Source organism: Sphingomonas sp. PP-CE-1G-424, from assembly GCF_004341085.1.
Lineage (GTDB): Bacteria > Pseudomonadota > Alphaproteobacteria > Sphingomonadales > Sphingomonadaceae > Sphingomonas.
This window is the reverse complement of sequence record NZ_SLXW01000002.1, coordinates 57672-115342: the sequence shown is the minus strand read 5'-3', so window position 1 is coordinate 115342 and position 57671 is coordinate 57672. Positions and strand designations below refer to the sequence as shown.

Here is a 57671-nt window from a genome sequence, read left to right as displayed (position 1 = left end):
CCCGGTCCATTTGCTTGCCAGACCGCGCGAAGGGGGATTCCACTATACCGCGCGCGAGCTGGCGATGATCGCCGGCGACATCACCGCGGCAGCCGAAGCGGGCCTCGCCGGCGTCGTCATCGGTGCCACCTACACCGATCACAGGCTCGACACCGAAACGCTGGCGTCATTGGTCGCGCATGCCCGATCGGCAGGCACAGCGCGGCGCGCGCCACTATCACTGACGCTCCATCGCGCGATCGATCTGTGCGCTGACATGCCCGCCGCGCTCGACGCCGCGATCGCGCTCGGGTTCGACCGCGTGCTGACGTCCGGCGGCGCACCGAAGGCGATCGACGGCCTCGATATGCTCTCGAGATTGCAGCGTCGCGCAGACGGGCGGATCATCATTCTCGCGGGAAGCGGCATCGACGCGGACAATGTCGCGGCGTTTGTCGATGTCGGAATCGTCGAGATCCATGCCTCGTGCGGTACGATTGCATCCGATCTCGACGAGGTTGCCGATGCAGAGGCTCTGGCGCGCGAACGCCGTTTCGGCTTCACGACCGCAGGGCGACGCCGCACCGATATCGACCGCGTTCGCGCCCTCAAGGCGGTTCTTACAGACGTGTTACATCAAGCCGCTTGAACAATACCAATACATAACGTATCCCAGATCGGTTGCCGGGCTGCATCTATCGGAGGCCCGCTCCGGCATCAGCGAAAGTCGCCTACATGTCCTTTTCCACAAGCATCGGCCGATTCCGGGACGGCAACCCCGCCCCGCTCTACGTCCAGCTCCAGCAGCTGATCCGCGACGCGATCAACCGCAACGTGCTGGCCAAGGACGACGCCATTCCAGCCGAGCGCGATCTCGCGGTGGAATATGACGTGTCGCGCATCACCGTGCGGAAAGCGATTGGCGGGCTGGTCGAGGAAGGTTTGCTGACGCGGCGTCGCGGCGCCGGCACGTTCGTCGCGACGCGCGTCGAAAAGAGCTTCTCGAAACTCTCGTCGTTCTCGGAAGACATGATCTCGCGCGGCCGGACGCCGAGCAGCGCCTGGGTCAGCCGGACGATGGGGATGGTCACGCCCGAGGAGTCGCTTTCGCTCGGCCTGTCGCCGGGCTCGGCGGTCTATCGCTTCCAGCGTATCCGCTATGCCGACGACGTGCCGATGGCGCTCGAATACACCACCATCGCGGGATACTGCCTGCCATCGATCGATGCGGTGCAGGACTCGCTGTACAAGGCGCTCGAAGTGGCCGGCAATCGCCAGGTGCGCGCGTTGCAGCGCCTGCGCGCGGTCCATTTCAGCGCCGAGCACGCCAAGATGCTCGGCGTCGATGCGGGGCATGCGGGTCTGTTCATCGAACGCCGCGGGTTCCTGCGCGACGGTCGGGCGGCCGAATTCACCCAATCCTATTACCGTGGCGACGCGTACGACCTCGTCGCCGAACTCAACGACATCTGACGTCGGCGCGCGCGCGTCGGCCGGGGGGCATCAAGTGAACGAGACTATCCAGGACCGCGCGTCCACTCTGCAAGACGGCACGCTTCAAAACGAAACGCTGCACGACGAAACCCGGACGCTGATGTTCAGCGAGGCCGCCGAATCCGCCGATGCGGTCGCGCGGCTGTTGTCCGCCAACCGCGATGCGTTCGCCGCGCTCGGCGAACGGCTTCGTGCCGCCCCGCCCGCCGTGGTCGTGACGTGCGCGCGCGGCTCGTCGGATCATGCCGCGACCTACGGCAAGTACCTGATCGAGACGCTGCTCGGCGTACCCGTCGCCTCCGCCGCGCCTTCGGTATCGTCGGTCTACGCCGCGCCGATGGCGCCCGGCACCGCGCTCGTCATCGCAGTATCGCAGAGCGGCCGCAGCCCCGATCTGCTGGCGACCGTCACCGCGTATCAGAATGCCGGCGCCTATGTCGTCGCGTTCGTCAACGACGAGACGTCGCCGCTCGCGGAAATGGCCGACACGCTGATCGCGCTGAAGGCCGGGCCGGAGAAGTCGGTCGCCGCGACCAAATCCTATATCTGCGCGCTCGCGGCGTTCGCAGGCCTGACTGCGGCCTGGTCGGAGAACGCGGCGTTGGCCAACGCCGTCGACACGCTGCCGGACATGCTGACGCTCGCGTTCGGTGCGGACTGGTCGCCGATCGTCGACGCGCTGGCGAACGCCAACAACCTGTTCGTGATCGGCCGCGGCTATGGCTACGGGATTGCCCAGGAAGCCGCGCTGAAGCTGAAGGAAACCTGCGCGCTGCATGCCGAGGCGTTCAGCGCCGCCGAAGTCCGCCACGGACCGATGGCGATCGTCAACGACGGCTTCCCGGTGATCGCGTTCGCGACCTCCGACACGGCGGGCGACGGCGTCCGCGAGGCGGCGGCAGAATTTCGCGCACGCGGTGCGGTCGTCTGTCTCGCGGATGCGAAGGCGGATGCCGACGGCACCCCGGTCGCGCTGACCGCCCACCCGGCGATCGAGCCGATCCTGATGATCCAGAGCTTCTACCGGATGGCGAATGCGCTGTCGCTTCGCCGCGGACTGAACCCCGACGCACCGCTTCATCTCAGCAAGGTCACGCGGACGGTATGAGCGGCGAGACCATGAGCAACGACGGTAGGAACGGTCTTCGGATGCACTTCGTCAACGGTACGATCGTCACGCGCGATGCGCTGCTGAACGGCGCGACGTTCACCGTGGACGGCGACCGGATCGCCGCGATCGACGCACTCGATGGTACGCCGTCCGATGCGATCGATCGCGTCGTCGATCTGGGCGGCGGCTGGCTCGTCCCCGGCTTCGTCGACACGCAGGTCAACGGTGGCGGTGGCGTACTGCTCAACGACCAGCCGACCGTCGCCGGCATCGCCGCGATCGGTGCGGCGCATGTCCCGTACGGCACGACCGCGTTCATGCCGACCTTGATCAGCGACACACCCGAGGTGATCGCAGCGACGCTCGACGCGATGGACGCAGCGATCGAGGCTGGCGTTCCCGGCGTGGTCGGCGCGCATATCGAAGGCCCGTGGATCAACCCGTCGCGGAAAGGCATCCACGATCCCGCCAAGTTCCGGCTGCTCGACGATGCGATGATCGAACTGCTGATCCGTCCGCGCAAGGGGCGCGTGATGGTGACGCTCGCGCCCGAACTGACCGATGCGGCGTCGATCGCGCGGCTGGTCGCGGGCGGCGTGATCGTCAGCGCGGGCCATACCGATGCGGATTACGAGACGATCATCGATGCGGTCGGTGCGGGGCTCTCCGGCATCACGCATCTGTTCAACGCGATGTCGCCGCTGCTCCACCGGGCGCCGGGCGTGGTCGGTGCAGCACTCGACGATCGCCACGTCTATTGCGGGCTGATCGCCGACGGTCTTCACGTCCATGACGCCGCGCTGCGGCTCGCGCTCAATGCCCGCCCCCACGACCGGCTGATGCTGGTCAGCGACGCGATGCCGTCGGTCGGCGCGGTCGACAAGGATTTCCGCCTTCAGGGGCGCCTGATCCATGTCGAGGACGGCAAGTGCTTCGGCGAGGACGGCACGCTTGCCGGCTCCGATCTGGACATGGCCGGCGCGGTCCGCAACTTCGTCGCGCGTACGCAGGCCGACGTGCCTGCCGCGGCGGCAATGGCGGCGACCAACCCCGCCGCCTTCCTCGGCCTGTCGCACGAACGCGGTGCGCTCGCGCCCGGCCTGCGCGCAGACTGGGTCGCGCTCACCGCCGATCTGAAGCCCGCGGGCACCTGGATCGGCGGCCAACTCGTCGCGGGCAGGACGTGAACCGATGAAGCCGATCATCCTGACGTCGCCCCTCCAGGGCTGGGCATCGCCACTCGAGGCGGTCCCCGACCCGGTCTTCGCCGAACGGATGATGGGCGACGGGATCGCCGTCGACCCGACCGGCGACTGCCTGCACGCACCGTGCGACGCGGTCGTGCTGAGCGTCCACGCCAGCGGCCACGCGATCACGCTGCGGACGCCCGAGGGCGCCGAGATCCTGATGCATATCGGTCTCGACACGGTGGCGCTCGGCGGGCGCGGGTTCAGCCCTTGCGTGACCGAGGGTGCGAGCGTCCAGCGGCTCGATCCGCTGATCCGCTTCGATCTCGACCTGCTGGTCTGCGAAGCGCGCGCGGTCATCACGCCGGTGATCGTGACCAACCCAGAGCGCTTCACGATCGTCCGCCGCGAAACCGGTAAGCTGGTCGGCGTCGGCGAGGCGATCATGACGCTCGAACCGCGCGATGCCGCCGACGTGGCGGTGGTCGAGGGCGACACGGTCCGCCGCACGATCGTCGTGCCGCTGGTCCACGGCATCCACGCGCGGCCAGCGGCGAGGATCGGCGAGATCGCACGGAAGTTCGTGTCTGAAGTCAAAATCACGAAGGATGAGCGCGAGGGCAACGTCCGCAGCCCGGTCGCGCTGATGGCGCTCGGCGTAAAGCTCGGCGACGAGATCACGCTCGCCGCCACCGGGCCGGACGCCGCCGACGCGCTCGCCGCGATCGGCGACCTGATTCTCGGCGGCATGGGCGAGAAAGCCCCCGCTCCCACAGCTACATCGGAGTTCCCCCGCGAAGGCGGGGGCCCAGGAGCCAAGAACGATGGTGCTGCTGGGTCCTGGGCCCCCGCCTCCGCGGGGGAACAAGGAGCGCGAAAACCTGCCACAACCCTCCCCGCAGACGGCCGCCTGCCCGGCGTGACCGCCTCCCCCGGCATCGCGATCGGCCAGGCCGGGCTCTTCCGCCTCGCCGAGATCGCCGTGACGCGCGAAGGTGCAGGTGCAACCGCCGAACGCGCCGCACTCGACGCCGCGCTCGGTTTGGTCGCAGACCGTCTCGCGAACAAATCCGCCACCGCAACCGGCGCCGAGCGCGCGATCCTGTCCGCGCATACCGCGCTGCTCGACGACCCGACGCTGACCGAAGACGCCCACGCCGCGATCACGCAAGGCGACAGCGCCGCCTACGCCTGGCGCACAGCGATCCGCGCGCAGGCCGATGCGCTCCGCGCCACCGGCGACGCGCGCCTCGCCGAGCGCGCCGACGACATGCTCGATCTCGAACGCCAGGTGCTCCGCGCGCTCGCCGGCGAAGACCTCGACGAGCGCCTGAGTTTCCCGCCCGGCACGATCCTGCTCGCCGACGACCTGCTCCCCTCACATCTGCTCGGCCTCGACACCGCGTCGATCGTCGGCTTCTGCGTAGAGCGCGGCGGTCCGACCTCGCACGTCGCGATCCTCGCCGCGACGATGGGACTCCCAGCCCTCGTCGCAGTCGGCCCAGCGCTTGCCGAGATCACTGCAGGAACGCCGCTGATCCTCGACGCCGGCGCCGGCCTGCTCCACGTCGCCCCCGATGCCGAAACACAGGCAGCGGCACAAACCGCGTTCGACGCGCAGACCGAACGCCGCCGCGCCGCGCTCGCCAACGCCGCGCAGGAATGCCGCACGCAGGACGGCGTCTGGATCGAAGCCTTCGCCAACCTTGGCTCGGCCGACGACGCCGACGCTGCCGTCCGCAACGGCGCCGAAGGCTGCGGCCTGCTCCGCACCGAATTCCTGTTCCTCGAACGCGACAGCGCGCCCAGCGTCGAGGAACAGACCGCCGATTACCAGCGCATCGCCGACACGCTCGACGGTCGCCCGCTGATCGTCCGCCTGCTCGACATCGGCGGCGACAAGCCCGCGCCCTACCTCCCGATGGCCGCGGAAGAGAACCCGGCGCTAGGCTTGCGCGGCATCCGCGTCGGGCTCGCGCATCCCGAGATGCTCGACGCCCAGCTGCGCGCGATCCTCGCGGTCCGCCCCGCCGGCCAGTGCCGGATCATGGTCCCGATGATCGCGAGCCTCGCCGAGCTCCGCGCGGTCCGCACCGCGCTCGACGCAGCGGCCGCCGCGATCGGGCATACGGAGCATGTCGCGCTCGGCATCATGATCGAGACGCCCGCCGCCGCGGTCACCGCCGACCTGCTCGCCAGCGAAGCCGACTTCCTGTCGATCGGCACCAACGACCTGACGCAATACGCGCTCGCGATGGACCGCGGCAATCCGGCGGTCGCCAGCGACCTCGACGGGCTCCATCCCGCCGTCCTCCGCCTGATTGCGCGGACCTGCGAAGGCGGTGCGGTCCACGGCAAATGGACCGGCGTGTGCGGGGGCCTCGCCTCCGATCCGCTCGCGGTACCGATCCTGATCGGGCTGGGCGTCAGCGAACTCTCGTCCGCGCCCGCACTCGTCCCCGAGATCAAGGCGCTGGTCGCGACGCTCACGATCGATGCCTGCCGCGCGCATGCCGCAGCCGCCATGAACTGCATTTCAGCCGCGGACGTGCGAACGCTCGCCCGGGAGTTCCGCCCATGAAGTCCGTGCTCGAAGCCCTCCAGCCGCTCGGCCGCGCACTCATGCTGCCGATCGCGGTGCTGCCCGTCGCCGGGCTGCTGCTGCGGCTTGGCCAACCCGACATGCTCGACATCGCGGTGCTCAGTGCAGCCGGCGACGCGATCTTTTCGCACCTCGGCCTGTTGTTCGCGATCGGCGTCGCCACCGGTTTCGCGCGCGATGGCAACGGCGCCGCATGTCTCGCGGGCGTGGTCTGCTACCTCGTGACGACGCAAGGCGCACAAGCGCTGATGACCGTCCCCGCCGACGCACTCAAGGGCTTCACCGGTGACACGATCGCACTCGCCACCGCCGCCTGGAAAGCCAAGGCGATCGCCCGGCTCGACGTCCCGATCGGCATCCTTTCGGGGCTGATCGGCGGCAGTTTCTACAACCGCTTCTCCGCCATCGCGCTGCCCGAATACCTGGCCTTCTTTGGCGGACGCCGGTTCGTACCCATCGTCAGCGGCGTCGCGGGCCTCGTACTCGGCATCATCGTCGGCCTCGGCTTCGGCGCGCTCAGCACCGGGATCGACGGCTTGAGCTACGGGATTAGCGGCGCTGGCGGGTTCGGCCTGTTCGCGTTCGGGCTGCTCAACCGCCTGTTGCTCGTCACCGGGTTGCACCATCTGCTAAACAATATCGTCTGGTTCGTCGCCGGCGACTACCACGGCACGACGGGCGACCTGCGGCGGTTCTTCGCGGGCGATCCCAACGCCGGCGCGTTCATGGCCGGGTTCTTCCCCGTGATGATGTTCGGCCTGCCCGCCGCCTGTCTCGCGATGTACCATTCGGCATTGCCGGAGCGCCGTAAAGCGGTCGGCGGCATGCTGCTCAGCCTCGCGCTCACCTCCGCTCTGACCGGCGTGACCGAGCCGATCGAGTTCAGCTTCATGTTCCTGGCACCGGTGCTCTACGCGATCCACGCGGTGCTGACCGGTCTGTCGATGGCGCTGATGAACGCGCTAGGCGTGAAATTGGGCTTCGGCTTCTCCGCCGGGCTGTTCGACTACGTGCTGAACTACGGCAAGGCGACCAAGCCACTGCTGCTGTTGCCGGTCGGTCTGGCCTATGCCGCGATCTACTACGTCCTGTTCCGCACCGTCATCAAGCGCCTCGACCTCCCCACGCCCGGCCGCGAGCGCGACGCGCCCGTCGCCGCTGCAACCGTCGCCAAGAGCGAGCGTGGCGCCGCGTTTGCCGAAGCGCTCGGCGGCGCCGCCAACCTGACCAGCGTCGGCGCGTGCACCACCCGCCTGCGCCTGATCGTCGTCGACCAGGGCGCGGTGGACGAGGCACGGCTCAAGGCGCTCGGCGCGCGCGGCCTTATCCGTCCGTCCGACAAGGCGCTCCAGATCGTGCTCGGCCCGATCGCCGATTCGGTCGCGGTCGAGATCCGCGACGCGATCGCCGCCGGCGGACCAGCGCCGGTCGTCGCCGAACCGGCAACCGAAGTCCCGGCGGATATCCGCCTGACAGCCGCGACGATCGCAGCACTGGGCGGCACCGACAATATCGAGGCAGCCACCCGCCACGGCACGCGCCTGCGCATCCGCCTGCACGACGCCGACCGCACCTCGCTATCGTCGCTCGAAGCGCTCGGCGTCCACGCCGTCGCCCGCCCCGCCCCCGGTCTCGTCCACCTGCTGTTCGACGCCAATCGCGCCGCGTCGATCCTGCTCGCCTGAGTGACGCCACTTTGCGGTGGGAGGTTGCCGGATGACTTTCCGGCAACTTCGTAGAACGCTAATATCGGCAGATGATGCGAAACTCGGCCCTGCTCCCCTTCTCGATCATCGCCGCGGCGGTGGCCGGTTGCTCACCCTCCTCGCAGCCCGCCGCGCCGGAAACGCACAACGCGACGACGGCGACACCGCCCGACGCACGCGCGACGCCGGCCACGCCGGCGGCCGTCACCGATACCCATATCAAGCCGACGCCGGGCGCGCTGAAGACTTTCGGCGACTGGGCGGTCGGCTGCGACAATGGCTTGCGGTGCACCCTCGCCGCGCTGCTGCCCGAAGACGGCTTTCCGAGCGAGACTGGATCACCGATCACGCTCAACATCACGCGTGAACCCGGCCCCGCCGGCGCAGTCTCGGTCAAGATCGCAACGGACAACGCCCCCGCACAGGCGGCGCACCCCACCGGCTTTGCGATCGACGGCAGACCCACCGCGTTACGCGACGCAGCTAGCCTCACCGCGGCGATGGCGAACGGCACGACGTTGAGCGTACGCGGGGCAAACGGCCACGCGCTCGTCACGCTGTCGCTGAAGGGTGCCGCCGCCGCGCTCCGCTACATCGACGCGCAACAAGGCCGCGTCGGCAGCACCGATGCGATCGTCGCCAAGGGCCCCGCCCCGTCGCGCGCGCCCACGCCGCCGCTTCCGGCCATCGCCACGATCGCGCCCTCGGGCGCCGCCGCCAAGCTCACTGCCGCCCAGATCGCAACGCTGCGCAAACGCGCCACCTGCACCGTCGAAGGCTTCACCCCCGAAACGCACGCGCTCGGCGGCGGCAAGTCGCTGGTCATATTCCCCTGCTCGACCGGCGCCTACAATCTGATCAGCGCGCTCTTCATCGTCGACGGCGCCGGGATCACCCCAGCCCAATTCGACGCTCCCGCGGGCTTCGAGGCGACCGGCGCCGACTCCGGCACCCCCGTCAAAAGCGTCATCAACGGCGCGTTCGAAAACGGCGTCCTGACCAGCGACGCCAAGGGCCGCGGCCTGGGCGACTGCGGAGTCCACCAGCGCTTCGTCTGGGACGGCACCCGCTTCCGCCTCTCCGAACAATCGGAAATGCGCGAATGCCGCGGCAACGCCGACTTCATCACCACCTGGCGCGCCCGCGTGATCCGGCCCTGACCCGCCCCATCCCCTTCGGGGGAGGGTTACGAGCAGGGCGCGGATGACGGGTCGGAATTCCGCTCGCGGTTATTCCTGGATCGAACTTGCGTCTTCGCCTTTCAGGAGAACGCGCGTCGCGGTCTCGACATCGTCTTTTCGCATGAGGCTCTCGCCGACCAGGAACGAGGTGATGCCGGCAGCCTGGAGCCGCTGACAATCGGCATGCGTGAAAATGCCGCTTTCGCCGATGATCAGCCGATCGTCGGGCACCATCGGCGCCAGCTTTTCGCTGTTCGTCAGGCTGACTTCGAAGGTCCGCAGATCTCGATTGTTAATACCGATCAGCGGCGAGGACAGTTTCAGCGCTCTCTCCATTTCCAGTTCGTCATGGACCTCGACCAAAACGTCCATGCCCAGCGCGAACGCGCTGTCCTGGAGGCGAACCGCGTCGTCATCGGACAGCGATGCCATGATCAGAAGGATGCAGTCCGCACCCCAGGCGCGGGCTTCCTCCACCTGATAGGTTTCGAACATGAAGTCCTTGCGCAGCGCCGGCAGGCTGCAGGCCGCACGAGCGGCGGTGAGGAACGCCGGTGCACCCTGGAAGCTCGGCGCATCCGTCAGCACCGACAGACACGCCGCGCCGCCTGCTTCGTACGCGCGCGCGAGGGCGGGTGGATCGAAATCCGAACGGATCAGGCCCTTCGATGGACTGGCCTTCTTGATTTCCGCGATGAGCCCGAACAGGCCGGCGCTTTGCCGGGCGACCAGGGCCTTGTGAAAGCCGCGTGGAGCCTCCTGATCGGCTTGCATCGCCCGGAGGTCGGCAAGCGATACCGCGGCTTTCGCGGCCTCTATTTCCTGGCGCTTATAGGCTTCGATTTTCTTGAGGATGCTGGTCATGTCAGATGCAATTCCTTTGGTCGCTGCGGCCAGAGACGGTGTCGGCCGTCCGGAGCGTGCAGGTGGACGGCTTCTACAGCGCAACGACTGGGAGCGCATCCGGCCGAACCGGCCATTAATCGCAGCGTTCGATCATCTCGGCGATTGGCTCGAGGCTGAGCTGGCCGCTCGGAGCACTTTGGTCGCGTACTGACGCGCGGTTCGGTGAGGGCATATCCGCCAAATCACGGCGAGGTAGCCCATGTCTGCAAATAGAGGTAAGCGGAATGTCCGAGATGAGAGGAAAGCGGACCGACCGCTTTCTGGCAGCCGCGCAGCCTAGCTGCCGGTAGGCTGTTTGGCCGGGCGACGTATAACGCCGGCTGCCGCCATCGTCAGAGCCGTCAAAGCGACTAAGCAATAGGTCGCGCCAAGCTCAGGATTACCAGCCACCCACAACAGCGGGCTGGCGAGCGTTAGAGCCGGAAAACTGTAGGCTGTTACTAACCACCAGCCCGCATCGCCATCATACTGCTAACCGGCGAAATAGCTGATGCCGAGCGCAGCAGAGGCCGTCCAGAGGTAGGCAAGGCACCATAGAATGATGCGGGTCATCAGTGGCCGTGCGATCTTCACCGCGTCATGCTGCCTTGCTGAACAACCGTCTGCAATCGGAAAGCGTGATCGCGACCGGGAACGGCAAGAGATGGGCGTTAGCGGACGTGCTTAGAACGGGATAGGAGTATCCCACCTCCCGCCAGCATGATGCAAAGAGGCAGCGATAAAACGAAGTAGTCCCAAACGGATCGTTCACCCATACTGATGGCGACGCAATGGCGAGCGCTAATAGCTCGACCGCACATCCAGTTTGGCGACGGAAATTTAGGCACGTGGGTCGACACGACAGGACGAAACTCTAGGACGTAAGTTTGCCAACCCGCACCGAGGAGCAAAATTGCGAAGCCAAAACAGCCTCCGATTCCGAATATCTTTTGAATGACTGTCTGCATTTGACCGCTCCGTTGGGCGGCAACGTGCTTAGCCGTAAATCTAAAAATCTTACCTAAGGCCCGTTATTGGTCGGGAGCAGACATTAACGCGCAGGGTGGATGTGGCCCGGCTATTCGGGCCGCAGCGGGGGGCCCGGTCGCACAACAGGCGCATCCTTCGTGGAAAACTCGACGGCAAAAGCCTGGACAGATTCAGTCGGTCTGTTCGCAACATCTAAAACTGGTTTGAAGGTGACGGAAGTCGCGGCGAACTTGCAGAGGGCACGGTCGAGCGCATCGGGCGACGCGCGGCCATACAGTATGTTGCTGCACGTGAGCACTTTGCCGGTTGGATCCACGATCAGTGAAGAAAACCGCCTAGCGAAGACAGCGCCTGGGTCAGGCAAGCGCTCAACTACCAGCTGGAGATCAACAGATGGTGGGATCAGGCCTCCATCTTTGAAAAATGTTACTCCTGCACTTATTGTTCCGTATGCTGGCTTCCCATCACCACCAAGCGCCGGCTGCCCCTTGATACCAAGGTATAGCTTGCAACCGGCTGTGTCTAACTTGGGATGGCCGCTTGGAACGACTACATCGCAATGTATAATTCTTCCGGTTGGATCAACCGTTAGGAGGAGTCTTGCTGTGGCGCCTGCGTCCTTCGAATCGTAACCATAACGAAAAGGACCGGTCATTTGCGACGGCCGTAGCGGACTAATCATAGGCGGACGCGGGTAATCCACGTTCGTCACCCCGGCCAGAAGCAATACGATCATTCCAGCCCCCCTCCTCACCGTCGGCCAGCGGACACCCTTCTCTCTTCGCCGCGCGAGTGTTTTTCTGCAATATCATGAAATGCAAGGCAAGCGTTCTAGCTAAGCTACAGACGTTCGCCCCGGTTTGATCAACGATCGTCTACAATTGGGCGATACTAACGTCGCCCCGATCGGCAACGCTGGGCAGCCGCCCTCAAGGCGCCGGCCGCTCCACCTGCGCCTCGGCCAGATACACCCCGAACAACCCCTCCGGATCGGTCCACAAAGCCACCGGCGTCCACCCGCCCGACCGCAGCAGGATCCGAGCATCGCGCGCGCCGTATTTATGCGAGTTCTCCGTGTGGATCGTCTCGCCGGCAATCATCTCGAACGACCGCCCGTCAACGGTAAACGCCACGTCGCGCACCGCCTCCAGGTGCATCTCGATCCGCGCGCGATCGTCGTTCCACACCGCCTTGTGCCGGAACGCGTCGACCGGGATATCGCCGTCCAGTTCGCGGTTGATCCGCTCGAGCAGGTTCAGGTTGAACGCCGCCGTCACGCCCTGCGCATCGTCATACGCGGGCACCAGCACGTCCTCGCCCTTGATCCGGTCCATCCCGATCAACAGCATCGCGCCGACGCCGAGCGACGACCGCATCGCGCGCAACAGATCCACTGCCATCAACGGGATCATGTTGCCGATCGTCGACCCCGGGAAAAACCCGAGCTTGGGCGTATCCGCGATCGTCTTCGGCAAGCTTAATGGCCGCATGAAGTCCGCCTCGAACGGCAGCACCAGCAGATCCGGAAACTGCTCGCCCAGCACCTTCGACGACTCCCGCAGGAAATCCCCCGAGATATCGATCGGCACGTATACCGACGGTGCAACGGCATCGAGCAGGATCGGCGTCTTGGTCGACGACCCCGAGCCGAACTCGACGACCGCACGACCTTCGCCCGCAAGCGTCGCCACTTCGGGACACGCAGTTTCTAGGATCGAACGCTCGGTCCGCGTCGGATAATATTCGGGCAGATCGGTGATCTTCTCGAACAGCTCCGACCCGCGCCGGTCGTAGAACCAGCGCGCCGGGATCGCCCGCGGGCGCCGCGCAAGGCCGTCCAGCACGTCCGCGCGGAATTGCGGGTCGGCGAGCGTCTGCTCGCCGTCCTCGATCTCAGGCTTCAACATCAGATATCTTTCGCGAGACGCACGCCGGTGAACTGCCACCGTTGGTGCGGATAAAAGAAATTGCGGTAGCTCGGCCGGGCATGTCCACGCGGCGTGGCACAGCTGCCCCCGCGCAGGATGAACTGCGAACTCATGAACTTGCCGTTGTATTCGCCGACCGCGCCGGCCGCGGTCACGAACCCGGGATACGGGCGATACGCGCTGCCGGTCCACTCCCAGACATCGCCGAAAAACGCCGGGCCATGCGCCGCTGGCCGAGGCTCGACAGGCCCGGCCACGTCCATCTGGTTGCCGCCATTCGCGTCGTGCAAGGCCGCGGCCGCCTCCCATTCGAACTCCGTCGGCAACCGTGCGCCGGCCCAGCTCGCATACGCATCCGCCTCGAAAAAGCTCACATGCGTCACCGGCGCAGCCGGATCGATCGCGCGCCGCCCGTCGAGCCCGAACCGCGTCCAGCCCGCCTCGCCCTTCTCCCAATAGAGCGGCGCGACGATGCCCTCGGCCTTCACCCACGCCCAGCCGTCCGCCAACCAATGCCGCGCTTCGGTATAGCCGCCATCGGCAATGAACGCCGCCCATTCGCCGTTCGTCACGGTCCGGTCCGCGATCGCATGCGGCACCAGCAAGGCGGCGTGACGCGGTCCCTCGCAATCGAATGCGAACCCTTGGCCGTCATGCCCGACCTCGACGATCCCGCTCTCGCGCGCGATCCAGCCGATCGGCCCCGGCATCTCGACCGGCACTTTCCGCGGCGCCGGCCACATCGCGGGCTCCAGCGGGTTTTCGGAAAACATGTGAAGGATGTCGGTCACCAGCAACTCCTGGTGCTGCTCCTCGTGATGACACCCAAGCGCCACCAAAGCCTGCGCATCCGCCGACAAGCCGGGCAGCGCGTCGAGCAACGCCGCATCGACATGCGCGCGGTACGCCCGCACTTCGTCGAGCGACGGCCGCGTCACCATCCCGCGCCGATCGCGCGCATGGCGCCGCCCCTCGGCCTCGTAATAGCTGTTGAACAGGAACGGAAAACGCTCGTCGTGCAACGCATAACCGGCGACGTGATCGCGCAACACGAAGGTCTCGAAGAACCACGTCGTGTGCGCCAGATGCCACTTGGTCGGCGACGCGTCGTCCATCGACTGCACCGTCGCATCGGCATCCGACAGCGGCGCGGCCAGCGCCAGCGACAGCGCGCGTACAGCCGAGAAGCGCTCGCTCAAATCCGACGAAGGAGCGGGGGTGAGTTCGGGACGAATAGGCTGAGGCATCGGTTATCCTTCAATGCGTCGCCCAGTACCGCAACGCGCGAACGCCGATCACGCTTTTGCGCGCGTAGCCCCCGGTCGCCATAGAACGTCGCCGGCCCCGTTTTGGTTCACTGCGCGCGACGCCACGAACAGGAAATCCGATAGCCGGTTAACATACGCTAATGCCGCCGGATTCAGCGGCATGTCGTGCGTCGCCGCGACCGCGGATCGCTCCGCGCGCCGCGAAATGGCGCGGGCCAGATGCAGTGCGGCGGCCTGCGGCGATCCGCCCGGCAGGATGAAGCTCCGTAACGGCGCGAGGTGCGCGTTCAGCGCATCGATCTCGCGCTCTAGCCGCTCGACCTGTGCCGGCACGATCCGCAAGACCATCTCCGATGGAGCGAAACCGTCATCACCTGCGGGAGTCGCCATGTCGGCACCAAGATCGAACAGGTCGTTCTGGATTCGCTCCAGCGCCACGGCGAGCGGATCGTCGCCGAGCGCCACCACTGCCACGCCGATAGCGGAGTTCGCCTCGTCGACATCGCCGATCGCCTGCATCAGCGCACTCGCCTTCGACACGCGCGACCCATCGACCAGCCCGGTCGTACCGTCGTCACCCGTTCGCGTGTAGATCTTGTTGAGCTTGACCATTTTTATCCACCAACACCAGCACTCGTCATCCTGACTTTCGTCAGGATGACGGACGCACACCGACTGCGGAAGTGGCCGAACCCCGTGAGCGGGGCAGTCCCTTCCCTAGTTCCGTCCCGCCGCGAACAGGATCACGACGACGATCAGGATCGCCAGCGCCTGGAAAAAGATCCGCTGCTGCATCATCCGATTCGATTTGAGCGATGCCGCGCTCGGGCCGTTGCCGTCGCGAACCTGCGCCGTGCCCTCCTGCAGGAACGACACGACGCCCCGCACCAGAGCCACGACGGTCGCGATCATCGCCGCGATCAGGAGGATGACGAGGAATGTGTTCATGAAGGGAATGTAAGCGCACCGGATGCTGCTAGCAATGGCCGTAGCAGTGTTGCGGAACCCTTCGTGATGCGTGCAAATGCTGCATGTTATACTTGACGCTGAAAGCCCTGATTTCCGGCATTCTTATCGCCGCCGCGTCGGAGATCGCCAAGCGCTATCCCGGCTTTGGCGCGCTCGTGGCATCGCTGCCGCTGGTGTCGGTGCTCGGCATGATCTGGCTCTGGCGCGACAAGCCCGACCCGCGGACGATGGCCGCACACGCCGGCGCGACCTTCTGGTACGTGCTGCCGTCGCTGCCGATGTTCCTGCTGATCCCGGCGCTGTTGCGACATGGTGCGCCGTTCTGGGTGTCGCTGGTGGCAGGGTGCGTACTGACGATCGCGCTGTATGCGGCGATGACGTGGGCGGCGCCAAGGTTGGGGATCGAGCTTTAGCAGCAGCGTCCTCGTCAAATGCAAATCAGCACCACCCAGAAGAAGCACCACCCCGGCGAAGGCCGGCGCCCAGTTGGAAAGGTCGCAGTAACGAAGCGCTGCGATCAGTTGGCAACGTCCCCCAACTGGGCCCCGGCCTTCACCGGGGTAGTGGCACGTTATAGGCGTCGTACCCTCCTCCTTGTTTCCCCGCGAAGGCGGGGACCCAGTCTGGGCTCCCGCCTTTGCGGGAGAACAAGGAAGTGCAGACTGCGACCGTTTACGACTGCACCGCTGCCGAAAGTTGCAAGCACCGATTGATCTCCGCGCTTACCGCTGAAAACCGATTATCCCTCACTCCGCACCCGAGCCGCCAGCACCACCCCATCCTCCCCCGCCGCCCGCATCTCCGCCAGCGACAAAGCCCCATCCCGCTTGGCCAACCGCCGCCCCGCGGCATCCACCACCAACGGGTGATGATGATACGCCGGCACCGCCAACCCCAGCAAAGCCTGCAAAACCCGGTGCACGTCGGTCGCCGCGAACAGGTCCACCCCGCGCACCACGTCCGTCACCCCCTGCGCCGCATCATCCAGAGTCACCGCCAGATGATAGCTCGCCGGCGCATCCTTCCGCGCCAGCACGACATCCCCCTGCGCCAGCGGATCGGCAACAACCGTCCCGGCAATCGCATCATGCCACGCAAGCACGCCGGCAATCGCCACAGCCTTTGCCATGTCGAGCCGCCAGCAATGCGCCACATCGCCCCGCGCAGCGACCTCCTCCGCGCTCAAACCGCGACAAATACCCGGATAGACCGGCCCGACATCCCCCTGCGGCGCAGAGGCACTCGCCGCGATCTCCGCCCGCGTACAGAAACAGGGGTAAACCAGCCCGCGCGCCTTCAAAGCCTCCAGCGCAACATCATACGTAGCCAACCGCTCCGACTGGAACACCAACGAGTCCCACCCCAACCCAAGCCACCCCAGGTCCTCCAAAATCCCCGCAACGAATTCAGGCCGACTCCGCGTCCCATCGATATCCTCGACCCGCAGCAGGAACCGCCCGCCCCGCTCGCGCGCGTAATCGTGCGCGCGGATCGCCGACACCGCGTGGCCCAGATGCAACCGCCCCGTCGGGCTCGGTGCGAACCGCGTGACGACCGGTCCGTCGATCAGCATGCTTGACCGACCGCCACGCGCCGTGCTGTCATGGCGGTGTCATCGCTGTCGTCCATAGGGCGCTCTGCGAAGCCTGAGTGGGAGGAGCCGTGTTTCACCCCGATCTGATGCGTCATCCGGATGGTTGTCCGGCGCTCGTGCTCAATGCCGATTACACGCCGCTTTCCTACTATCCGCTCAGCGTCTGGCCGTGGCAAACCGCGGTCAAGGCTGTCTTCCTCGACCGCGTCGACATCGTCGCCACCTATGAACGCGAAGTGCGCAGCGCCAATTTCGCGCTGAAGCTGCCCTCGGTGATCGCGCTCAAGCAGTTCGTCCGACCGTCGCAATTTCCCGCCTTCACCCGCTTCAACCTGTTCCTGCGCGACAAGTTCACCTGCCAATATTGCGGCAAGCTGCGCGATCTCACCTTCGACCATGTCGTCCCCCGCGCGCAAGGCGGTCGTACCACGTGGGAGAACGTCGTCACCGCCTGCTCGCCCTGCAACCTCAAGAAAGGCGGCCGCACGCCGAAACAGGCGGCGATGCCGCTGCATATCGAGGCGATCCGCCCGACCAACTGGCACCTTCAGGAACACGGCCGCAGCTTCCCGCCCAACTACCTGCACGACACATGGCACGACTGGCTGTACTGGGACATCGAACTCGAAGCCTGACGGCATCGATACGACGGGAGATTCTATGCAGGTGAAACTGGTAGCGGCGCTCGCCGCGACGGGAATTCTGGTGTCCGCGTGCGGCGACAAGGACGCGCAGCGCGCGCAGGCCGACGCCAACGCGGTCGGCTTCGTGCCGCCCTCGGTCACCTCGCGGCTCGATTTCGGCGCCAGCATGGAACGCCGTTTCCGGACGCTCGACCGCAACGGCGACGACCGCATCACCAAGGACGAACTCCCCTCGCCGAATGCCCGCATCAAGGCATTCGACCGCAACAACGACGGCGTCATCACCGCGATCGAGTGGAGCGAAGGCACGCTCGCCTGGTTCGACAAGATGGACCTGAACCACGACGGCACCGTCACGTCGGAAGAGCGCGCGGAGTCACGGAAGAACTAGGCATCTACTGCTCCGTCATCCTGACGAAAGTCAGGATCCAGGGTAATAGCATGCAGCTTTATCGGCTCTGGATCCTGACTTTCGTCAGGATGACGGGAAACGATAAGCGACATTAAATTACACGCGATCAGCGTTTTTCATTCGAACGCACTCCTTCACGATCCCAAACCCGGTTGACCTGATCCCTGCCGCAGCGCAGCAGGGAATCATGGCAAGCCTTCCCGCAATCGCGAACAATTCCGACATCCGCTTCCTCGGCAAACTGCTTGGCGACGTCATTCGCGCCTATGGCGGCGAGCGCCTGTTCGAGGCCACCGAGACGATCCGAAAAGCCTCCGTCGAGCGACACCGCGACGCCTCCGAAGGCAAGCCCGGCGATGACCGCGCGGTCGACCTCAGCCTCGAAAAGCTCAGCCTCGACGAGACGCTCGATTTCGTCCGCGGCTTCATGCTGTTCTCGATGCTCGCCAACCTCGCCGAGGACCGCCAGGGCATCGCCGCGGAAGACGGTGCCGACCTCGCCTCCGCGATCGCCCAGCTCGAATCCGAAGGCATCGACCGTTCCCAGATCCGCACGCTGCTCGACCACGCGCTGATCGCCCCCGTGCTCACCGCGCACCCGACCGAAGTGCGGCGCAAGAGCATGATCGACCACCGCAACCGCATCGCCGAGCTGATGGCGTTGCGCGATCTCGGCCGCGACACCACGCCCGATGGCGACAGCGTCGACGACGCGATCCTCCGCCAGATCGCGCTGCTCTGGCAAACCCGTGTCCTGCGCCGCGACCGCCTCTACGTCACCGACGAGGTCGACACCGCGCTCAGCTACCTCCGCGACGTGTTCCTCCCCGCGCTCCCCGCGCTCTACCAGCGCTGGGACCGCGCGCTCGGCGAACGCACCCCCAGTTTCCTGCGCCCCGGCAGCTGGATCGGCGGCGACCGCGACGGCAACCCCTATGTCACCGCCGACTCGCTCAAGACCGCGCTGTCGAAGGCGAGCGAAGCCGTGCTCGGCTATTACTGCGACGCAGTGCACGCACTTGGCGCCGAACTCTCGATCTCGACCGAGCACGCCCCTGCCGATGCTGCGGTGCAGGCGCTCGCCGACGCCAGCGGCGACGATGCCGCCAGCCGCAGCGACGAGCCCTATCGCCGCGCGCTTTCCGGCATCTACGCCCGCCTGTCCGCGACGCACGACGCGCTCACGGGGAAGCACGCCCCCCGCCCCGGTCGCCTCGTCGGTGAGCCCTATGCCAACCCCGCCGACTTCCGCGCGGACCTCGTCACGCTCGCGCACGGCCTCGGCATCGCACTCAAGACCGGCGGCGCGCTCGGCCGGCTGATCCGCGCGGTCGAAACGTTCGGCTTCCACCTCGCCACCCTGGACCTTCGCCAGAACAGCGCCGTCCACGAACGCGTCGTCGCCGAACTGCTCAAGGTCGCCGGCGTAGAAGACGATTACCTCGCGCTAGACGAAGACGCGCGCGTCGCGCTGCTCCGCCGCGAACTCGCCAACGCCCGCCCGCTCACCTCGCGCTTCGCCGAATATTCGGAGGAAACCGCCGGCGAACTCGCGATCGTCCAGGCCGCCGCCGACGCGCACGCCGCCTACGGCCCCGCGTGCATAACCAACTATATCGTCTCGATGGCGCAGTCGGTCAGCGACCTGCTCGAAGTGAACCTGCTCCTGAAGGAAGTCGGCCTCTACCGCCCCGGCGAAACCCCGACCGCGGCGATCATGGCCGTGCCCCTGTTCGAGACGATCGGCGATCTCGAAGCCGCCCCCGCCGTCATGACCGCCTGGTTCGCGCTCCCCGAGATCGCGACGATCTCCAAGGCGCGCGGCCATCAGGAAGTGATGATCGGCTATTCCGACAGCAACAAGGACGGCGGCTACCTCACCTCCACCTGGCAACTCTCGAAAGCCTCGACCGCGCTCAAACCCGTCTTCGCCGCGGCGGGCGTCGGCATGCAGCTGTTCCACGGCCGCGGCGGCGCTGTCGGGCGCGGCGGCGGCTCGGCCTTCCGCGCGATCCGCGCGCAGCCTTCGGGCACCGTCCAGGGCCGCATCCGCATCACCGAACAGGGCGAAGTCATCGCCGCCAAATACGGCACGCGCGATGCCGCGATGACCAACCTGGAGGCGATCGCGTCGGCCACGTTGCTCGCAAGCCTCGAACCCGAACGCCTCTCCAACGCCGACAACGCCAGCTTTTCCGCCGCAATGGACACGCTCAGCGACACCGCGTTCCACAGCTACCGCGACCTGGTCTATGGCACGGAGGGCTTCCGCACCTTCTTCCGCCAGATGACGCCGATCGCCGAGATCGCCGGCCTCAAGATCGGCAGCCGCCCCGCCAGCCGCACCAAGTCCGACCGCATCGAAGACCTCCGCGCGATCCCCTGGGTGTTCAGCTGGGCGCAGGCGCGCGTCATGCTCCCCGGCTGGTACGGGGTCGGCCGCGCGATCGCCGATTTCGAGGACAAGGCGCTGCTGAAGGACATGGCGCAAGGCTGGCCGCTGTTCGCCTCGGCGCTGGCGAACCTCGAGATGGTGCTCGCCAAGTCCGACATCGGCATCGCCGAACGCTATGCCGGGCTCGTCGAGGACGACAAACTCCGCGAGATCTTCACCACGATCCGCGACGGCTGGCACCAGACCCACGACGGCCTGCTCGCGGTAACGGGCCAGTCCCGCCTGCTAGAAAAGCACCCCGCCCTAGACGCCTCGATCCGCCTCCGCCTCCCCTATATCGAGCCCCTCAACCTCCTTCAAATCGAGCTGATCAAACGCCGCCGAGCAGGCGAAGACGACCCCCGCATCGGCGAAGGCATCCTCCTATCCATCAACGCCATCGCCACCGCCCTAAGAAACAGCGGCTAAAAACTCCCTCGCCCCTCCGGGGAGAGGGAAGGGGCCCGCAGCGCTTGCGGTGGGAAGGGAGAGGGGCATGAGGCTCGGGACGGTGCATCCCAACACCCCTCACCCTTCCGCGACTACGTCGCTCCCTCCCTCTCCCCGGAGGGTAGAGGGACTAGGAATAAAACGGCGCAGCGACATCCTCGCGCACCCGCATCAGCCGCCCGGTCGCCCGATCCAGCAAAGCCCAGGTCGTAACCGCCTCCAGCTTCACCCGCCCGTCACCGCCCAAAAACCGAACATGCCGATCAAACCGAGCCCCCTTAGGCGCCCCCTCGACCCAAGTCTCGCCAACGACCGTCTCCCCCGCGACGACACTCCCGCGGTAATCGATCTCATGCCGCGTCACGACCCACACATACGCCAGCTTGTGCTCGGCCGGCGCCACAGCCTCCCAATGCGCGGTCGCGATCGCCTGGATCCACTGCACCCAGACCGCATTGTTCACATGCCCAAGCTCGTCGATATCCGCGTCCTGCGCCGTGATCGAGAGCGTGAACCGGCTCACCCCACGACGCCCAGCTGCCACAGCACGAACGCGTGTTCCTCCGCGCCCTCGCGCAACGACTCGAACCGCCCCGACTTGCCGCCATGCCCCGCGCCCATGTTGGTCTTGAGCAACAGCACGTTATCGTCGGTCTTCATCAACCGCAGCTTGGCCGCCCACTTCGCCGGCTCCCAATAGGTCACGCGCGGATCGTTCAACCCGCCGCTGATGAACATCGGTGGATAAGCCTGCGCCTTGACGTTGTCGTACGGCGAATACGACCGGATCAGCTCGAACGCAGCCTCGTCCTCGATCGGGTTCCCCCACTCCGGCCACTCGCCCGGCGTCAGCGGCAGGCTCTCGTCGAGCATCGTGTTGAGCACGTCGACGAACGGCACATCCGCGATCACCGCGCCCCACAGCTCGGGATCGGAGTTGACCACCGCCCCCATCAGCTCGCCGCCAGCCGACCGCCCGGCGATCGCGATCTTCCCCGCCGACGTCCACTTCGCGTCGACCAGCGCCTTCGCGACATCGACGAAATCGTTGAACGTGTTCGCGCGCTTCTCGAGCTTGCCATCCAGATACCATTGCTGGCCCAGATCATCGCCGCCACGGATATGCGCGATCGCATAGGCAAACCCGCGATCGAGCAGGCTCATCCGCCCGGTCGAGAAGCCCGGCGGGATCGCATAGCCGTACGCGCCATACGCATAGAGGAACAAGGGCGCCGACCCGTCGCGCACGAACCCCGCCGGATACACGATCGAAACGGGGATATCCGTCCCGTCCCGCGCGGTAATCTTCAGCCGCTCGGTCGCGTATTTCGCCGCGTCGTAGCCGCTCGGGATTTCCTGCACCTTGAGCATCGTCCGCTCGCCGGTATCGACGTCATAGTCGTACACCGTCCCAGGCGTGACCATCGACTCATACCCAAGCCGCAGCACCGTCATGTCGTATTCGGGATTGTCCCCCAGTCCCGCGACATAGCTCGCCTCGGGAAAGTCGATCCGCTTGCCCTCGGTCGGCGTCTCGTACCGGTGGATCGCGATCTGATCGAGCCCGTCCTCGCGCCCGTCGACGACGAAGAAGTCCTGATAGCACTCCACGCCCGTCATATAGAAATGCGGCGAGGCCGGGATCAGCTCGCTCCACGCATCCGGCTCCTCGACCAGCGCGGTGCAAAGCCGGAAGTTCGGATCCACGTCGTTGGTATGGATGAACAGCGTCCCGTCATGCTCGTCCACATCATATTCGCGGCCCACCTTCCGCGCCGAAACGAGGATCGGCACCGCCAGAGGCTCGTGCGCAGGCAACAGATACAGCTCGCTCGTCACATGATCGCTGGTCGCGATCACGATCCACTTGCGCGAACTCGTCTCGCCGACGCCGACGCGAAAGCCCTCGTCTTCCTCGTGGAACAGCACGACGTCCTCGGAGATCGGCGTCCCCAGCCGGTGGAACCGCGCATTGTCCGTGCGCCACTGCTCGTTCGCCAGCCCGTACAGGAAGCCCGCATCGTCCGCGGTCCAGACGATCTCGCTGAGCATCCCCGGGATCACGTCGGGCAGATGCTCGCCGGTATCCAGGTCCTTGACCCGAACCTCGAACCGCTCGCTCCCATTGTCGTCGATCGCATAGGCGAGATACCGCCCGTCATTGCTGATCGAGAACGCCCCGAGCCGGAAATACTCGTGCCCCTCCGCCAGCGCCGGCTCGTCGAGCAACAGCTCGTCGTCACCACCCGCGACGGGCTTGCGCCACCATTTCTTGTACTGCCCGCCGGTCTCGTACGCGGTCCAGTAGAGCCAATCGCCATCCTTCTGCGGCACCGAGGATTCGTCCTCCTTGATGCGCGCCTTCATCTCTTCGTAGATCGTGTCGGTGAGCGCTTCGTGCGGCGCCATCTGCTCTTCGAAATATGCGTTCTCAGCGGCAAGATACGCGAGCACGTTGGCGTCATCGACCTCCGGATAGTTCGGGTCCTTCAGCCACGCATAGGGATCCTCGATCGTCACGCCATGCGTGGTGAAGCTGTGCGGGCGCTGTTCGGCGATGGGGGGCGTGGTCATGCCGGTGTGTTAGCCGGGCAGCCGACGGAAGCCAACGCCCGTCCCCGTGCGGGATACGGACCCGTCCGCCACTCAAAACCCCCTAACAGACCGTTAAGCAGAGTATGAAGAATTTATTGCCGTTGTGGACCTAAACTCACCGCAGGTTCGCCTAGAATGTGTGTTGTTTACAAAGCGGAGAAATAGATTGCTGTGGTTTCAGGAGGTTGCGCCGATCCGTCAGAAGATGATGATCGCGTTCACCGGTATGACCCTCTTGGTCGCGCTTGGCGTGATGACGACCTTCGTGGCGGCGGTTGCGGGCTACCCGATCGTCGGTCTGGCCCTGGGAGCCGCGATCACGATCGCTGCGGGCTGCGCGGGCGCCCGGATCCGAACGGCCGTGTGCGATCCGTACGTTTCCACCGTCGTCCGCATGGAAGCGCTCGCCAAGGGCGACCTTGACGCGCCGATCGCTCACACCGCGTATCGGGATTGCGTCGGTCGGATGACCAAGGCGATGTTCTCGTTTCGAGAGACGGCGGCGGCAAGGCTCAAGCAATCCGCCGCGCAGGACGAGATGATCGCGGTCTTCCGCGACCACCTCGAAAAATTCGGCCGTGGCGATCTGACCGCCAGCATCACTGCCGACCTGATGCCGGAATATCTGCCGTTGAAGACCGACTTCAACGCCGCGATCGACTCGATGCGCAACCTGATCGGTTCGGTATCGGACAGCGCGGCGAGCATCCAGACCGGCTCGGGCGAGATCGCCCAGGCCTCGGAAGATCTTGCCCGGCGTACCGAGAGCAATGCGGCGTCGCTGGAGGAAACCACCGCCTCGGTGACGCAGATGGACGCGCGGCTCCGCGCATCGGCGGCAGCCGCGACCCGCACCGTCCAGCGCGCGAACCAGACCATCGCGACGGTCGGCAGCGGGCGAACGGTGGCGGAAGAAGCCGTGCAGGCTATGGGGCGGGTGTCGGAGAGCGCCAAGGGCATCGACAGCGTGATCGAAGGGCTCGACAAGATCGCGTTCCAGACGCGCGTGCTGGCGATGAACGCCGCGGTCGAGGCTGGACGTGCGGGTGACGCAGGGCGTGGCTTCGCGGTGGTCGCCGACCTCGTCTCGGCGCTGGCGATGCGTGCCGAGGAAGAAGCCAAGCGCGCACGCGATCAGCTGACCGTCACACAGACCGAGGTCGTGACCGCGGTCGAGGCGGTGACGCGCGTCGATGGCGCGCTGAGCACCATCGTCGACGACGTCGCCGAGGTGCACGAACTGCTCGCGACGATGGCCGCGGACAATCAGGCACAGTCGGCGGCGATCACCGAAATCTCCACGGCGATCGGCACGATGGACCAGTCGACGCAGCAGAACGCAGCGATGGTCGAGGAAACCTCAGCCGCCGCGCGCAATCTCGCGAACGAAGTGCGCTCGCTGTCCACCCAGGCCGCGAGCTTCAAGATAGCGCGCGGTGACGGTTCACGGTCGACCGCACGCAAACCGGACTATGCGTCGCAGGCCGCCTATGCCTGACCGGTCGACCGTTCGCAGGGCGATCTCCGATCAACGGCTCATGAGCGACAGATCCGCATCGCCACGGCGTCCAGCTCGCGATCGTAGCTGGCGCGCTCGGCGGCGCTGAGGAAGCCCTGTTTCTTCACGAAACGGTCGGTCGCATGGCGCACCGCCTCGACCCGCTTGAACAGCGTGTCGGTCTGTCGCTGCGTCAGCCGGCGTGCCTTGCGGGCGGTGCCGAGGTCCGCTTCGAGGATGTTCGCGCGCATCGATATGTGCGCTTGTCGGGCATCCTTGATGCTGCCGCCGGTCTCGGCCTTCAGCGCGTGCTGAGCGGGGATATCGCAGCTCGGATAGGTCTGCTTCAACGACTGCGCGTCGGCACCGCCAGTAGCGAAAATGGGGGCGGCGACGGCGAGGGCTACGGCAAACACGGCTTTCATCGGACACTCCTTGCGGCATCGCGGATCGATGCGGCACGCCGTGTACGCCCGCCAAGCTGAACGGCTCCCGTGAGGCGGGCATCCTGATCGAAGAGTACGATACCCGCCCACGCTCGATAATCCGGATCGGCCTCTCGTTTCCCGAAACTGTCGCCCGGAACCGACCGAGCTGCTATCGCGCTGCTTTGCCGCCCACGCGCCATTTCCAGACCAGAGAGTCCGCCCCATGCCGACCCCGACCGACCGCCTCGCCGCCCTGCGCGTACAGCTCGCAACCGACCGCCTCGACGGCTTCGTGATCCCGCTGACCGACGAGCATATGAGCGAATATGTCGGCGGTTACGCGCAGCGTCTCGGCTGGCTGACCGGGTTCGGCGGCTCGGCCGGGACGGCGGTCGTGCTTGCCGATCGCGCCGCGATCTTCACCGATGGCCGCTACACGATCCAGGTCCGCGACCAGGTGGACGGCGCGCTGTGGGCGTATGCCGACGTGCCGCAGACCAGCCCCGCCGCGTGGCTCGGCCAGCATGCACCCGAGGGCGGTCGGATCGGCTACGACCCGTGGCTGCACACCGGCGGTTGGGTCGCCGACGCGACCGCCGCGCTCGCCGATCGCGGCGCGACGCTGGTCGCGGTCGACGCCAACCCGGTCGACGCGATCTGGACCGACCGCCCCGCCCCCTCGCCCGCCAAGCTCACCGTCCAGCCCGACCAGTTCACCGGCGCATCCTCCGCAGCGAAGCGTGCAAAGATCGCCGACTGGCTGTCCGAGCACAAGGCCGACGCGGTCGTCCTAACCGCACTCGATTCGATCGCCTGGGCACTCAACGTGCGCGGCAACGACGTCGATCATACCCCCGTCGCGCTGTCCTATGCGATCGTCGGCGCGGACGGCACCACCGACCTCTTCGTCGCCCCCGACAAGCTCGACGACGCGGTCCGCCAGCATCTCGGCAACGCGGTCCGCCTCCATGATCGCAGCGCGTTCTCAGCGGCCCTCGGCACCTATGCCGGCAAGCGCGTCGCCGCCGACCCCGAACGCGCCGTCGCCGCGATCACACAGGCACTGCAGGCGGGTGGCGCGAAGATCCTGCCGCTGCGCGATCCCGTCGTCCTCGCCAAGGCGATCAAGAATCCCGTCGAGATCGCCGGCCACCGCGCTGCCTCCGCCCGCGACGGCGCCGCGCTCGCGCGCTTCCTCCGCTGGGTCGAAACCGAATGCGTGAGGGGGGGGCAAACCGAACTCACCGCCGCCGCCAAGCTGCTCGTGTTCCGCGAACAGACCGGCGTCCTGAAGGACACGTCGTTCGACACGATCTCCGCTACCGGCCCCCACGGCGCGATCCCGCATTACCACGTCACCGAGGAATCGAGCGCACCGATCGAACCCGGCCAGCTCTACCTGATCGACTCCGGCGGCCAGTATGCGGACGGCACCACCGACGTCACGCGCGTCATGCCGATCGGCGAACCGACCGACGAGATGCGCGACCGCTTCACGCGCGTCCTCAAGGGCCATATCGGCATCGCTACCGCAGTCTTTCCCGACGGCACGATGGGCGGCCAGATCGACGCCTTTGCCCGCCGTCCGCTCTGGGAAGCCGGCCTCGATTTCGGCCACGGCACCGGCCACGGCGTCGGTTCGTATCTCGCGGTCCACGAAGGCCCGCAGCGGATCGCCGCGCCCAACTACCCCGGCGGCGCCGCGATGGAACCCCTGCGCGCCGGCATGATGCTCTCCAACGAGCCCGGCTACTACAAGGCCGGCGAATACGGCATCCGCATCGAGAACCTGATCCTGATCGAACCGCGCGCGATCCCCGGCGCCGACCGCGCGATGCTCGGCTTTGAGACGCTCACCTTCTGCCCGATCGAACGCACGCTGATCGAGCCGACGCTGCTGACCGCGGCAGAACGCCAATGGGTCGACGATTATCACGCACAGGTGCTGGGGGTCCTGACCCCGGAAATGACCGATGCGGAGGATCGCGCCTGGCTGACCGCCAAATGCGCGCCGCTCAGCTAGACGGCTCGTCCTTGGTCGCAGGCGCAGCCCCGACGGCCCGCGCCTGCGCCTTCCGCCGCCGCAGATTCTCGCGCAGCGCGGCGGCCATGCGTTCGGCCTTCTCCGCCGCCTTTCGATCCCGATCGTCCATAAATACGCCCTATATCGGGTCGCGATGCCTTGACAATCGCGCCGCCCTCGTCTCTTAGCCCCACTCCGCCGGCAGCGATGCCAGCGAGTGCTGCCGTAGCTCAGTGGTAGAGCGCATCCTTGGTAAGGCTGAGGTCGTGAGTTCAATCCTCACCGGCAGCACCAGTATTCCCCGGCTGGTCGACGTATCGCAACGACGTCGACCAGCGCGGACCACCCCGCCGCTTACGGCTTCCTGAACTTGTAGACGAACTGGTCCGTCTTGCCGCGAATGGCAGGATCGAACACCGCCTTGCTGTGATCGTCGGCCGGGTTGCGCAGCACCGGCGACTGGCCGACGAATCTGAATCCCGACGCCTCGACCTGCGTCTTGACCGCCGCCGGATCGATCCGGTGCCGCGTCTCGGTGCCGGTCATGCCGGTGCCCGGTGCGTCGGCATGGTCGATCACCACATAGGTGCCGCCGCGCTTCAGCATCCGGAACACCGCGGTATCGAACGCGCGCAATGCCGGCTCGCCCGCGCCGTCGTTCGGGATGTCGTGGTAATTCTGCACCGTCCAGAACAGGTCGACGGGCTTGGGCGAGGTCGGCAGGTTGGTCGCCTGGACCTCGGCGGTGACGTTGCCGAGCGCGCGTGCCTGCAACGCCGGCAGCGACTTCTCGGCATATTTAGCGCCTGCCGCCGGCCAGACCGCATAGACATGGCCCTTGGGCCCGACGATGCCGGTGAAGATCCGCGTCCAATAGCCTGCGCCCGGCAGATAATCGACCACCACGTCGCCCGGTTTCACCCCCGAGAACGCCAGCACCTCGGCGGCCTTGCGGCGCGCGTCGTCGCCCTGCTGGTCGGCGCGTGCGGGATCCGCCAGCGCCTTGGTTATGACCGCATTCGCCTTTTGCGCAGCCACCGGTACGGCAGCGGCGGCGATCGCCACGACCGCGCCCATCAACATGACCTTCATTGTCCGTCTCCCAGCGGCCGACGCCATCGCCGAGCCATTACCCACGATCGTACCGCAGCCGCCGCTAGTCCAGATGGTTCTCGCCGATCAGGACGATTGCCCGGTCATCGCTCGCCGAACAGCGCGCGCTGGGCCTTTTCCAGTTCCTCGGCATAGCGTCGGCGGACGAACGATTCGGACAGCAGACCGAGCACGTGCCGGTCGTCGTCGAGCACCGCCAGTTCGTCCGCGCCCGACGCGTCGAACCGCGCCATGACCTCGGTGATGTCCATCGCCGGCGCAAGCGCGGCCTCTGTGTTGATCGCCAGCGCGCCGACCGGCGCCTGCGGATCATGGCCCTCGGCGTAGGCAGTGGGGGTCTGGATGATCCCGGCATAGCGCGCGGCATCGTCGACCAGCACCGCGCGGCTGGTCGCGCCGAGCGGCACCTGCCGGCGGAACTCCGCCATCGTCAGATCGGCGCGCATCACCTTGGTCTCGCGGCGCATCATCCGCCCCGCGGTTAGCGTCTTGACCCAGCCGACGTCGCGCGCACTCTTGATCGTCTCGCCGCGCAGATGAAGCCGCCACGTCGAGAAGCTGTAGCCGAACGCCTCGCGCACGATCGTCGACGACACCAGCACCGCCGCCAGCACCGCGCCGGTCGCCGCGAAGTCGTGCGTCGCCTCCAGCACGAGCATCACCATCGTCATCGGCCCGCCGACCACCGCGACCGCGAGCGCCGCCATCCCGACGAGCGCGGCGTTGCGCGGATCGATCACGTCATGCCCCATGACCGCGGCCATGCTGCCGGCGAAGAGATGCCCGACCAGCGTGCCGAGAAACAGCGACGCGAAGAACAGCCCGCCGCGAAAACCGAAGCCCAGCGAGACGACCGACGCGGCGCATTTGGCAAGGAAGATCGTCAGGATGAACAGCAGCGGCGCGCCGACCGCGAGATCGGCGTGGAGCGCGCCGTGCCCGGCCGACAACACCTGCGGCGACATCAGCGCGATCGGGATCAGCAGCATCCCGCCGATCGCGGGTCGCGCCCAGTCGGGCAGGCGCAGCCGCCGCGTTCCCGCCTCAACGAAGCCGACCGCGCGCATCAGCGCGATGCCGATCCCGGCACAGATCGCGCCGAGCGCCGCATACATCAAATAATGATGCGACTCGGTCGCCATCGTGGAGGCCGCATCGATCACATAGGGATGGATGCCGAGCTGTTGCGCGACCAGCGTGCCGGCCAGTGCAGCGGCGATGACCGGTGCCAGCGCAGTCGGCGTATACGCGCCTATGACGATCTCGAACGCATAGAACGCGCCGGCGAGCGGTGCACCGAACGCCGCCGCGATCGCCGCGCCGGTGCCCGCCCCGACCAGGTTGCGCAGATCGGCGCGCCGCAGCGTGAAGGCGTTGCCAACCACCGACGCCACCGCGCCGCCAAGCTGCGCATACGCGGCCTCGAGACCGACCGAGGCGCCGAAGCCGTTCGACAGGATCGTCTGTCCGGAGATGATCAGGCTGTCGCGCACCGACATCCGGCCGCCGTGGAGCGCATTCGCCTCGACCGCGTCGACCATCCGCCGCGTTCGCGCGCGTGTCGCCCAGGAGAATGCGGCGAGGACCGCGCCGCCGATCGGTAGAACTAGAAGCACCGTCAGCGGCAACGCCGGTACCGCGCTGAGGCGCGCGCCGAGCGGCAGGTCGAACAGCACCCGCTGCATCGTCCGCGCGACCGCCCCCTGGAGGACGCTGAACAGCCCGGCACCGGCGCCGACCACCGCCGCGAGCACGACGAACGCCACCTCGCTCGCGCGGACCCGCCGGCGAACCCATTTCAGAAGGACGGAAGCGTGCAGGGTCGATCCTCGAACGGCGGTACCGTGAGGGCCTTAATCGGTTGCAGGGGAGGCGAATACCGGATTCCTGCGATCGGGCGTTGCCCACAACCGTTGCTCCCGCGCAGGCAGGGGCCTCTAAAGGCTAGAACTAGTCGACGTTAAACGCGCCTACCTCCACACTTCCCCCCTCCCTGAAAGGGAGGGGTCGGGGGTGGGTCGGGTTCCGTATCACCGAATGCTGGCGGCACGAGCAGGCCTACCCACCCCCAGCCCCTCCCTTTCAGGGAGGGGAGACGCGATGATGGCAGGCCTCCGAGAATGTCCCCGCCTGAGCGGAGAACAGCGATCGTTACAGGGGGCAGTACTCAGATTATCACGAGCGGCGCGAAGACCGCTCGATACTTACGACAGCGCCTTCACCAGCTCCTGCGCCGCAGCCGCAGACGAAGCCGGGTTCTGCCCGGTGATCAGCAAGCCGTCGCGCAGGACGTGGACGCCCCAGTCGCCGGTCTTCGAATAGATGCCGCCCTGATCCTTCAGCATATCCTCGACCAGGAACGGAACGACGTCGGTCAGCCCGACCGCGGCCTCTTCGGTGTTGGTGAACCCGGTGACCTTCTTACCCGCCACCAGCGGGCTGCCGTCCGCGTTCTTGACGTGACGGAAGACACCCGGCGCATGGCAAACCGCAGCGACCGGCTTGTTGGCCGCGATCGCCCCCTCGATCAGCGCACGCGACGTCGCGTCCTCCGCCAGATCCCACAACGGGCCGTGGCCTCCGGGATAGAAGACCGCATCGAAATCGGCGATCGACACCGTGTCGAGGCGGTGAGTCGCCGCGAGCAGCGCCTTGGCCTCGTCGTCCGCTTCGAACCGGCGCGTCTCGGCGGTCTTCGCGCTCTCGTCGTTGCTCTTGGGATCGAGCGGCGGCTGGCCGCCCTTCGGCGACGCCAGCGTGATCGATGCGCCCGCTTCCTTCAGCACGTAATAGGGCGCGGCGAACTCCTCGAGCCAGAAGCCGGTCTTCTCGCCGGTATCGCCGAGGCGGTCGTGCGAGGTCAGCACCATCAGGATGTTCATGTCGTTCTCCATCGCTCATTCTATCGAGTGCGCCAGATGGGGGCGACGGCGCGGATTACCATGCGCGGTGTGAGGCACCCGGCAGCGCGCGGCATGCTTCGTGTGGCGAAGACGACAGACCGAACGGTAAAGGGCGGGCGTGGATCGCTTCACGCCCGCCCCCCTCGCCTGCATTATTAACGGCTTCGGTCAGAGCCCCCAGGACAGTCGGACATAGCCGAACTGCCCCGGCACGTCGTAGGTGGTCGGATCATAGTTCGGCCCGGTGCAGCTGAAGCAGGCGGGGGGATCCTGGTTGAAGACGTTGTTCACGCCGATCGTCAGCCCCAGGCGGCGTTCGAGCCAGTCGGGCGTCAGCGTAACCTGCACGTCGCCATAGAAGGTGTTGTCGAGCGTCTTGCCGTCCGCTTCCTTCACGCTCTTGATGTAGCGGCCGGTGAACGAGGCGCGCGCCAGGCCGAGGTCCCAGTCGACGACCGCATTGCCCTTGAACTTCGGATAGGACTGCTCGGGCGACCCACGCGTCGTACCCTGATAGTTGGTGGTGGTGAAACCGACCGTCGCGGGGAAACTCTCGGCGTATTTCAACAGGATGTTGCCGTTGAGCGAAAGCCCGAACGTCCCGGCCGAGGTCTGCGGCGAGCGATAGACCGCGGTCACGTCGACGCCGCGGGTGCGGATGCCGCCGATGTTCTGCAACTGCGCGTTGATCCGCGAGATCAGGCCGTTCGGCGTCCGGGAGATCGCCGCGCAGCTGAGTGCATCCGCGGCCTGCGCGCAACGGCTGAGCGTCAGCGTCGCATCGGTCGCGGCGATCGCGTCGTCGACCTTGATGTCGTAGTAATTGCCCTCGATGCTCAGCTGGCTGGCGATCCCGCTGGTCCGTGCCCAGCTCGGCGCATAGACCGCACCGAACAGCCAGGTCCGCGACGTCTCGGGTTTCAACGCCTTGTTGCCGCCGGTCAGGATGCTGAGCTGACCGCCATTGGGCTCCTGATAGCTGCCACTCGCAGGGACGCCGTTGGCGATGCAGTTGGTGCGTACGGTCGCCGACGACTGATAGGGCGATCCCGCGACGTTGGTGCAGGGATCGTCGATCGACGCGTCCGACCGCGATTCGGCGCCGAACAATTCGCCGATGCTCGGCGCGCGGAAGCCTTGCGCATAGGACGCGCGCAACAGCAGGTCGCTGAACGGCTTCCACAGGCCGCTGCCGGTGTAGGTCGTATTGCTGCCGCTGATCGAATAGTTCGAATGCCGCACCGCACCGCCGATCTCGAGCGACTGGATGAGCGGCGTGTTGTGGATCAAGGGCACGCGCAACTCGGCATAGACCTCGTCCGAATCGAAATGCCCGCGCGCCGGTTGCGCAGGGATGTCGGCGCCAAGCCCGGCGGTGATCAGGGGATCCGGCGTGAAGCTGCCATACTGGACGCGGTGCTCATAGCCCGCGGCGAGGCCGACGGCGCCGGCGGGCAGGTCGAACAGTTCGCCCGAGATGTTGGCGGTATAGTCCTCAAGGCTTTGGGCACTGCGCGCACGCTCGTCGAACGCGATATAGCCGAGCATGGCGGGTGTGACCGAACCCGCTCCACCGAAGATGTTGAACGGTACGCATGCCCCGGTGCAATTCGCGACCGGACCGAGCGCCTGCGCGAGATTGGCGGCGTTGATGTTGCCGGTGAACAGCTGCTTGGCGTCGTTGAAGCCGAAGACCGCGTTGACGTCCCAATAGAATTTGCGCTCGCCGAGATGGAAAGAGCCATCCAAGGTGGCGGTCGCCGACATCGTATCGACGGTCTGCGAATAGGTACGCTGGCCAGCTTCCACCAGACGACGACGGACCGTCGAATAGTTTGCCGGACCGTTGCCTGCGCCCCCCGCCGACAGCGTGTAGCCGAACGGGTTGTACGGATTGGTGGCGTCCACCGAGATCGTGTCGAGCAGATTGCCGTTGCCCGCATCCGGCCCGATCACGAGTGGCAGGAACGCCGCCTGGTTCTGCGAATTGCGGCGCGTGTAGTTCATCTTCACGCGCAGGTTCACGGTATCGGTGAGCTCCTGCTTGGCACTGACGAAGAAGCCGTAGCGCTCGGACGGGGTCAGGAAATAGTTGTAGGGCGAGAAGTTGAAGCGGTCGGCGGCGGTGAACTCCTTGAAATCGCTGTTCGGGCCGGTCGGGTTGGCGGCGTCATAGCGTGGCCGCCCGAGGATAGGGGCCGACTTCAGTGTCAGGTTCCGGCCGCCAACCTGGAAGAAACCATTGGGGGTCGCGCCCGAACAGCCGCCGATCGGCTCCTCGCAGGCGCGCTGGCCGGGGTTGGGGAACTGCGAGATCTTGCGATCGCGCGTGCTGACCGCTTCCTGCTTCACGTAACTGCCGCCGAACACCACGCTCGTGCGCGGCGCCTGGATGCCGTAGCTGACGTTATAGTCCTGCGTATGGCCGTCGCCCTGGCGGAACGTGCCGAACTGCGCCGACGCCTTCAGCCCCTTCTGCTGCGACTTGGTGATGATGTTGACGACGCCCGCGAGCGCGTCCGAGCCGTACAGCGGCGACTGCCCCGATTGCAGCACTTCGATGCGTTCGATCGACCCGACCTGGATCGTGTTGAGATCGACGGTCGAGGGGATGCCGCTCGCCGATGCGCCGTTGACGAACCGCAGGCCGTCGACCAGTACCAGCGTCCGCTTGGCGGTCAGATAGCGCAGGTCGATCTCGGCCGAGCCTGCACCGACGCCGCCGCCGTCGGGCGGATTGCCGATGTTACCCGAATTGTTGACCTTCGAATTGAGACCACCGGCCGCGCTCGGCAGGCGCTGGAGCACGTCGGCGACCGACGACAGCCCGGTCCGCTGGATCGATTCCGCATCCACCGTCACGACCGGTGAAGGCTGATCGAGCGGGCTGCGGCGGATGCGCGATCCGGTGACGACGATGTCCTCGCCGGGCGCCTCGGCGGTTCCTGTTGCCGCTTGATCGGCTGGAACCGATGTCACGGCCTGCGCATGAGCCGAGGCCCCGGCCAGCATCGCCGCCAGCGCAAATCCGCCGGTGCCGAGACGCAAAAAGCTCTTCGATGTTCGCATAAATCCCCCCGTGTGAAACCTTACGCCACCTCCCCAGGTGTATCATTATGATCCAAGAATGCCGCATCCACGCAATCAAGCAAGACAATATTACAATTCGAAGCACGTTTGCTGCGAATAACCTCGATTACGTTGCACACGGGTAACGCGGTCCGAACCCTGTTTCCGTGCTGCGGCGGAGGCGCGAAACAGGTCCGGCGTGCGGGTACCGCATCGCGTTCGCGCCGCTTTGCCGCTACCACGCGATCATGCCGCGCAATCGCTATTATCAGGGCCCACCGAGCGACCATTTCGATGGCGTGCGGTTCTTCAATCCCGGTCAATCGCCGACCGATCGCGGTCTAGGCGACGTGCTCCGGTGGAAGCTGGCGCGAGGTGCGGCGCGGTGGCCGAGTTCGGTACCCGTCACCCCGGCCAAGCCATCGCCGCGGGTCGATGGCCTGCGGATAACGATGGTCGGGCACGCCTCGCTGCTAATGCAGGTTGCCGGCCGCAACATCCTGATCGATCCGGTCTGGTCGGAGCGGGTCAGCCCGGTCTCGTTCGCCGGACCCAAGCGAGTCGCCGCGCCGGGGATCGCGTTCGACGACCTGCCGCCGATCGACGTCGTGCTGCTCAGCCACTGCCATTACGACCATCTCGATGTGGCGACGCTGCGGCGTATCCAGGCGGTCCATGCGCCGCTGATGGCGATGCCGCTCGGCAACGACACGATCGTCCGCGCCGCGATTCCCGGCGCCAGGTGTATCGTCGGCGACTGGTGGGACACGCTGTCGCTCGGCAGCGACATCGCGACGACGCTGACGCCTGCGAGCCATTGGGCGAACCGCTGGCCGAACGACGTGCGGATGGCGCTATGGGCGGGTCATCATCTCGACACCCCCGCGGGCACGATCTGGTTTGTCGGCGATACGGGCTACGGCGATGGCGCGATCTTCCGCGAGGTGCGCGCGCGGCTCGGATCGCCCGACGTCGCGCTGATCCCGATCGGCGCGTACGAGCCGCGCTGGTTCATGGCGGCACAGCATGTCGATCCGGCCGAAGCGGTCGACATCTTCCGCGATGTCGACGCGCGTCGTGCATTGGGGATTCACTGGGGGACGTTCCAGCTCACCGACGAGGCGCGCGATGCGCCACCGCTCGGGCTCGCGGCGGCGCTGGCGGCATCCGATATTCCCCCGGACCGGTTCGTCGCCGCGGTCCCGGGGGGCGTGTACGACTACTAGCGGACCGCAGCCAGGCGCGCCGACAACACGCGTTCGAACACGGCGACCGGGCAAAGCTCGCCGCCGCATCCGGGGACCCGAAGCGGCGCTACGGTCATCGCATGGCCGCCCGATCGCAGCGCCTCGGGCGACTGTGTGCGATAGGACACGCGGACGAACGCCCGCCCGCTCCGTGTCTCGCGGACGCGCTCGATCAGCAGCGCACCACCTGGCGGCACGTCGTTGGTCGCATAGCCCGACGTGACGAGATCGACGTCGAGCGCCGCCGCCAACGCGGTGACGTTGGTGTCATGCCCCATCAGCACGTCGAGCTTCGGCCCAGCCTCGAGCGACTGCACCACGCGGCGGCCGAGCAGCGCCGCCTGATGCGCCGCCATGTACGGCGGCCGCGTGAACACCGCGAACAACGCGGCGTGCAGCGCGCCCAGTCGCTTCAGCCCGGCGGCATCGACCCGCCCCCAGCCGACATCGCGCGCGGGCAAACCCTCGACATATTGCAGCAGCAGGACCTGCGCGACGCCGGACGTGCCACGGACCGGCCCCTCCAATGCGATGCCGTGCCCGTCGTCCTCGGCCGACACGCGCGGCGGCCCGCCCGGTACGCAGCCGCTGCCGCAACCGAGCACGCGGTCGAGCTCGGCGATCTCGCGTGCGTGCCGCTGGACCAACGCGGTCATGCCACCGGTGGAGCGGTCGATATCGGCGATCGCCGCCTTCGCATCGAACGTGGTCGCGTGCGCGCGCAGAGGCTCGAACATCGGATCGACCGTCCCGACCGGGCGATGCTCGACCGCGATCGCGCAATTTGGCGCAAAGCCGCGCGCGTAATCCTCGCCGCTGTCGATCGTCCGCTCCGAACTGTTGCTCGCGATCCGCACCGCCCCGGCCGCGGGGCAGCCCTGCGGATCGAGCAGGCCCTTCGCAGCGAGCCATTTGCGGTCCTCACCCGCGACGATCTCGAGCGCGCGCGCGCCGTGCGGGGTGACCCGGCTTTCGGCGACGCTCCATTTCGGCCAAGGCGTCGCGGTGCGCGTCCCGTCCGGCACTTCACCCGACAGCGGCGCGCGGATGCCGTGCCGCATGACCAGCACCGCGCGTTCGGTGACGAAGGCCGGGCGCGCCGGCGATTGCGCCGTGCTGCCCGTGAGCGCGAAGCCGGTGCCGAGCACTACGGCGAACAATACCGAAAGCTTCATGTCAGGGCGCAACCTTGCAAGGCGTCGTGACCAGCACCGGATTGCACCGCGCCATCGCGCCGCCGGGCAACGTCACCGCGAACTTCAGCCCCGCCGGATCGGGCGCGCCCGGATAATAATCGGTGCTGACCGCCTGCGCGCCGCTGTCCGCCGCCGCCTTTGCCTTGGTCAGGTCGTGCGCCCGCGCCTCGACGGTGTTCGCGTCGGTCCGCGTCCGCACGATAACGCCCGCCTTGACGAGATCGCGGATCCGCGTGCCATCGACCAGCGGATCCTGGACGATCTGGATCGCGCTCTCGGGCTCGCCGTCGGGATACCAGCCGAACATCGCCCGTCCGCGCAGCGAAGGATGGCCCACCCGGTACGCATTCGACACCGCAGGCCGCACGTCGAACAGGATGTAGATCCGTCCTCGCGCGGCCTCCAGCGTTGGCCAGCCCTTGTCGTGCACCGCGCCTGCCAGCGTCGCCGCGTCGCCCCGAACCTCATCGGGCACGATCAGCCGTCGTCCCGGTATCGCCTGGCGGATTTCGCGATCGAGTGAGTCGAGCAGCGTCGCGTCGTCGAGCGGCAATGGCGCCGCCACCAACGGCGACTGCGGCGTATCGGCGGCGTTGATCGTGATCATGATCGGCAGGTGCCGCGGATGCGCGCGCGACCACGCGGTCACCTCCCCGAGGCAGCGCTGCAACGTCACGCAGGTCGAGATATAGTCGATGTCGGGAACGTGAAACGACTTGTAGCCCGGCCGCAGCATCGCCGCGCGGTCGAACGCGGTCTTCTCGCCGGCCGCTTTGGCGATCTGCTCGCCCTTGGGGTTGGCATACCGGCCGCCCTGGGGATCGGCGAAGATGTCGATCTCGATCTGCCGCAAGCCTTGGTCGAGCTGCGCGGACAGCGGCAGATGATAATAATCGAGCGCGGCGGCGGTCTTCGGATCGCGCTGGCGCAGCGCGGCCATCACCGCCGCCGGGATCTGCGCCTTGAAGCTGTTGTGCGACCCGACGACCTGGATGTCGTTCATCCGCAGCGGTTTAGCGGTCTGCGCACCGACGCCGCTGGCGAGGACGAGCGCGGCGAGCATGGCATGACGGGCGCGCATCAGAACTGCGCCCGCACGCCGAACAGGATCGTCCGGCCCCAATAGTTGATCTCGCCGAAGCGGTTCTCGTCGTCGTTATACGTGTAGAGATGCGCGCCCGACAGGTTGATCCCCTCCAGGCTGAAGGTCACCGAGTCGCTCGCCTTGACCGAGATGTTGCCGTCGAGCGACCCGAACGGTGCGGTGTAGACCGGCGCCTGCGTCGTGCTGCCGGTGCCCGACAGATAGCGGTCGCGCCAGACATAGGACAGCCGCGTCGACAGCGGCCCCTTGTCGTAGAACCCGACGATGTTGAAGCTGTTCTTCGACAGTCCGATCAGTTCGTCGCGGATCGGGCGCGCGCCCGCGGTGTAGCTCGCCTTGACCGAGGTGTGCGTATACGAGGTCTGCACGCCGAACCCGTCGAACGGCGCGGGCAGGAACGTGAAAACCTGGTTGTACGCCGCCTCGACGCCGTACACCTTGGCATCGCCGCCATTGACCTGCGTCGACAGCAGCACCGAGCCGCGACCGGGGATGTCGATGTTGACGTTCTGCTGCGTGATGTAGTCGTCCATTGCCTTGTAGAACACCGCGCCGGTCAGCGACCCCGCACGGTTGAAATACCATTCGAGCGAGCCGTCGAACTGCGTCGCGAGGAACGGCACCAGCTGCGGATTGCCGCCGCTCGCGGTCGGCGCGTCGGTCGAGACGGTGATCCGCGGCGCGCTGTCGGTGACGTTGGGCCGCGTCAGCACGCGGCTGGCGGCGAGACGGCCGACCAGGTCGTGCGTCAGTTCGGCGCGCAGGTTGAAGCTCGGCAGCCAGTTGTTGAACGTCTTGGGGAAGCTCGCCGGCGTCGCGACGTTGCCCGTCGTCAACGTGCCGCTCGCGACCTGGTCGGTATGGACATAGCGGATGCCGATATTGCCGGTGACCGGCACGCTTCCGGCATCGAAGCCGTAATCGGCGCGCGCATAGGCGCCCAGCACCTTCTCGGTAACGACGAACGACGAGCGCAGATCCGCGGGGGTCAACGCCGACGCCTGCACCGCGGGGGTAAAGAATTTGTCGAGATAGGCCTGCGTCACCGGCACCAGGAAGTTGCGCAGCGTGTTGCCGGGAACACCCTTCAGGAAATCGTCGTACGGCAATTGCTCGTACGCGCCCGTCCCCAGGCTCGACAACGGGGTGTTGGGCGCCGGATTGACGATGAAGTCGCGGCGCGCATAGTCGCGCTTGCGCCAGTGATACTCGCCGCCCGCCGCCAGCTTGGTGATGAAGCCGTCGAAATCATGCGCGAGATCGGCGCGCGTGAAGAAATCCCAGTCCTTGCTGTTCTTCGGCGCGATGTTGAACTGGTACAGCTGGTAGTTCGCCGGGTTGGTCGGATCGACCGGCGTGGTGAAGGTCGGGATTGCCTTGTAGCCGGCCGACGCATCATAGGTCAGCGGAGCGAAGAACATCGCCCGGCTGCGCACCGTGCCCTCGTCGTAGTTCGGGTGATAGCTGTGCGCGCTCGACCAGTTGACCGCGCCCGATGCATGCCAGGCATCGGAGTCCCAGGTCTGGCGCAGACCGATGTTGAGCAGGTCGTGCCGGTTGAGGCTGTATTCGCGCGACGCCATGAACCGCACGTCGTTGATCGTCGCGGCGATCACCGTGTCGCCGTCGAGCTTCACGCTGGAGGGAACGATCACCGGCCGGTGCCCCGACACGCTGGAATCGTCGGGATACACGTCGAGACCGAACTCGTCATAGGCGACGTCGAGCCGGGTCGCGAGGACGTCGAACGTGGTCTCGAACTCCGCATTCGGCTTCCATTGCGCGGACAGCATGCCCGAGATCCGCTTGCGATCCTCGGTCTCGATCGTCGGCCGGGTCCGCGTCGGCGTGTACAGCCCGGCGGGCAGCCCGCCCGAGGCGGCCGACGTGAACTTGTCCAGGTTCCAGCCGAAGTTGATGAAGCGATCGTTGCGGACCGACTTCGCCCAATATTGCGCGCCCGCGAGGATACCGAACGTGCCCGCCGAATTCGCGAAGCTGGTGATCAGCGTCGCGTTCGGCTTCACCTTGTCGGTCTGGCTCGTATAGGTGCCGCGCAGATTGACCGTCGTCTTGGTGCCGACATCGAGCGGGTGGAACGTCTTCACGTCGATATTGCCGCCCAGCGCGCCCTCGGTCATGTTCGCGGTCGGCGTCTTGACGACATCGATGCTCGACGTGAATTCGGCGGGCAGCATCTCGAAGCGGAACTGGCGGCCATTGGCGCCGCCATTCTCGATCAGGTCGTTCAGCGCGACCGTGCTGCCGTTGAGCAACGTGCTCTGGAACTGAGGCCCCAGGCCACGGACACTGACATACAGCCCCTCGCCGCGCGGCCGCGTGATCGTCACGCCCGGCACCAGCTGCAGCGCCTCGGCAACGTTCTGCGTCGGGAACTTGCCGATGTCGGTCGAGCTGATCGAGTCGACGCCGTAATCGGCGCGGCGCTTGGTCTCGGTCGCCGCCTTCAGGCTGCGCGCGTAGGTGCCGGTGACGACGATCTCGCCGGTGTCGTCGCTGCCCGCGGTCGTGCCCGTCTGCGGATCGACCGCTGCTTGGTCGTGCGCCGTTGCTGGTACTGTCTGCGCCTGTGCCGTAGCGGCACCCGCGACCAGGATGAGCGAAACCGATGCCCGAAGCAGGCCTTTGAAACTACGCATTGAAATGACGTCCCTTGCGGCCATTGTGCCACCACCGGCGCCACTAGGTCCGTTCCGGGTCAGTTTCGCGAAGGCTTTGCTACAGTCTCGTTACGAACGGCAATGTTTCGCCCGATCGTACATTTTATCCGGTCGAACCGCGGCGCCGGTTTCGCGACGTTGGGCGAAGCTATGCATTGTCGTCGTCCCGCCGCTCCGTCATGCTGCCGCCAAAGGGGACGATCACATGGTCACGGTACGCATCGCAGTCTTGTTGCTGGCTGTTTCGACGTCGACGTCCGCGATCGCGCAATCCGATCCCCCGGTGCCAGCCAGCGGGTCGGCGCAGGGGGATGTTTCCGCGACGATCTACACGAACGATATCGCACTCATCCAGGATATCCGCCGCCTCGATCTCCCCGCCGGTCGCACGCGCCAGTCCTTCCCCGACGTCAGCGCGACGATCCGCCCCGAAACGGTATCGCTGAGCGCGCCCGACACGACCGTCGTCGAACAGAATTTCGATTACGACCTGCTGACCCCGTCGAGCCTGATGGAAAAGGCGGTCGGCGAGACGATCACGCTCGTCCGGACCAATCCCGCGACCGGAGCCGAAACGCGCGAGCGGGCGAAGGTGCTCGCGGTCAACGGCGGCGTGGTGCTGCAGATCGCCGACCATATCGAAGTGCTGCGCGACGACGGCCTGCCGGTGCGCGCGATCTTCGACAAGATCCCGACGACTCTGCGCGCGCGGCCGACATTGTCGGTGACGCTGGCGAGCACGCGCGCCGGGTCGCGGCTGGCGACGCTGTCGTACCTGACGCGCGGGCTCGGCTGGCAGGCGGACTATGTCACGCTGTTCGACGACAAGACCGGCACGATCGACGTGCAGGGATGGATCACGCTGCGCAACGCGACCGGCACCAGCTTCGACAGCGCGAAGACACTGCTCGTCGCGGGCGAGGTCGCCTCCGACGACGACAACCAGACCTTCCGCCCCAACCGCCGCCCTGCGCCGATGCGGCGCGCCGGCACCGAAAGCGCGAACCGCGAACAGCTCGGCGATTTCTACCTCTATCCGCTCAAGGAGCGCACCACGATCGCGGACAAGCAGACCAAGCAGGTCGGCTTTCTCGACGTCAAGGGCGCGAAGGCCAGCGCGGGCTACGAATATCGCAACGCCTGGCTCGGCACGCAGACCGAACCGCAAAGCGCGGGCAGCATGCTGCGGTTCGCCAATTCGGCCGCCGGCGGCCTCGGCGATGCGCTGCCCGCCGGGACGGTCCGCGTCTATGTCCGCGATCAGCGCGGCCAGCCGCAATTCACCGGCGAGAACCGCATCGAGCATACCCCGCAAGGCTCGGATATCAGCCTGCGTACCGGCGACGCGTTCGACGTGAAGGTGCTGCCGGTCGTGGAAGCCCATACCAGGTTGTCCGAAGACCACTGGCGCACGACGATGCGCTACACGCTCAGCAACGCGCGCGCGAAGCCGGTCGTGGTCGACCTGATCCAGGCGGGGCTCGACTGGTCGTGGACCGATACGCGCGTTCAGGCCGAGAGCCAGAAGAGCGAGCGCCAGAATGCGGACAGCGCTCTTTGGCATGTAACGGTGCCCGCTAACGGAACGTCGGTCGTCACGGCCAGCTTCGACACCCGCAACTGATGCGCGGTGTCGTCGCCCTGCTGGCGATGCTGGTCGGCGTTCCGGTCATGCCCGTCACGGCGCAAGCGGATATGCCGACCTCAAAGACCGTCGCCGCGTCGCCCCCGCGGCACGTCTCCGTCACGGTCTATCGCAACCCGCATCGCGAACGCGGTCAGGCACCAAATCTGCGGTATCTCGGCGGTTTCGCGGTGGTGACCGAGACCCGGACGATACGACTGCCGGCAGGCGAAGCGGTCGTGACGTTCGCAGGGGTCGCGGGCGGAATCATACCCGCCAGTGCGATCATAACCGGGCTGCCCGGCGGCACGGTCGAGAAGAACCGCGATGCGCGGCTGTTGTCGCCGGCCGCGCTGATCGACGGTTCGCTCGGCCGCCACGTCACGCTGACCCGCACGTCGCGCGCGACCGGCGCGGTGCGTAGCGAGGATGCCGTGATCGTCGCCGGGCCGGCGGGCGGCGTCGTCGTGCGGACCGCGCAGGGCGTCGAGGCACTCGGCTGTTCGGGTCTTCCCGAAAGACCGGTGTACGCGAAGATTCCAGCCGGCCTGTCGGCGCAGCCGGTACTCAGCGTGACGACCCGCAGTCCGCGCGCGACGACTGCGACGGTCACCATCTCGTATCTCGCGTCCGAGTTCGACTGGGCGGCGAGCTATGTCGCGACGATCGCCGCCGATGGCCGCACGCTCGATCTGTTCGCGTGGATGACGCTCGCCAACGGCAATGCGGAGAGCTTCGCGAACGCCGATGTCCAGGTCGTCGCGGGTCGCCTCGAACGCCGCGAGATCCGCGCCTACCGCGCCGCCGTCGCGCGTCTCCGCCTCGACTGCTATCCGCTCGGAACCACGACGTCGGATCTCCAGACCGTAGATGCGCCCGAGCGCGACGACATCGTCGTGACCGGGTCGCTGATAGGAGCGCCGGTGATGATGAGAGCCGCACCAGCTCCGGTAGCACCTCCGCCGCCGCCGCCACCCCCGCCGGAGGACCTTGGCGACCTGAAACTTTACCGCGTACCCGAGCCCGTCACGGTCGCCGCGAACCAGATGAAACAGGTCGCCTTGCTCAGCAGGACCCACGTCCCGTTCGAGCGGCGCTATCGCGGCCAGGTATTTCCCGGCCAGACGATCGCGGAGACGCCGGTCCGGATCGAACTGCGCATGCAAAACGAAACGCGCGCCGGGCTTGGCCTGCCCCTCCCCGCCGGCTCGACCGCGTTATACGTCGAGCGTGACGGCGCGCGCGGACTGATCGGCCTCGGTCGCGCTGCCGATACCCCCACCGGCCAGCACTTCACGCTAGCGGCAGGCACAAGCCCGGGGGTTCTCGTGCGCCAGGTCGGTGACCGCACGGGCCACGCCGTCGTCACGCTGAGCAACGCCAACCCGTTTCCCGTCGCGGTGGAGATCGGGATCGGCGGCGCCGGGCAGAAGGCGTTCGAAGCGCCAACCGCCGCGCTCCCTCGCGTCGACGGCGTCCAGACCTGGACAGCGACTGTGCCGGCGAACGGAACCGTGACCTTAGGCTATGGCTATTGAGGCGTCCTTACGGCCCGCCGCGCGCCAACGCCGATAGCCGACCACCGCCAGCACGATCATCGCCGCGTACAGTCCCGCGGTCGGCAGCAATCCCTTGAACACGAACATCCCGACATAGAGGCTGTCGACCGCGATCCACAGCAGCCAGCTGGCGGCGTGGCGGCGCGCGGTCCAATATTGCGCGACCAGACTGAAGCTGGTCAGACCCGAATCCATCCACGGCAGCGCCGCATCGGTGTAGCGGCTGGTGAACCACCCGATTGCGACCGCGCCGACCGCGCCGGCCGCCAGCCCCGCGGCCAATCGGCCTGGACGTAGCGGCGCGACGACGACTTCGCCCGCATCGTCCTGACCCTTCGTCCAGGCGATCCAGCCATAGATGATGGCCAGGCCGAACAGCGCCTGGAGCACCATGTCGGCATACAGCCGGACGTCGAGGAACAGTTTGAAATACAACGCGCAGGCGACCAGGCTGACCGGCCAGCACAGCATCCGGCGCGTCGCGGTCAGCCAGATGCCCGCAAAGCTGACGACGACCGCAACGATCTCGAGCGCGGTCATCGATCGTTCGCCGCGACGTCGATGGCCCTGAGGAAGTCCTGCCCCGCAGCCGAGCGAAACCAGTCTGCATGGCCGATCAGATAGCCGTCCCACGCCAGCGCGGCGGAGTCAGGGTCGGCGACGACGCTCGTGAAGTAATCGATCTCCGACAACGCGAACTCGACATGGACCAGCGGCACGAGGCGCAGAATCGCGGTCAGGTGGGCACGGCTCAGCCGCGCGACCGAGGCATAGCCTGCCAGCAGCGCGCGCGCCGCTGCCGGATCGCCAATCGCGTCGTCCGCCCCTTGCCCCAGGTCGAGCCAGCGGATCGCGGTACGTTCGATCGCGGTCGCGATATCGTGGACCGCACAGGTTCGGTCGGCGAGTCCGAAATCGAAGATCGTCGCCACGCTGTCGTCTGCCGCCCAGAGCAGGTTGGACGGATGCCAGTCGTTATGCGTCCACAACGGCGCCTGCTCGGCCAACAGGGTCGACAGCCCCTCACCCAAGGTCGCGAACAGCGGCGCGAGTTGCCGCTGCCAATCCCGATCCGCCAGAAATGCCACCATCGCGGGACGCGCCGCGACATAGTCTTCGGTCGCCGTAATCGGATCGCTCGCCGGGAGGATCGTGAAGCTGGCGACGAGTGGTTGCCGACGACGCGCCGGCGCGTCGAAGCCGCGTGCCGCCCGGTGCAATGTCGCGAGCGCGACGCCGGCGGCATGCGCATGGTCGAGCGACAGGAACGGCGTCCACGACATCCGGTCGCGGTACAGATCCGCCCCCGGCGCGGTGCGATGCAGTTCGTACCGCCACTCGCCGACCGCGACCGCACTCGCGCCATCGATGGTGCGCACGAGATCCGGCACCGATACGCCGTTGGCCGTCAGATGCGCGATGAACGCATGCTCTTCGGCCAGCCCGTCGAGCCCGCGTAGACGATGGTCGTGCCGTTTGAGGAAAAAAACACCGTGCGTCATCTGCACCAGCGCGGCGGCGGAAAACGGGCGCGGCGAGTGCCAGCGCAAGTCCGTCAGCTTGCCCGCGCTCGGGAACAGTGCAAGCGCCTTTTCCGCATCGTCAGCGGTGATCGCGGGCCAGGTCGGCGCTTCCCATTCGGTGCCCATCCCGTGGACGAGGTGGCCTGCGGGCGAAGCGAGCGACGTCATCTCAGAACGCACGCGACACCGTCGCCATCACCGCCCTGCCGCTGCCGATATAATAGGCGGGCGCGGTACCCGCGATCACCGTGCCGTTGCGGCCGATCGAGTCCTGCGCGTTGGTGGTGACCGCCTGTACGCCGGCCAGGACGTGCGGATCGGTGACGTTGATCGCGTTGACGCGCAGATCGGTGCGCTTGCCATCGAGCCACTCGGCCAGATGCACGCCGACCGACAGGTCGAGCGTCGCATAGCCCTTGATGCGCTCGTCGTTGACGAACGTCGCATATTGCCGGCCGAGATATTTCGAGGCGACGCTGCCGAAGAACCGGCCATCGTCATAGGTGCCGCCCGCACCGAGCTGAACCGTCGGGCTGGATACCGCGTGGTTCCCGCGCGTCGCGAGAAAGTCCCCGCCCACCGGCAGATCGTCGTCGATCCGCGCGTGCAGATACTCGCCCGAGAGATACAGGCTGACGCCCGCGACGGGCCGATAATCGACCTCTGCATCGACCCCGTACGAGGTCTGCCCACCGGCATTGAGCGTCCCGCTGATCAGCGCACCGCCCTGGTCAATGACGGTCGCCAACTGACGATTGCGGAACTTGTAGTGGAAGCCGGTGACCGACGCCGAGAGCTGTTCGCCGATGAACCGATAGCCGAGTTCCTGCGACACCGAATATTCGTTCTTCAGCGCGGTCGTGCCCTGCGTCGCGACGACCCCGCCCGCATAGCTGTTGTAGAGCGTGAACTCGTTGGGCGTGCGGAAATTAGTGGTGATGTTGGCGAACACCTGCTGGCGATCGTCGAGCCGGTAATGGATCGCCGCGCGCGGCAGCGCCGCGAAGCTGTCGAGCCGCACGTCGGTCTGCGGCCCCGGCAGGTAATTGCGGCCGTTGCGCAGCACGTCGACGCCCTTGAACCCCGCGTCGATCGTCAGCCGCGGCGTCACCGCGATGCTGTCGGCGACGAAGAACCCCTTCGTGACGGTGACGGTGCGCTGGTTCTCATAGGCGAGCAGGCGGCCATCGGCGGTGCGGATCGCCTTCGCGCGATAGCCCCAGCGATCGGTCGGCTGCCCGTCCGCATCGATCGACGTGTACGATTGCGTGACGCGGTCGGTGCCGTAATCGAACCAGAGCCCGGCGGTGAGCGTGTGCACGCCGGTCTTGAAGGTCAGCTTGCTGACGTTGCCGGTCCGCATCTGGTCGCCGGTATAATTGCCGAGCACGGTCGCCCCGCCGTCGACCACGCCGTCGACCGCGCCGGGCCGCGCGATCGGCTGCGCCAGCTCTTCGGTCCCGAGGAAATTGCCGGTGGTGGTGAGCTGCGTGCCGTAGGGCGAGTTGCCGTAGCCGAACTGGAGATAGCTCGTGGTGTCGAGCGCGAGCCGGTCGTTCAACACCAGATGCACCGGTGCGGAGGCATAGAGGTTGCGGAACGGCGCGCGGTACAGCCGCCAATAGTTGGCGTTCCCCGCCGTATAACGCTTGTCGTAGTTGAAGCCGCGACCCTGCGCGTTCCACTCCGCCAGCGTCGGGCTCGGGTAGCTCGACGAGTTCGCATCGTTATACGACAGCGCGAGGCTGGCACGATTGCCGGCGCCCCATTCCTCGAGCAGCTTCGCGTCGATATGCTGGCGCGTGTCGTAGCCCGCGCCGCGCCAATTGTCGGCGCGGGTGTTCGAATAGGACAGGAACGCCTTCAACCCGGTATTGCCGATCGTACCCGTGTCGACGCGCACGAACGCCCGCCGCGCCGCGTAGCTGCCGAGCGACAGGTCGACCAGGCCACCGGGACGCGCCCTGGGATCGTCGAGCGCCAGCGACAACAGCCCGCCGGCACCGCCCAGCGTCGGCGAATCGATATCCACCGCGCCTTGCGCCAGCGTGATCCGCCGCAGATTCTCGGGGTCGGCGAACTGCGAGGGATAGGCGTAATAATAGCCGATGTCGTTCTGCGGCGCGCCTTCCATCAGCACGCCGATCTCGTCCTGCCCGAGCCCGCGGACGGTGAGGCTGGAACTGGTCGAGAGGCCGTACGGATCGCTCGACGCGACGTTCGCGCCCGGCAGCAGCGTCACCAGCTGGAACGCGTTGAGCGTCGGTGCCTGCTTGACGATGAAGTCTGCGGAGATCGCGCTCTGCGCCTTCGGCGTACGCTGGTCGGGCATGAGCCCCGCCGGATCGGGCGTGCCGACGACGCGGATCTCCGCGGGTTCGACCGGATCGGGGGCGACTTGCGCGAACGCCGGCGAGGCGCACATCGTTGCCGACAAGATCAACGCCACCCCGCCCGACCGGACATGCGATCGCCAAGATGGCGACGCAGACTTCAAAAACGGAAAACCAGTACCGAAAACGCTCACGTCCACTCCAATCGGAGGGACGACGGGCCAGCCGCGGACCCTCCCTACGCCGGTATAAGCCGGATCAGGTTCAGCGGGTCATGGGCTGCTGCCCACCTCTCAGCCGCGCGTCAGCGGCCCCCCGGGGATAGCTTCGCTTAGTCCGTCGGCGTGCAGGTGGAAAGCGCTATCGGCTTATCTTGTCGCGGCCTGTCCCGCATCGCTCTTCCGCCGCCCATAGGCCGCGTACAGAGCAAGCCCGATGCCGTTCCAGATCACGAACCGGACGAGCGTCGACGTCGGCAGGCTCGCGAGCAGATACAGGCAGCCGAGCACGGTCACGGTACCGACGACATAGGCGGCCGGGCAACGAAACAATCGCGGCAGTTGGGGGGCGGTGCGGCGCAAGACCATCAGGCACACGCCGACCGAAATGAACGCGATCAGCGTCCCCGCATTGGCGAGTTCGGCGATCTCGTCGAGCCGGAAGAACCCCGCGACCGCCGCGATCGACAGGCCGGTCAGCAACGTGATCAAGGTCGGCGAGCCGGTCCGCTTGCTGACCTTGGCCAGCCGCCGCGGGAGCAAGCCGTCGCGCGCCATCACGAAGAAGATCCGGCTCTGCCCGTACATCATCACCAGGATCACCGACGGCAGCGCGATCACCGCGGCAAGCGCGATCAGCTGCGCGGCGAACGGCTGGCTCAACTGGCGCAGCACCAGCGCGAGCGGCTCGGGCGAATTGGCGAGCTGCGTGAACGGCAGCGCGCCGATCGCGCTGACCGCCACCGCCATGTAGATCACCGTGCAGACCAGCATCGAGCCGACGATGCCGATCGTCAGGTCGCGCTTGGGGTTCTTGGTTTCCTCCGCCGAGGTCGCGACCGCGTCGAAGCCGTAGAATGCGAAGAACACGATCGCCGCCGCCGCCATCACGCCCCTTTTGTGGCCGCCGATCTCGGTCGAGCCGAAGCCGTAGGGCATGAACGGGTGCAGATTGTCGGCCTTGAACGCGGGCGCCGCGTAGACGACGAAGATGGTCAGCGCGACCAGCTTGATCAGCACGAGGACGATGTTCAGCGTCGCGCTCTGCCGCGTGCCGAGGATCAGCATCCCCATCACCGCGAGCGACACCAGCACCGCGGGCATGTTGACGATCCCGCCGCCATGCGGCCCGACCAGCAATGCGTGCGGCAGGTGCACCCCCGCCGCCTCGATCCAGCCAACCAGATAGCCCGACCAGCCGACCGCGACGGTCGAGCACGCGAGCGAATATTCGAGGATCAGGCTCCATCCGACCACCCAGGCGATACCCTCGCCAAGTGCTGTGTAGCTGAAGGTATAGGCGCTCCCGGCGGCGGGAATCAGCGTCGCGAGTTCGGTATAGGCGAGTGCCGCGCACGCGCAGATCACGCCGCAGATCACGAAGGCGACGATGACGCCCGGCCCCGCGCGTTCCGCCCCTACGCCAACTAGCGTATAGATACCGGTGCCGACGATCGCGCCCACCCCGAGCGCGATCAGATGCGGCCAGCTCAGCGTCTTGGCGAGGCTGTGTTCGCGGTTATGGGCAGACGATTCGAACGATTTACGCGGTCCAAACATGCCCATCCCCGGTTGGTCTCTAGTCTCGCGCTGTGTCGAACTGCGCGCGCAGATCGGTCAGCGTCGATTGAATATGGCTCGTCAGCAGCACCAGCATGCGATCGTCGTCGCGGGCGAGCCAGGCGTCGAGCATCTGGCGATGCTCGAGATGCGCCCGATCCTCGCGTCCCGCCGGGCGCAGATGCGCGACGACATAGCGTTCCGCCAGGATCGCCAGCCGCTCGACCATCTGCGTGGTCAGCAGGCGGCGGCCGGGACGGACCAGCGCGGTGTGGAACACGCGGTTGCGGATCGCGACCTCGGCCAGCCGCTCGCTCGCGGCGCTGTCCAGTTCTTCGAACGCCAGGATAGCCGCGACACGATCGTCGTCGTTAGCGACCGTCGCGGCATAGGCCGCAGCCTGCGGTTCGATCGCCAGCCGCAACGCGAAGATATCGTTCGCCTCGTCCGCCGACATCGGCTGGACCGAATAGCCGCGGTTCGGGTGGCTGGTCAGCAGCCCTTCTTGCTCGAGCCGCGCCAGTGCCTCGCGGAGCGGGATCTTGCTGACGCCGAGTTCGGTCGCCAACGCATCCTGGCGGATCGCGGTGTGGCCGGCGAGCTTGCCGGTAACGATCTGCTCGCGAACGATCTCGAACACCTGCTCGGACAGGGTGCGGACGACGATACTCATAGACGGAAGGCTCCGGGGACGGGATTGCGCCCCCTGCATAGCCCACACTTCATGAAATATAGCTCACGAAACTTGAAACCCGTTCCAAAAGCGATCGTCGCGATCGATCCAGATCGTGTTGAACCCGGTCGCGATCGCCGATCCTTCGATCGACGGGATGATCGCCGGCGTATCGCCCAGCATGGTCTCGGCTTCGACGCGCCCGATGAAGCGGCTGCCGATATAGCTCTCATGTACGAACCGGTCGCCGACCGACAACCGTGCCGTGTCAGCGAGATGCGCCAGGCGGGCGGAGGTGCCGGTGCCGCACGGACTGCGGTCGATCGCCTTGTCGCCGTAGAATACCGCGTTGCGACCGTCCGCCCCATCTGTGCACGGCACGTCGGCCCACAGCACGTGGCTGACGCCGCGGATCGTCGGGTCGAGTGGATGGATCGGCTCGAACTGTGCCCGCACCGCCTCGCGAACGCGGCCGCTGAGCGCGATGATCTCCGCCGCGCCGAGGTCGTCGAGCCCGGTATAGCGTCCCTGCGGCTCGACGATCGCATAGTAATTGCCGCCATAGGCGACATCGATGTTGAGCGGGCCGATGCCCTCGATATCCACCGCGATCCCGCGTGCCGCGACATACGCCGGCACGTTGGTGATCCGCACCGAGGTCACCTTTGCGCCATCAGTCTCGTACGCCACGTCGATAACGCCCGCAGGCACCTCGATCCGCAACCGGCCCGGTACGGCCGGTTGGATCAGCCCATGTTCGAGCCCGAACGTCACCATCCCGATGGTGCCGTGCCCGCACATCGGCAGGCACCCGCTCGTTTCAATGAACAATATGCCGATATCGGTATCGTCGCGGGTCGGCGGGTAGAGGAACCCGCCCGACATCATATCGTGCCCGCGCGGCTCGAAGCAGAGCCCGGTGCGAATCCAGTCGAACCGGTTCATGAAATCCTGCCGCCGCTCCGACATCGACGCGCCCTTCAGCAACGGCGCACCGCCCGCGACGAGGCGGACCGGATTGCCGGCGGTGTGGCCGTCGATGCAGAAGAAAGTGTGGCGCATCAGTCGGATGCTAGCGCCGGCTCGGCGGCGGTCAATGTCGGGCGGGTCGATGCGGCCTTCTCGACCATCGCGATCACCTCGGCACGGCGTTCGCCGATCAGCGGATAGCGTGGCGGCAGGACGCGTTCGGAGCCACGCCCCATGACCTGCTCGGCGAGCTTGATCGACTGGACCAGATCATGCTCGGCATCGAGATGGAGCAAGGGCATGAACCAGCGATAGATCTCCATCGCCTTGGCATGATCGCCGCGCGCGAACGCGTTGACCAGCTCGACCGATTCCCGCGGGAATGCATTGGTAAGCCCGGACACCCAGCCCTGCGCACCCAGATACAGCCCCTCGAGCGCGACGTCGTCGAGCCCGGCGAACAGCACGTAGCGATCGCCGAACGCGGTCTTCACGTCGGTAAAACGCCGCGTGTCCGGCGCCGATTCCTTCACCGCGACGATGTTCGCGACATCGACCAGCGCGGCAAGCACGTCGTTGTCGATCAGCGTACGGTACGCGGGCGGGTTGTTATACAGCATGATCGGCAGGCCGACCTGCTCCGCCACACCCTTGAAATGCGCCACCAGTTCATGCGGCTTCGGCACATAGACCATCGGCGGCAACAGCATCAGGCCGTCCGCCCCGACCTTCTCGGCGGCTTGCGCATAGCGGACGGCACGACGCGTGTCGTATTCCGAGACGCCGGTGATGACTGGCACACGGCCATCGACCGCCTCGACGATCGCGGTGAGCACTTCGACCTTTTCATCATAGTCGAACGAGTTATTCTCGCCGACCGTGCCGAGTGCGATCACCCCGGTCACACCGTCGCGGATCAGGTCGTCGACAACGCGCTGGGTGTCGGCGAGATCGACGCTCATGTCCTCGCGGATCTGCGTCGTTACGGCCGGAAATACGCCCTTCCATTCGACAGACATTCGGTATCGACCTTCCTGCGTTTCAAGATATATACCGTATACGAATTCGTTAAGCGCCGTGCAACAGGAGATTGGATTGAAAACGATCGGTATCGTGGGGGGCGGCGTGGTCGGACTGTGCTGCGCCGTCGCGCTGCTCGACCGCGGCTATGACGTAAGTGTGTTCGAACGCGATGGCGATTACAACGCCGCATCCTGGGGCAATGCCGGGCACATCGCGGTCGAACAGGTCGAGCCGCTCGCCTCGCCCGCCGCAGTGCGCTCGGTACCCAAGCGTCTGTTCAGCGTCGGCGGCGCGCTGGGACTGCCGGTGTCGATGGCGGCGCACTGGCTGCCGTTCGCCGCACGACTGGTGGCGGCGTCGACCCCGGCGAAGTTCGCGGCGGGCACTGCGGCGCTGACGCCACTGCTCGCCGGCGCGATGCCCGCATGGCGCGATCTGGTCGGCACGCTCGGGGCGCGCGACCTGCTCCGCGAGGACGGTCATATCGTCGTCTGGGATACACCCGAAACTGCACGCGCCGGCCGCACCCATTGGTCGCGCTCTGCGATCGGCACGGCACGGATAGCCGACGCCGATCCCGAGGTGCTGCACCGGCTCGGCTTTCTCGCCGATCCGGTCGGCGGCGCGATCCGCTTCACGGGCAGCGGCCAGATCGCCGACCTTCGCATGCTCGCGACGACACTGGAGGCCGCGGTCGAGGCACGCGGTGGCCGGATCGTCCGCCAGGCGGCGCGGTTGGCCGACGATTCAGGACGGATCGTCATCATCGGCCACGATGTCGATCGGGTACTCGTGACCGCAGGCGTCCGCTCCCGCGCACTGCTCGAACCGCTCGGCTACCGCGTGCCGATGATCGCCGAGCGCGGCTATCATATCCGCGCGCGCGCCGAGGGCTGGCCGGCCGACCTGCCGCCGGTCGTGTTCGAGGATCGCTCGATGATCGTCACGCGCTATGCCGAGTGCGTCCAGGCGGCGAGCTTCGTCGAGCTCGGCGATCCCGACGGTCCGCCCGATCCGCGCAAATGGGACCGGCTGGAGCATCACGTCCGATCGCTCGGCCTGCCGATCGAGGGGCCGTTCACGCGCTGGATGGGGGCCAGGCCGACGCTGCCCGATTATCTCCCCGCGATCGGCCGCTCGACGCGTCACGCGAATCTGGCCTATGCCTTTGGTCATCAGCATCTCGGGCTCACGCTCGCGCCGGTGACCGCGACGCTCGTCGCGGCGATGCTGGCGGAGGAGACCCCGGCGGTGCCGCTCGCGCCATTCGACCTCGACCGCTTCGGTAAAAAAGGACCTGACGCATGACCATCGGCGGATCATCGATACCCGACGAGCTGGCATCCATCGCCCCCTGGGCTGACCGTGCGCCACCGATCACGCTGGCCGAGCGCACCACGAGGCTCGACAAGGCGCGCGCGCTGACCGAGGCGGCGGGCGCCGACGCGCTGCTGATCGGCGCCGGGGCGAGCCTGCGCTATTTCGCGGGTGTACCCTGGGGCGCGACCGAGCGGCTGGTCGCGCTGCTGCTGCCGGTAAAGGGCCAGCCGATCCTGATCTGCCCGCGCTTCGAACAGGGTTCGCTGGAGGCCGCGGTCGAGATCGACGCCGACCTGCGGCTCTGGGAAGAGGACGAGAGCCCGTACGCGCTGGTTGCCGACGCGGTCGGCGGCCGCCTGCTGCTCGACCCGCAGCTTCCCTACGGCATGGCCAGCGCGCTCGCCGCCACCGGGCTCGATGTTGCCGATGGCGCGTCGGTGATCGACGCGTGCCGGATGATCAAGAGCCCCGCCGAACTCGCATTGCTGCGCCAGGCCAAGGCGATGACGCTCGACATCCAGCGCCGCGCCGCGCGCATCCTCCATCCCGCTATCGCCGCCAGTGCAGTAATCCGCTTCATCGACGACGCGCACCGCGCGATCGGCTCCTCCGGCTCGTATTTCTGCGCCGTCCAGTTCGGCCACGCGACCGCGTTCCCGCACGGCATCCCCGGCGACCAGCTGCTCCAGGAGGACCAGCTCGTGCTGATCGACACCGGCTGTCAGGTCGAGGGCTATCATTCCGACATCACGCGGACCTATGCGTTCGGCAATGTCGGCGACGAGGCGCGCGCGATCTGGGACATCGAACACGAGGCGCAAGCCGCCGCGTTCGACGCGGTCGAGCCGGGCGTGCCGTGCGAGGCGATCGACTATGCCGCCCGCGCAGTGCTGGAGAAAGCCGGGCTCGGCCCCGACTACCGCCTGCCCGGCCTGTCGCATCGCACCGGCCACGGCATCGGCCTGTCGATCCACGAACCGGCCTATCTCGTCCGCGGCGATCGTACGCCGCTGGCACCGGGGATGTGCTTCTCGAACGAACCGATGATCGTCGTGCCCGACCGCTTCGGCATCCGGCTGGAGGATCATTTCCACGTCACCGACACCGGCGCCGCCTGGTTCACAGACCCACAACCCTCGATCGACCGCCCGTTCGGCTGAGGGGCCGCCGTCCCGTCATCCTGGGCTCGACCCAGGATCCAGAGCCACCGATGCCGTCGATCGAGGCTCTGGATCCCAGCTTTCGCTGGGATGACGGGGTTAGTCAGCAGGCGGTTATTTCGAATTAGCCGCAGGGCGGCGCAGGCTTGGTGGTTGGATCGCGTGTCACGACCGCCTGTGCGTGCGGCGCCAGCGCCTCCCATTCCTGCACCGCGACTCCGGCATGACCGCGAGCATCGCCCGACGTCTCGATGACCGCGCGCAGGCAGCGGGTCGTCACCCGCGCGAAGCTCGCGGCCTGGAACCCGTCCACCCCCATGCCGAACCCACGCGCGCGCCGCGCCCGTTTCCAGCCGCCGTCCCAATATTCCAGCCACCAGCGCTTCGGCGGCGCGATTCCGGTCCGCGACCCCGCCGGCTGGTCCGCCCAGAAGCGCACGCGCGCGCCATCAAGCGTCACCGGAGCATCCCAGCGATACGCGATCCACTGCCGCGCGGGCCCTGCCCGGCTCCCCCACATATCCGGCGGCAATGGGTTCGCCCGCACGATCCCGTCGTTCATCGCGGCCAGCCAATAGCGCACCGGCACCGGCTCGTTCGACGCCTCCGCCGTCGCCGCACCGGCGATATTCCGCGACGGCGCCGCCGCCGGCCGAGCGCGTCGCGTCGCCACCACCGGCAGGATCGCGGCGGGCGTCACGCTGTCGTCGAACAGCATCGGATTGATCGCGACGCTACGCCGGAAATGCCCGCCGCCGACCGCATCGGCGGTGTGATACGCCAGATACCAGCGCCCTTTGAAGTCCACCGCGCCCGGATGCGAGGTGGTCGACGACACCGGCTTCAGCACGACGCCGCGATACGTCCACGGCCCCATCGGCGACGGCGCGGTCCCGTAAGCGATGCACGCATGATAGATCGCCGGGGTGCACGCCGAACCGGGGCCCGCGGTGTTGCCGGCGTACAGCATGTAATAGACGCCGCGCCGTTTCATGATCCACGGCGCTTCGAAGAACCCGGTCAGCCCGGTGATCCGCCGCTCGGGGCCGATCGGCGTCACCATGTCGCGCGCGAGTTCGATGCCGCGCAGCTCGCCGAACGTCCCCCAATAGAGATACACGCGGCCGTCGCCGTCGATCAGCACGGTCGGATCGATGTTCTGGATGTCGTTGCGCACCGGTACGCGCTGCGAGACGATCGGACCCGACGGATGCGCATCGCGCCACGGTCCGGTCGGGCTGTCGGCAACCGCGACGCCGATCGCGAACCGGTCCTCGGCATCGCTGCCTTTCTCGACCACCGGCGCATAGAGATACAGCCGCCCGTTCCGCGCCTGGACGATCTGCCCGGCATAGGCGCGCGCCGGCTCGGCCCAAGCGAATACGGCCTCGGGCCGTGCGATCGCCGGATAATGGACCCAGTCGCCCGTCGCGGGATCCTTGGTCGACAGCAGCTGCCACTCCTTCATCACGAAGTCGTTGACGTCCGCCGCCGCCTCGTCGCGCCCAGCCAGGATCCACAGCGTGTCGCCGATCACCACCGGCGCCGGGTCGGTCGAATAATAGCTCCCGTCCGCGAGGATCGGATTGCCCGGCGCATGGATGTGCGTCCCCCGCGGCACATCCTGCGCCAGCCCGGCGGAGGCGATCAGGCCGACCGCCGCGAGCCAGCGCTTACTCCTCGTCAGGATACGGCCCCTTGCCGCCCGCCGCGATCAGCTGGTCGGTGCGCGCCTCGATCACCGGCACCGGCACCGATCCCATCTCGAGCATCGCGTCGTGGAAGGCGCGGATGTTAAACTTTGCGCCGAGCTTGTCCTGCGCCTTCTTCCGCGCGGTCTGGAACGCGATCTGCCCCATGTAATAGGACAGCGCCTGCCCGGGCCACGCGATGTAGCGATCGACCTCGGTCTCGATCTCGTGGTTGGACAGCGCGGTATTGTCGTGCAGATAGTCCTGCGCCTGCTTCCGGCTCCAGCCCTTGGCATGGATGCCGGTATCGACCACCAGCCGCGCCGCGCGCCACGCCTGATAGCTCAGCATCCCGAACAGATCGTACGGCGTCTCGTACATCCCCATATCCTCGCCGAGCGTCTCGCAATACAGCGCCCAGCCCTCGCCATAGACCGACAGATACGTGTCGCGCCGGAACGCGGGCAGCGTCTTGTTCTCGGATGCGAGCGGCATCTGGAACGCGTGCCCCGGCGCACTTTCATGCAGCGTCAGCGCGACCTGCGAATAGAAGGGCCGCGACGGCAGGTCGTAGGTGTTGACCAGATAGATCCCCGGCCCGCCGCGCCCGCCGGTGTAGAACGGCGCGATGTCCGCGGGCACCGGCTTGATCGCGAACCGGCTGCGCGGCAGGTGGCCGAACCACGACGACGCCTTACCATCGAACGTCTTGGCGATCCACGCGGCGCGGTACAGCAGTTCGTTCGGCGTCTTGGGATAGAATTGCGGATCGGTCCGCAGGTGATTGAAGAACGCCTGCAGATCGCCCTGGAACTTCACGCTGCGCATCACGCCGTCCATCCGCCCACGGATCTTGGCGATCTCGGCGAGCCCGAGCGCGTGGATCTGCTCGGGCGTGATATCCTGCGTGGTGTATTCGCGGATTTTCGACAGGTAATAGGCCTTGCCGTCGGGCAGGTCGTACGCCGCCAGTCCCTCGCGGGCATGCGGGATATACTCGGTGCGCAGGAACTTCAGCAGCGTCGCATAGGCGGGGACGACCGCCTGCGAGACCGCCGCGGCTCCCTCGGCGCGGAGCGCGGCCTGATCGGCGGCGGGGATCGTCGACGGGAAGGTCTTGAACGGTTCGTAGAACGGCGACTCCTGCGGCGTCTTCGCCTCGGCGACTTGCGCGACGCCGTTGTCGCGCCCCGTCAACGTCACCCGCGCCGGGGTGAACCCGCGCGCGAGCCCGGCGCGCATGTTGCCGGTCTGCTGGTCGAAATAGCGCGGGATCTGGCGCATCACCGCGATATAATCGCGATAGTCCTTCACCGACTTGAAATT

Annotated in this window: 45 protein-coding genes, 1 tRNA gene and 1 riboswitch (2 of these 47 cut by a window edge); of the genes, 20 read left to right on the top strand and 26 right to left on the bottom strand. The window is 66.8% G+C overall.

All coding sequences use genetic code 11. The features are described 5' to 3' along the window. The 7 genes from C8J43_RS05670 to C8J43_RS05640 form a co-directional block, all read left to right on the top strand. Positions 1-628, top strand: the 3' portion of a protein-coding gene (locus C8J43_RS05670) for a copper homeostasis protein CutC (protein WP_133030120.1). The gene continues 149 nt to the left of window position 1, outside the view; the window shows 628 of its 777 coding nt (coding positions 150-777); the start codon falls outside the window, past its left edge; the stop codon is at positions 626-628. Between the two features lie 86 nt (positions 629-714). Next, positions 715-1452: a GntR family transcriptional regulator gene (locus C8J43_RS05665; protein ID WP_056052211.1), complete on the top strand. Its 738-nt coding sequence runs from the start codon at positions 715-717 to the stop codon at positions 1450-1452. A gap of 121 nt (positions 1453-1573) precedes the next feature. Continuing rightward, a complete protein-coding gene (locus C8J43_RS05660; protein ID WP_133030773.1) occupies positions 1574-2581 on the top strand; it encodes an SIS domain-containing protein in 1008 nt (335 codons plus the stop codon). Beyond that, on the top strand, positions 2578-3771 hold the full coding sequence (gene nagA / locus C8J43_RS05655) for an N-acetylglucosamine-6-phosphate deacetylase (RefSeq protein ID WP_243645441.1): 1194 nt from the start codon (positions 2578-2580) through the stop codon (positions 3769-3771). Before C8J43_RS05660 ends, nagA begins: the two co-directional genes overlap by 4 nt. Before the next feature lie 4 nt (positions 3772-3775). Then, positions 3776-6352, top strand: a complete 2577-nt coding sequence (gene ptsP / locus C8J43_RS05650; protein ID WP_133030119.1) for a phosphoenolpyruvate--protein phosphotransferase — start codon at positions 3776-3778, stop codon at positions 6350-6352. Then, positions 6349-8058, top strand: a complete 1710-nt coding sequence (nagE, locus tag C8J43_RS05645; RefSeq protein WP_133030118.1) for an N-acetylglucosamine-specific PTS transporter subunit IIBC — start codon at positions 6349-6351, stop codon at positions 8056-8058. The genes ptsP and nagE overlap by 4 nt, the downstream gene beginning before the upstream one ends. 74 nt (positions 8059-8132) lie before the next feature. After that, positions 8133-9239: a DUF1176 domain-containing protein gene (locus C8J43_RS05640; RefSeq protein WP_165899556.1), complete on the top strand. Its 1107-nt coding sequence runs from the start codon at positions 8133-8135 to the stop codon at positions 9237-9239. A gap of 69 nt (positions 9240-9308) precedes the next feature. Here the strand turns inward: C8J43_RS05640 and trpC are convergent, their stop codons facing one another. Then, positions 9309-10124, bottom strand: a complete 816-nt coding sequence (trpC, locus tag C8J43_RS05635) for an indole-3-glycerol phosphate synthase TrpC (protein WP_133030116.1) — start codon at positions 10122-10124, stop codon at positions 9309-9311. Here trpC and C8J43_RS05630 point away from each other — a divergent pair. Continuing rightward, entirely contained in the window at positions 10123-10317 is a 195-nt protein-coding gene (locus C8J43_RS05630) for a hypothetical protein (protein WP_133030115.1), read from the top strand. The genes trpC and C8J43_RS05630 overlap by 2 nt on opposite strands. A gap of 1747 nt (positions 10318-12064) precedes the next feature. Here the strand turns inward: C8J43_RS05630 and egtD are convergent. From egtD to C8J43_RS05610, 4 genes are all read right to left on the bottom strand, one after another. Next, a complete protein-coding gene (gene egtD / locus C8J43_RS05625; protein ID WP_133030114.1) occupies positions 12065-13042 on the bottom strand; it encodes an L-histidine N(alpha)-methyltransferase in 978 nt (325 codons plus the stop codon). Next, positions 13042-14310 (bottom strand): ergothioneine biosynthesis protein EgtB, encoded by a 1269-nt coding sequence (gene egtB, locus C8J43_RS05620; RefSeq protein WP_133030113.1) that lies wholly within the window; start codon positions 14308-14310, stop codon positions 13042-13044. The genes egtD and egtB overlap by 1 nt, the downstream gene beginning before the upstream one ends. Positions 14311-14358: 48 nt before the next feature. Continuing rightward, positions 14359-14943: a cob(I)yrinic acid a,c-diamide adenosyltransferase gene (locus tag C8J43_RS05615; RefSeq protein ID WP_133030112.1), complete on the bottom strand. Its 585-nt coding sequence runs from the start codon at positions 14941-14943 to the stop codon at positions 14359-14361. Positions 14944-15048: 105 nt separating this feature from the next. After that, positions 15049-15279 carry a twin transmembrane helix small protein gene (locus C8J43_RS05610; RefSeq protein ID WP_056052241.1) on the bottom strand — a complete coding sequence of 77 codons (231 nt, stop codon included), beginning with the start codon at positions 15277-15279 and terminating at the stop codon, positions 15049-15051. Between the two features lie 83 nt (positions 15280-15362). Between C8J43_RS05610 and C8J43_RS05605 the strand changes: the two genes are divergently transcribed. Continuing rightward, positions 15363-15713, top strand: a complete 351-nt coding sequence (locus C8J43_RS05605) for a DUF3147 family protein (protein ID WP_056489776.1) — start codon at positions 15363-15365, stop codon at positions 15711-15713. Between the two features lie 326 nt (positions 15714-16039). Here C8J43_RS05605 and gluQRS read toward each other — a convergent pair whose 3' ends face one another. Then, complete coding sequence (gene gluQRS / locus C8J43_RS05600; RefSeq protein WP_133030111.1) at positions 16040-16873, bottom strand: tRNA glutamyl-Q(34) synthetase GluQRS; 834 nt, start codon at positions 16871-16873, stop codon at positions 16040-16042. A gap of 89 nt (positions 16874-16962) precedes the next feature. Between gluQRS and C8J43_RS05595 the strand changes: the two genes are divergently transcribed. From C8J43_RS05595 to ppc, 3 genes are all read left to right on the top strand, one after another. After that, positions 16963-17529 carry an HNH endonuclease gene (locus tag C8J43_RS05595; protein ID WP_056052248.1) on the top strand — a complete coding sequence of 189 codons (567 nt, stop codon included), beginning with the start codon at positions 16963-16965 and terminating at the stop codon, positions 17527-17529. A gap of 25 nt (positions 17530-17554) precedes the next feature. Continuing rightward, a complete protein-coding gene (locus tag C8J43_RS05590) occupies positions 17555-17929 on the top strand; it encodes an EF-hand domain-containing protein (protein ID WP_133030110.1) in 375 nt (124 codons plus the stop codon). A 208-nt stretch (positions 17930-18137) separates the two neighbouring features. Further along, positions 18138-20813: a phosphoenolpyruvate carboxylase gene (ppc, locus tag C8J43_RS05585; protein ID WP_133030109.1), complete on the top strand. Its 2676-nt coding sequence runs from the start codon at positions 18138-18140 to the stop codon at positions 20811-20813. A 151-nt stretch (positions 20814-20964) separates the two neighbouring features. Here ppc and C8J43_RS05580 read toward each other — a convergent pair whose 3' ends face one another. Then, positions 20965-21357: an acyl-CoA thioesterase gene (locus tag C8J43_RS05580; protein ID WP_165899555.1), complete on the bottom strand. Its 393-nt coding sequence runs from the start codon at positions 21355-21357 to the stop codon at positions 20965-20967. Further along, positions 21354-23408 carry a S9 family peptidase gene (locus tag C8J43_RS05575; protein ID WP_133030107.1) on the bottom strand — a complete coding sequence of 685 codons (2055 nt, stop codon included), beginning with the start codon at positions 23406-23408 and terminating at the stop codon, positions 21354-21356. The genes C8J43_RS05580 and C8J43_RS05575 overlap by 4 nt, the downstream gene beginning before the upstream one ends. Before the next feature lie 187 nt (positions 23409-23595). Between C8J43_RS05575 and C8J43_RS05570 the strand changes: the two genes are divergently transcribed. After that, entirely contained in the window at positions 23596-24927 is a 1332-nt protein-coding gene (locus tag C8J43_RS05570) for a methyl-accepting chemotaxis protein (protein WP_243645440.1), read from the top strand. A 38-nt stretch (positions 24928-24965) separates the two neighbouring features. On the opposite strand, the gene C8J43_RS05565 is transcribed toward C8J43_RS05570, so the two are convergent. Next, on the bottom strand, positions 24966-25352 hold the full coding sequence (locus C8J43_RS05565) for a hypothetical protein (RefSeq protein ID WP_133030106.1): 387 nt from the start codon (positions 25350-25352) through the stop codon (positions 24966-24968). Positions 25353-25578: 226 nt separating this feature from the next. On the opposite strand from C8J43_RS05565, the gene C8J43_RS05560 reads away from it, so the two are divergent. Further along, positions 25579-27378 (top strand): aminopeptidase P family protein, encoded by a 1800-nt coding sequence (locus tag C8J43_RS05560; protein ID WP_133030105.1) that lies wholly within the window; start codon positions 25579-25581, stop codon positions 27376-27378. Here the strand turns inward: C8J43_RS05560 and C8J43_RS21815 are convergent. Continuing rightward, positions 27371-27508, bottom strand: a complete 138-nt coding sequence (locus tag C8J43_RS21815) for a hypothetical protein (protein WP_165899554.1) — start codon at positions 27506-27508, stop codon at positions 27371-27373. The genes C8J43_RS05560 and C8J43_RS21815 overlap by 8 nt on opposite strands. Positions 27509-27597: 89 nt before the next feature. Here C8J43_RS21815 and C8J43_RS05555 point away from each other — a divergent pair. Next, positions 27598-27672 (top strand) — tRNA-Thr (locus C8J43_RS05555). Positions 27673-27732: 60 nt separating this feature from the next. Here the strand turns inward: C8J43_RS05555 and C8J43_RS05550 are convergent. The 4 genes from C8J43_RS05550 to C8J43_RS05535 form a co-directional block, all read right to left on the bottom strand. Further along, a complete protein-coding gene (locus C8J43_RS05550; RefSeq protein ID WP_133030104.1) occupies positions 27733-28470 on the bottom strand; it encodes a class I SAM-dependent methyltransferase in 738 nt (245 codons plus the stop codon). A gap of 104 nt (positions 28471-28574) precedes the next feature. After that, positions 28575-30257: a chloride channel protein gene (locus C8J43_RS05545; protein WP_243645439.1), complete on the bottom strand. Its 1683-nt coding sequence runs from the start codon at positions 30255-30257 to the stop codon at positions 28575-28577. 438 nt (positions 30258-30695) lie between these two features. Next, the gene (locus C8J43_RS05540; protein WP_133030770.1) at positions 30696-31373 is read right to left on the bottom strand and encodes a type 1 glutamine amidotransferase domain-containing protein; all 678 of its coding nucleotides are present in this window, start codon (positions 31371-31373) and stop codon (positions 30696-30698) included. A gap of 189 nt (positions 31374-31562) precedes the next feature. Continuing rightward, positions 31563-34463 carry a TonB-dependent receptor gene (locus C8J43_RS05535; RefSeq protein WP_243645438.1) on the bottom strand — a complete coding sequence of 967 codons (2901 nt, stop codon included), beginning with the start codon at positions 34461-34463 and terminating at the stop codon, positions 31563-31565. A gap of 248 nt (positions 34464-34711) precedes the next feature. Between C8J43_RS05535 and C8J43_RS05530 the strand changes: the two genes are divergently transcribed. Beyond that, positions 34712-35689 (top strand): MBL fold metallo-hydrolase, encoded by a 978-nt coding sequence (locus C8J43_RS05530; RefSeq protein WP_133030102.1) that lies wholly within the window; start codon positions 34712-34714, stop codon positions 35687-35689. On the opposite strand, the gene C8J43_RS05525 is transcribed toward C8J43_RS05530, so the two are convergent. Genes C8J43_RS05525 through C8J43_RS05515 form a run of 3 tightly spaced genes read right to left on the bottom strand, consistent with a single transcriptional unit; the run spans position 35686 to position 40671 of the window. After that, positions 35686-36885, bottom strand: a complete 1200-nt coding sequence (locus tag C8J43_RS05525; RefSeq protein WP_243645437.1) for a histidine-type phosphatase — start codon at positions 36883-36885, stop codon at positions 35686-35688. The two genes, C8J43_RS05530 and C8J43_RS05525, sit on opposite strands and share 4 nt — an antisense overlap. Before the next feature lies 1 nt (position 36886). Continuing rightward, positions 36887-37987 carry a Ca2+-dependent phosphoinositide-specific phospholipase C gene (locus tag C8J43_RS05520; protein ID WP_243645436.1) on the bottom strand — a complete coding sequence of 367 codons (1101 nt, stop codon included), beginning with the start codon at positions 37985-37987 and terminating at the stop codon, positions 36887-36889. Beyond that, entirely contained in the window at positions 37987-40671 is a 2685-nt protein-coding gene (locus C8J43_RS05515; RefSeq protein ID WP_133030101.1) for a TonB-dependent receptor, read from the bottom strand. Before C8J43_RS05515 ends, C8J43_RS05520 begins: the two co-directional genes overlap by 1 nt. A 226-nt stretch (positions 40672-40897) precedes the next feature. Between C8J43_RS05515 and C8J43_RS05510 the strand changes: the two genes are divergently transcribed. Both C8J43_RS05510 and C8J43_RS05505 read left to right on the top strand, forming a co-directional pair. Further along, complete coding sequence (locus tag C8J43_RS05510; protein WP_133030100.1) at positions 40898-42316, top strand: DUF4139 domain-containing protein; 1419 nt, start codon at positions 40898-40900, stop codon at positions 42314-42316. Then, a complete protein-coding gene (locus C8J43_RS05505) occupies positions 42316-43854 on the top strand; it encodes a hypothetical protein (protein WP_133030099.1) in 1539 nt (512 codons plus the stop codon). The genes C8J43_RS05510 and C8J43_RS05505 overlap by 1 nt, the downstream gene beginning before the upstream one ends. Here the strand turns inward: C8J43_RS05505 and pnuC are convergent. The 7 genes from pnuC to C8J43_RS05470 all read right to left on the bottom strand — a co-directional run bounded on the left by pnuC (position 43837) and on the right by C8J43_RS05470 (position 52170). After that, positions 43837-44415, bottom strand: coding sequence for a nicotinamide riboside transporter PnuC (gene pnuC, locus C8J43_RS05500; protein ID WP_133030098.1), 579 nt, complete (start codon positions 44413-44415; stop codon positions 43837-43839). The two genes, C8J43_RS05505 and pnuC, sit on opposite strands and share 18 nt — an antisense overlap. After that, positions 44412-45566 (bottom strand): phosphotransferase, encoded by a 1155-nt coding sequence (locus C8J43_RS05495; RefSeq protein WP_243645435.1) that lies wholly within the window; start codon positions 45564-45566, stop codon positions 44412-44414. The genes pnuC and C8J43_RS05495 overlap by 4 nt, the downstream gene beginning before the upstream one ends. A 1-nt stretch (position 45567) precedes the next feature. Then, positions 45568-47823 (bottom strand): TonB-dependent receptor, encoded by a 2256-nt coding sequence (locus tag C8J43_RS05490; RefSeq protein ID WP_133030765.1) that lies wholly within the window; start codon positions 47821-47823, stop codon positions 45568-45570. 126 nt (positions 47824-47949) lie between these two features. After that, positions 47950-48059, bottom strand: a riboswitch (TPP riboswitch). Positions 48060-48099: 40 nt separating this feature from the next. Then, positions 48100-49509, bottom strand: a complete 1410-nt coding sequence (locus tag C8J43_RS05485; protein WP_243645434.1) for an amino acid permease — start codon at positions 49507-49509, stop codon at positions 48100-48102. Positions 49510-49528: 19 nt separating this feature from the next. Beyond that, positions 49529-50182, bottom strand: a complete 654-nt coding sequence (locus C8J43_RS05480) for a GntR family transcriptional regulator (protein WP_133030096.1) — start codon at positions 50180-50182, stop codon at positions 49529-49531. Between the two features lie 63 nt (positions 50183-50245). Then, the gene (locus C8J43_RS05475; protein WP_133030095.1) at positions 50246-51244 is read right to left on the bottom strand and encodes a 4-hydroxyproline epimerase; all 999 of its coding nucleotides are present in this window, start codon (positions 51242-51244) and stop codon (positions 50246-50248) included. Further along, positions 51244-52170, bottom strand: coding sequence for a dihydrodipicolinate synthase family protein (locus C8J43_RS05470; RefSeq protein ID WP_133030094.1), 927 nt, complete (start codon positions 52168-52170; stop codon positions 51244-51246). Before C8J43_RS05470 ends, C8J43_RS05475 begins: the two co-directional genes overlap by 1 nt. Positions 52171-52246: 76 nt before the next feature. On the opposite strand from C8J43_RS05470, the gene C8J43_RS05465 reads away from it, so the two are divergent. After that, on the top strand, positions 52247-53482 hold the full coding sequence (locus C8J43_RS05465; protein ID WP_243645433.1) for an FAD-dependent oxidoreductase: 1236 nt from the start codon (positions 52247-52249) through the stop codon (positions 53480-53482). Continuing rightward, positions 53479-54654 carry a Xaa-Pro peptidase family protein gene (locus C8J43_RS05460; protein ID WP_133030092.1) on the top strand — a complete coding sequence of 392 codons (1176 nt, stop codon included), beginning with the start codon at positions 53479-53481 and terminating at the stop codon, positions 54652-54654. Before C8J43_RS05465 ends, C8J43_RS05460 begins: the two co-directional genes overlap by 4 nt. A 124-nt stretch (positions 54655-54778) precedes the next feature. Here the strand turns inward: C8J43_RS05460 and C8J43_RS05455 are convergent, their stop codons facing one another. Both C8J43_RS05455 and C8J43_RS05450 read right to left on the bottom strand, forming a co-directional pair. Continuing rightward, positions 54779-56275, bottom strand: a complete 1497-nt coding sequence (locus C8J43_RS05455; RefSeq protein ID WP_243645432.1) for a family 43 glycosylhydrolase — start codon at positions 56273-56275, stop codon at positions 54779-54781. A gap of 52 nt (positions 56276-56327) precedes the next feature. Beyond that, on the bottom strand, positions 56328-57671 hold the 3' portion of the coding sequence (locus tag C8J43_RS05450) for a DUF885 family protein (protein ID WP_347812501.1). The gene runs 420 nt beyond the window's last position; 1344 of the gene's 1764 nt are visible here — the last part of the coding sequence; the start codon falls outside the window, past its right edge; its stop codon occupies positions 56328-56330.

Bases quoted from the DNA above. Each gene is read 5' to 3' on its own strand.
- egtD (WP_133030114.1), bottom strand. From the start codon at position 13,042: ATGTTGAAGCCTGAGATCGAGGACGGCGAGCAGACGCTCGCCGACCCG.
- ptsP (WP_133030119.1), top strand. From the start codon at position 3,776: ATGAAGCCGATCATCCTGACGTCGCCCCTCCAGGGCTGGGCATCGCCA.
- C8J43_RS05535 (WP_243645438.1), bottom strand. From the start codon at position 34,463: ATGCGAACATCGAAGAGCTTTTTGCGTCTCGGCACCGGCGGATTTGCG.
- C8J43_RS05520 (WP_243645436.1), bottom strand. From the start codon at position 37,987: ATGCGCGCCCGTCATGCCATGCTCGCCGCGCTCGTCCTCGCCAGCGGC.
- C8J43_RS05665 (WP_056052211.1), top strand. From the start codon at position 715: ATGTCCTTTTCCACAAGCATCGGCCGATTCCGGGACGGCAACCCCGCC.
- C8J43_RS05540 (WP_133030770.1), bottom strand. From the start codon at position 31,373: ATGAACATCCTGATGGTGCTGACCTCGCACGACCGCCTCGGCGATACC.
- nagA (WP_243645441.1), top strand. From the start codon at position 2,578: ATGAGCGGCGAGACCATGAGCAACGACGGTAGGAACGGTCTTCGGATG.
- egtB (WP_133030113.1), bottom strand. From the start codon at position 14,310: ATGCCTCAGCCTATTCGTCCCGAACTCACCCCCGCTCCTTCGTCGGAT.
- C8J43_RS05640 (WP_165899556.1), top strand. From the start codon at position 8,133: ATGCGAAACTCGGCCCTGCTCCCCTTCTCGATCATCGCCGCGGCGGTG.
- nagE (WP_133030118.1), top strand. From the start codon at position 6,349: ATGAAGTCCGTGCTCGAAGCCCTCCAGCCGCTCGGCCGCGCACTCATG.
- C8J43_RS05475 (WP_133030095.1), bottom strand. From the start codon at position 51,244: ATGCGCCACACTTTCTTCTGCATCGACGGCCACACCGCCGGCAATCCG.
- C8J43_RS05565 (WP_133030106.1), bottom strand. From the start codon at position 25,352: ATGAAAGCCGTGTTTGCCGTAGCCCTCGCCGTCGCCGCCCCCATTTTC.
- C8J43_RS05615 (WP_133030112.1), bottom strand. From the start codon at position 14,943: ATGGTCAAGCTCAACAAGATCTACACGCGAACGGGTGACGACGGTACG.
- C8J43_RS21815 (WP_165899554.1), bottom strand. From the start codon at position 27,508: ATGGACGATCGGGATCGAAAGGCGGCGGAGAAGGCCGAACGCATGGCC.
- gluQRS (WP_133030111.1), bottom strand. From the start codon at position 16,873: ATGCTGATCGACGGACCGGTCGTCACGCGGTTCGCACCGAGCCCGACG.
- ppc (WP_133030109.1), top strand. From the start codon at position 18,138: ATGGCAAGCCTTCCCGCAATCGCGAACAATTCCGACATCCGCTTCCTC.
- C8J43_RS05660 (WP_133030773.1), top strand. From the start codon at position 1,574: ATGTTCAGCGAGGCCGCCGAATCCGCCGATGCGGTCGCGCGGCTGTTG.
- C8J43_RS05575 (WP_133030107.1), bottom strand. From the start codon at position 23,408: ATGACCACGCCCCCCATCGCCGAACAGCGCCCGCACAGCTTCACCACG.
- C8J43_RS05530 (WP_133030102.1), top strand. From the start codon at position 34,712: ATGCCGCGCAATCGCTATTATCAGGGCCCACCGAGCGACCATTTCGAT.
- C8J43_RS05550 (WP_133030104.1), bottom strand. From the start codon at position 28,470: ATGAAGGTCATGTTGATGGGCGCGGTCGTGGCGATCGCCGCCGCTGCC.
- C8J43_RS05495 (WP_243645435.1), bottom strand. From the start codon at position 45,566: ATGACGTCGCTCGCTTCGCCCGCAGGCCACCTCGTCCACGGGATGGGC.
- C8J43_RS05525 (WP_243645437.1), bottom strand. From the start codon at position 36,885: ATGAAGCTTTCGGTATTGTTCGCCGTAGTGCTCGGCACCGGCTTCGCG.
- C8J43_RS05510 (WP_133030100.1), top strand. From the start codon at position 40,898: ATGGTCACGGTACGCATCGCAGTCTTGTTGCTGGCTGTTTCGACGTCG.
- C8J43_RS05590 (WP_133030110.1), top strand. From the start codon at position 17,555: ATGCAGGTGAAACTGGTAGCGGCGCTCGCCGCGACGGGAATTCTGGTG.
- C8J43_RS05610 (WP_056052241.1), bottom strand. From the start codon at position 15,279: ATGAACACATTCCTCGTCATCCTCCTGATCGCGGCGATGATCGCGACC.
- trpC (WP_133030116.1), bottom strand. From the start codon at position 10,124: ATGACCAGCATCCTCAAGAAAATCGAAGCCTATAAGCGCCAGGAAATA.
- C8J43_RS05505 (WP_133030099.1), top strand. From the start codon at position 42,316: ATGCGCGGTGTCGTCGCCCTGCTGGCGATGCTGGTCGGCGTTCCGGTC.
- C8J43_RS05630 (WP_133030115.1), top strand. From the start codon at position 10,123: ATGTCAGATGCAATTCCTTTGGTCGCTGCGGCCAGAGACGGTGTCGGC.
- C8J43_RS05460 (WP_133030092.1), top strand. From the start codon at position 53,479: ATGACCATCGGCGGATCATCGATACCCGACGAGCTGGCATCCATCGCC.
- C8J43_RS05470 (WP_133030094.1), bottom strand. From the start codon at position 52,170: ATGTCTGTCGAATGGAAGGGCGTATTTCCGGCCGTAACGACGCAGATC.
- C8J43_RS05515 (WP_133030101.1), bottom strand. From the start codon at position 40,671: ATGCGTAGTTTCAAAGGCCTGCTTCGGGCATCGGTTTCGCTCATCCTG.
- C8J43_RS05485 (WP_243645434.1), bottom strand. From the start codon at position 49,509: ATGTTTGGACCGCGTAAATCGTTCGAATCGTCTGCCCATAACCGCGAA.
- C8J43_RS05560 (WP_133030105.1), top strand. From the start codon at position 25,579: ATGCCGACCCCGACCGACCGCCTCGCCGCCCTGCGCGTACAGCTCGCA.
- C8J43_RS05490 (WP_133030765.1), bottom strand. From the start codon at position 47,823: ATGTGCGCCTCGCCGGCGTTCGCGCAAGTCGCCCCCGATCCGGTCGAA.
- C8J43_RS05480 (WP_133030096.1), bottom strand. From the start codon at position 50,182: ATGAGTATCGTCGTCCGCACCCTGTCCGAGCAGGTGTTCGAGATCGTT.
- pnuC (WP_133030098.1), bottom strand. From the start codon at position 44,415: ATGACCGCGCTCGAGATCGTTGCGGTCGTCGTCAGCTTTGCGGGCATC.
- C8J43_RS05605 (WP_056489776.1), top strand. From the start codon at position 15,363: ATGTTATACTTGACGCTGAAAGCCCTGATTTCCGGCATTCTTATCGCC.